At 38.0% G+C, this 57,671-nt stretch carries 49 protein-coding genes and 1 pseudogene (1 of these 50 running past the window's edge); 31 read left to right on the top strand and 19 right to left on the bottom strand.

All coding sequences use genetic code 11. From position 1 onward, the window contains the following. On the top strand, positions 1 to 526 hold the final stretch of the coding sequence (locus VB694_RS18425) for a mercuric reductase (RefSeq protein ID WP_323361789.1). Its footprint begins 1,022 nt before the window's first position; only the last 526 of its 1,548 coding nucleotides appear in the window; the start codon falls outside the window, past its left edge; it ends in the stop codon at positions 524 to 526. Between the two features lie 29 nt (positions 527 to 555). On the opposite strand, the gene VB694_RS18420 is transcribed toward VB694_RS18425, so the two are convergent. Next, positions 556 to 813 (bottom strand): hypothetical protein, encoded by a 258-nt coding sequence (locus tag VB694_RS18420; RefSeq protein WP_323361788.1) that lies wholly within the window; start codon positions 811 to 813, stop codon positions 556 to 558. A gap of 772 nt (positions 814 to 1,585) precedes the next feature. On the opposite strand from VB694_RS18420, the gene VB694_RS18415 reads away from it, so the two are divergent. Beyond that, a complete protein-coding gene (locus tag VB694_RS18415; RefSeq protein WP_323361787.1) occupies positions 1,586 to 3,136 on the top strand; it encodes a peptide ligase PGM1-related protein in 1,551 nt (516 codons plus the stop codon). Positions 3,137 to 3,352: 216 nt separating this feature from the next. On the opposite strand, the gene VB694_RS18410 is transcribed toward VB694_RS18415, so the two are convergent. Beyond that, the gene (locus VB694_RS18410; RefSeq protein WP_323361786.1) at positions 3,353 to 3,475 is read right to left on the bottom strand and encodes a hypothetical protein; all 123 of its coding nucleotides are present in this window, start codon (positions 3,473 to 3,475) and stop codon (positions 3,353 to 3,355) included. Between the two features lie 38 nt (positions 3,476 to 3,513). Next, positions 3,514 to 7,875, bottom strand: a complete 4,362-nt coding sequence (locus VB694_RS18405) for a PAS domain S-box protein (RefSeq protein WP_323361785.1) — start codon at positions 7,873 to 7,875, stop codon at positions 3,514 to 3,516. Between the two features lie 703 nt (positions 7,876 to 8,578). On the opposite strand from VB694_RS18405, the gene VB694_RS18400 reads away from it, so the two are divergent. Next, positions 8,579 to 9,193 (top strand): HAMP domain-containing sensor histidine kinase, encoded by a 615-nt coding sequence (locus VB694_RS18400; protein WP_323361784.1) that lies wholly within the window; start codon positions 8,579 to 8,581, stop codon positions 9,191 to 9,193. Between the two features lie 10 nt (positions 9,194 to 9,203). Here the strand turns inward: VB694_RS18400 and VB694_RS18395 are convergent, their stop codons facing one another. Both VB694_RS18395 and VB694_RS18390 read right to left on the bottom strand, forming a co-directional pair. Beyond that, positions 9,204 to 10,295, bottom strand: coding sequence for a response regulator (locus VB694_RS18395; RefSeq protein ID WP_323361783.1), 1,092 nt, complete (start codon positions 10,293 to 10,295; stop codon positions 9,204 to 9,206). 349 nt (positions 10,296 to 10,644) lie between these two features. Beyond that, positions 10,645 to 10,782: pseudogene (locus VB694_RS18390) on the bottom strand (universal stress protein); the annotation flags it as partial. Positions 10,783 to 10,938: 156 nt separating this feature from the next. Between VB694_RS18390 and VB694_RS18385 the strand changes: the two are divergent. Beyond that, positions 10,939 to 11,805, top strand: coding sequence for a zinc metalloprotease HtpX (locus tag VB694_RS18385; protein WP_323361782.1), 867 nt, complete (start codon positions 10,939 to 10,941; stop codon positions 11,803 to 11,805). A 186-nt stretch (positions 11,806 to 11,991) separates the two neighbouring features. Here the strand turns inward: VB694_RS18385 and VB694_RS18380 are convergent, their stop codons facing one another. Next, complete coding sequence (locus VB694_RS18380; protein ID WP_323361781.1) at positions 11,992 to 13,074, bottom strand: class I fructose-bisphosphate aldolase; 1,083 nt, start codon at positions 13,072 to 13,074, stop codon at positions 11,992 to 11,994. A gap of 610 nt (positions 13,075 to 13,684) precedes the next feature. Between VB694_RS18380 and VB694_RS18375 the strand changes: the two genes are divergently transcribed. Continuing rightward, positions 13,685 to 14,491: an ADP-ribosylglycohydrolase family protein gene (locus VB694_RS18375; RefSeq protein ID WP_323361780.1), complete on the top strand. Its 807-nt coding sequence runs from the start codon at positions 13,685 to 13,687 to the stop codon at positions 14,489 to 14,491. Between the two features lie 87 nt (positions 14,492 to 14,578). Next, complete coding sequence (locus tag VB694_RS18370; RefSeq protein ID WP_323361779.1) at positions 14,579 to 15,313, top strand: Uma2 family endonuclease; 735 nt, start codon at positions 14,579 to 14,581, stop codon at positions 15,311 to 15,313. Between the two features lie 21 nt (positions 15,314 to 15,334). On the opposite strand, the gene VB694_RS18365 is transcribed toward VB694_RS18370, so the two are convergent. Together VB694_RS18365 and clpB are read right to left on the bottom strand one after the other, a co-directional pair. Then, positions 15,335 to 15,574 carry a Nif11-like leader peptide family natural product precursor gene (locus tag VB694_RS18365; protein WP_323361778.1) on the bottom strand — a complete coding sequence of 80 codons (240 nt, stop codon included), beginning with the start codon at positions 15,572 to 15,574 and terminating at the stop codon, positions 15,335 to 15,337. A 311-nt stretch (positions 15,575 to 15,885) separates the two neighbouring features. Then, positions 15,886 to 18,501, bottom strand: a complete 2,616-nt coding sequence (gene clpB, locus VB694_RS18360; protein WP_323361777.1) for an ATP-dependent chaperone ClpB — start codon at positions 18,499 to 18,501, stop codon at positions 15,886 to 15,888. Positions 18,502 to 18,964: 463 nt separating this feature from the next. Between clpB and VB694_RS18355 the strand changes: the two genes are divergently transcribed. The 5 genes from VB694_RS18355 to VB694_RS18335 all read left to right on the top strand — a co-directional run bounded on the left by VB694_RS18355 (position 18,965) and on the right by VB694_RS18335 (position 23,726). Further along, positions 18,965 to 19,213 carry a TIGR02450 family Trp-rich protein gene (locus VB694_RS18355; protein WP_323361776.1) on the top strand — a complete coding sequence of 83 codons (249 nt, stop codon included), beginning with the start codon at positions 18,965 to 18,967 and terminating at the stop codon, positions 19,211 to 19,213. 578 nt (positions 19,214 to 19,791) lie between these two features. After that, positions 19,792 to 20,658 (top strand): ferredoxin:protochlorophyllide reductase (ATP-dependent) iron-sulfur ATP-binding protein, encoded by an 867-nt coding sequence (bchL, locus tag VB694_RS18350; RefSeq protein ID WP_323361775.1) that lies wholly within the window; start codon positions 19,792 to 19,794, stop codon positions 20,656 to 20,658. A 31-nt stretch (positions 20,659 to 20,689) separates the two neighbouring features. Then, a complete protein-coding gene (locus VB694_RS18345) occupies positions 20,690 to 21,487 on the top strand; it encodes a DUF5331 domain-containing protein (RefSeq protein ID WP_323361774.1) in 798 nt (265 codons plus the stop codon). 211 nt (positions 21,488 to 21,698) lie between these two features. Further along, the gene (locus VB694_RS18340) at positions 21,699 to 23,102 is read left to right on the top strand and encodes a ferredoxin:protochlorophyllide reductase (ATP-dependent) subunit N (protein ID WP_323361773.1); all 1,404 of its coding nucleotides are present in this window, start codon (positions 21,699 to 21,701) and stop codon (positions 23,100 to 23,102) included. Between the two features lie 141 nt (positions 23,103 to 23,243). Continuing rightward, entirely contained in the window at positions 23,244 to 23,726 is a 483-nt protein-coding gene (locus tag VB694_RS18335; RefSeq protein ID WP_323361772.1) for a DUF29 domain-containing protein, read from the top strand. 71 nt (positions 23,727 to 23,797) lie between these two features. On the opposite strand, the gene VB694_RS18330 is transcribed toward VB694_RS18335, so the two are convergent. Beyond that, positions 23,798 to 25,078, bottom strand: a complete 1,281-nt coding sequence (locus VB694_RS18330; RefSeq protein ID WP_323361771.1) for a hypothetical protein — start codon at positions 25,076 to 25,078, stop codon at positions 23,798 to 23,800. Between the two features lie 205 nt (positions 25,079 to 25,283). On the opposite strand from VB694_RS18330, the gene VB694_RS18325 reads away from it, so the two are divergent. From VB694_RS18325 to VB694_RS18315, 3 genes are read left to right on the top strand one after another with little or no spacing between them, the layout of a single operon-like run. Beyond that, positions 25,284 to 25,532: a hypothetical protein gene (locus tag VB694_RS18325; protein ID WP_323361770.1), complete on the top strand. Its 249-nt coding sequence runs from the start codon at positions 25,284 to 25,286 to the stop codon at positions 25,530 to 25,532. A gap of 52 nt (positions 25,533 to 25,584) precedes the next feature. Further along, the gene (locus VB694_RS18320) at positions 25,585 to 25,947 is read left to right on the top strand and encodes a hypothetical protein (protein ID WP_323361769.1); all 363 of its coding nucleotides are present in this window, start codon (positions 25,585 to 25,587) and stop codon (positions 25,945 to 25,947) included. Between the two features lie 5 nt (positions 25,948 to 25,952). Then, on the top strand, positions 25,953 to 26,384 hold the full coding sequence (locus tag VB694_RS18315; protein ID WP_323361768.1) for an HNH endonuclease signature motif containing protein: 432 nt from the start codon (positions 25,953 to 25,955) through the stop codon (positions 26,382 to 26,384). Between the two features lie 16 nt (positions 26,385 to 26,400). Here VB694_RS18315 and VB694_RS18310 read toward each other — a convergent pair whose 3' ends face one another. The 4 genes from VB694_RS18310 to VB694_RS18295 form a co-directional block, all read right to left on the bottom strand. Then, positions 26,401 to 27,141 carry an amino acid ABC transporter ATP-binding protein gene (locus tag VB694_RS18310; protein ID WP_323361767.1) on the bottom strand — a complete coding sequence of 247 codons (741 nt, stop codon included), beginning with the start codon at positions 27,139 to 27,141 and terminating at the stop codon, positions 26,401 to 26,403. Between the two features lie 30 nt (positions 27,142 to 27,171). Next, positions 27,172 to 28,194 carry an amino acid ABC transporter permease gene (locus tag VB694_RS18305; RefSeq protein ID WP_323361766.1) on the bottom strand — a complete coding sequence of 341 codons (1,023 nt, stop codon included), beginning with the start codon at positions 28,192 to 28,194 and terminating at the stop codon, positions 27,172 to 27,174. A 178-nt stretch (positions 28,195 to 28,372) separates the two neighbouring features. Then, entirely contained in the window at positions 28,373 to 29,299 is a 927-nt protein-coding gene (locus VB694_RS18300) for an ABC transporter permease subunit (protein ID WP_323361810.1), read from the bottom strand. A 49-nt stretch (positions 29,300 to 29,348) separates the two neighbouring features. After that, positions 29,349 to 30,416: an amino acid ABC transporter substrate-binding protein gene (locus VB694_RS18295; RefSeq protein ID WP_323361765.1), complete on the bottom strand. Its 1,068-nt coding sequence runs from the start codon at positions 30,414 to 30,416 to the stop codon at positions 29,349 to 29,351. Between the two features lie 159 nt (positions 30,417 to 30,575). Here VB694_RS18295 and VB694_RS18290 point away from each other — a divergent pair, with 159 nt between their 5' ends. Together VB694_RS18290 and VB694_RS18285 are read left to right on the top strand one after the other, a co-directional pair. Then, complete coding sequence (locus VB694_RS18290) at positions 30,576 to 31,133, top strand: hypothetical protein (protein WP_323361764.1); 558 nt, start codon at positions 30,576 to 30,578, stop codon at positions 31,131 to 31,133. 78 nt (positions 31,134 to 31,211) lie between these two features. Then, on the top strand, positions 31,212 to 31,856 hold the full coding sequence (locus VB694_RS18285) for a DUF3318 domain-containing protein (RefSeq protein ID WP_323361763.1): 645 nt from the start codon (positions 31,212 to 31,214) through the stop codon (positions 31,854 to 31,856). Between the two features lie 201 nt (positions 31,857 to 32,057). Here the strand turns inward: VB694_RS18285 and VB694_RS18280 are convergent, their stop codons facing one another. Further along, the gene (locus VB694_RS18280; RefSeq protein WP_323361762.1) at positions 32,058 to 32,273 is read right to left on the bottom strand and encodes a hypothetical protein; all 216 of its coding nucleotides are present in this window, start codon (positions 32,271 to 32,273) and stop codon (positions 32,058 to 32,060) included. Between the two features lie 9 nt (positions 32,274 to 32,282). Then, the gene (locus tag VB694_RS18275) at positions 32,283 to 32,417 is read right to left on the bottom strand and encodes a hypothetical protein (RefSeq protein ID WP_323361761.1); all 135 of its coding nucleotides are present in this window, start codon (positions 32,415 to 32,417) and stop codon (positions 32,283 to 32,285) included. A 437-nt stretch (positions 32,418 to 32,854) separates the two neighbouring features. On the opposite strand from VB694_RS18275, the gene VB694_RS18270 reads away from it, so the two are divergent. The 5 genes from VB694_RS18270 to VB694_RS18250 all read left to right on the top strand — a co-directional run bounded on the left by VB694_RS18270 (position 32,855) and on the right by VB694_RS18250 (position 38,126). Then, positions 32,855 to 33,904, top strand: a complete 1,050-nt coding sequence (locus tag VB694_RS18270) for a sugar transferase (RefSeq protein WP_323361760.1) — start codon at positions 32,855 to 32,857, stop codon at positions 33,902 to 33,904. 495 nt (positions 33,905 to 34,399) lie between these two features. Beyond that, on the top strand, positions 34,400 to 35,674 hold the full coding sequence (locus tag VB694_RS18265; protein WP_323361759.1) for a glycosyltransferase family 4 protein: 1,275 nt from the start codon (positions 34,400 to 34,402) through the stop codon (positions 35,672 to 35,674). A gap of 353 nt (positions 35,675 to 36,027) precedes the next feature. Continuing rightward, a complete protein-coding gene (rsfS, locus tag VB694_RS18260; RefSeq protein ID WP_323361758.1) occupies positions 36,028 to 36,468 on the top strand; it encodes a ribosome silencing factor in 441 nt (146 codons plus the stop codon). A gap of 17 nt (positions 36,469 to 36,485) precedes the next feature. Beyond that, positions 36,486 to 36,986: a CGLD27 family protein gene (locus tag VB694_RS18255; RefSeq protein WP_323361757.1), complete on the top strand. Its 501-nt coding sequence runs from the start codon at positions 36,486 to 36,488 to the stop codon at positions 36,984 to 36,986. A gap of 186 nt (positions 36,987 to 37,172) precedes the next feature. Continuing rightward, complete coding sequence (locus VB694_RS18250) at positions 37,173 to 38,126, top strand: asparaginase (RefSeq protein WP_323361756.1); 954 nt, start codon at positions 37,173 to 37,175, stop codon at positions 38,124 to 38,126. Between the two features lie 538 nt (positions 38,127 to 38,664). On the opposite strand, the gene VB694_RS18245 is transcribed toward VB694_RS18250, so the two are convergent. Further along, positions 38,665 to 39,570, bottom strand: coding sequence for a CoB--CoM heterodisulfide reductase iron-sulfur subunit B family protein (locus tag VB694_RS18245; RefSeq protein ID WP_323361755.1), 906 nt, complete (start codon positions 39,568 to 39,570; stop codon positions 38,665 to 38,667). Positions 39,571 to 39,861: 291 nt separating this feature from the next. Here VB694_RS18245 and acpP point away from each other — a divergent pair, with 291 nt between their 5' ends. The 3 genes from acpP to tkt all read left to right on the top strand — a co-directional run bounded on the left by acpP (position 39,862) and on the right by tkt (position 43,795). Further along, complete coding sequence (gene acpP / locus VB694_RS18240) at positions 39,862 to 40,113, top strand: acyl carrier protein (protein WP_323361754.1); 252 nt, start codon at positions 39,862 to 39,864, stop codon at positions 40,111 to 40,113. 145 nt (positions 40,114 to 40,258) lie between these two features. Next, a complete protein-coding gene (gene fabF, locus VB694_RS18235) occupies positions 40,259 to 41,506 on the top strand; it encodes a beta-ketoacyl-ACP synthase II (RefSeq protein ID WP_323361753.1) in 1,248 nt (415 codons plus the stop codon). Between the two features lie 276 nt (positions 41,507 to 41,782). After that, positions 41,783 to 43,795, top strand: coding sequence for a transketolase (gene tkt / locus VB694_RS18230; protein WP_323361752.1), 2,013 nt, complete (start codon positions 41,783 to 41,785; stop codon positions 43,793 to 43,795). A 208-nt stretch (positions 43,796 to 44,003) separates the two neighbouring features. Here the strand turns inward: tkt and VB694_RS18225 are convergent, their stop codons facing one another. The 3 genes from VB694_RS18225 to ilvC form a co-directional block, all read right to left on the bottom strand. Continuing rightward, positions 44,004 to 44,594: a DUF4276 family protein gene (locus VB694_RS18225; RefSeq protein ID WP_323361751.1), complete on the bottom strand. Its 591-nt coding sequence runs from the start codon at positions 44,592 to 44,594 to the stop codon at positions 44,004 to 44,006. Next, complete coding sequence (locus VB694_RS18220; protein ID WP_323361750.1) at positions 44,594 to 45,742, bottom strand: AAA family ATPase; 1,149 nt, start codon at positions 45,740 to 45,742, stop codon at positions 44,594 to 44,596. The genes VB694_RS18225 and VB694_RS18220 overlap by 1 nt, the downstream gene beginning before the upstream one ends. A gap of 153 nt (positions 45,743 to 45,895) precedes the next feature. After that, positions 45,896 to 46,891 (bottom strand): ketol-acid reductoisomerase, encoded by a 996-nt coding sequence (gene ilvC / locus VB694_RS18215; protein WP_190557979.1) that lies wholly within the window; start codon positions 46,889 to 46,891, stop codon positions 45,896 to 45,898. 281 nt (positions 46,892 to 47,172) lie between these two features. Between ilvC and VB694_RS18210 the strand changes: the two genes are divergently transcribed. From VB694_RS18210 to VB694_RS18180, 7 genes are all read left to right on the top strand, one after another. Further along, positions 47,173 to 48,531, top strand: a complete 1,359-nt coding sequence (locus VB694_RS18210) for an NAD(P)/FAD-dependent oxidoreductase (RefSeq protein WP_323361749.1) — start codon at positions 47,173 to 47,175, stop codon at positions 48,529 to 48,531. 454 nt (positions 48,532 to 48,985) lie between these two features. Continuing rightward, positions 48,986 to 50,116, top strand: a complete 1,131-nt coding sequence (locus VB694_RS18205; RefSeq protein ID WP_323361748.1) for a pentapeptide repeat-containing protein — start codon at positions 48,986 to 48,988, stop codon at positions 50,114 to 50,116. Between the two features lie 635 nt (positions 50,117 to 50,751). After that, on the top strand, positions 50,752 to 51,003 hold the full coding sequence (locus tag VB694_RS18200) for a hypothetical protein (protein WP_323361747.1): 252 nt from the start codon (positions 50,752 to 50,754) through the stop codon (positions 51,001 to 51,003). After that, entirely contained in the window at positions 51,000 to 51,386 is a 387-nt protein-coding gene (locus VB694_RS18195; RefSeq protein ID WP_323361746.1) for a type II toxin-antitoxin system VapC family toxin, read from the top strand. The genes VB694_RS18200 and VB694_RS18195 overlap by 4 nt, the downstream gene beginning before the upstream one ends. A 198-nt stretch (positions 51,387 to 51,584) precedes the next feature. Then, positions 51,585 to 54,086, top strand: coding sequence for a U32 family peptidase (locus VB694_RS18190; RefSeq protein WP_323361745.1), 2,502 nt, complete (start codon positions 51,585 to 51,587; stop codon positions 54,084 to 54,086). 193 nt (positions 54,087 to 54,279) lie between these two features. Beyond that, positions 54,280 to 55,008: a phosphate/phosphite/phosphonate ABC transporter substrate-binding protein gene (locus VB694_RS18185; protein ID WP_323361744.1), complete on the top strand. Its 729-nt coding sequence runs from the start codon at positions 54,280 to 54,282 to the stop codon at positions 55,006 to 55,008. 166 nt (positions 55,009 to 55,174) lie between these two features. Beyond that, complete coding sequence (locus tag VB694_RS18180; RefSeq protein WP_323361743.1) at positions 55,175 to 57,556, top strand: dynamin-like GTPase family protein; 2,382 nt, start codon at positions 55,175 to 55,177, stop codon at positions 57,554 to 57,556. The last annotated feature ends 115 nt before the right edge of the window (positions 57,557 to 57,671 follow it).

The following is a 57,671-nucleotide window of genomic DNA, read 5'->3' as shown; positions in this document are numbered from 1 at the left end:
AGCAGGTGATATTTGCATGAATTGGAAGTTTACTCATGCGGCTGATGCAGCGGCGCGAATTGTGATCAAAAATACTCTGTTTTCACCTTTTGGTTGGGGACGTTCTCAACTGAGTAAATTAGTAATGCCTTGGGTGACATATACTGATCCAGAAATTGCTCATGTAGGAATGTATGCAGAGGAAGCAGAAAAAAAGGGTATTGAAATAGAGACAATTAAAATTAGTTTTAATAATTTAGATCGAGCCATAACTGATAGTGAAGAAGCCGGATTTTTGAAGATTCACCACAAAAAAGGATCTGATGAAATTGTCGGCGCAACCATTGTTGCTAGTCATGCAGGGGAGATGATTTCAGAAATTACAACTGCAATTGTGAACAAAATTGGTTTGAGTAAATTAAGCAGTGTAATTCATCCTTACCCAACTCAAGCAGAAGCAATTAAAAAAGCCGCAGATGCTTATCGGCGTACACTATTAACACCTAGAACTAAAAAATTACTGGGATTTTTAACTAAGTTTTCTTGATGGGGTTATTTTTCCCCATCTTTGTTTCTTTAAAGTTCTGATTCCGTCTCAGGAGCAATAATTTCCCCTGTCCCCATTTTTAAAATCATGTCCTGGTCGGTAATCAGTTCACTGAGTTCTTTAACTTTTAAATTCATAAGTTCACAAGCTAGGTGTAATTCTTCAGCAAATGTTTTCACATCATCACCATAGCCACATTGATAAGCAGCAATTGTAATTCCCTGTTTGGCATTTGCTCTAGCACAATCTACTAGTTCTGTCCCATATAATTGTGTTGGTGATACCATAGATATAGTTATTATTGATAATACTATCTTCCCTAGATAGATTATCAATCATTGCAGCTTAAATCATCTCTCTAATGGCAGAATATAAGTCCCCAACTTCTTTGAGAAATCGGGGATATGGGAATTCCTAAATTCTTACAAAAAATTAGCCGTTGACTATTTCTCCACCATTAGGATGTAAAACTACAAGTGCAGATGCAAGTTTAGACTTTTTATAGTCCCCCATATTAGCCGCAATAACTCCTGGCAAATATGCACAACTTTTTAAATTTCCTCCTCACATCTCACACGCTCTTAATCCAACCACTGAAAACAAGTACACAACTCTTGTGTTGATGTAGGATTCTTCCTTAACATCTGCTCTTAATTTAACTATTATTTCTTGGTCGTTTATCGTTCCCTAGAAATAAACAAAATATCTATTTTTCAACCTAAAGATGTATTCATGTTTGCTTATAAATTATGAATCTTGCCTAATGCTGAATATGCTGAATTTGCCAAAGTTGACAATTTATCTAGTAGATTTAAAACCTAACTTTAGGCAATATTTTCAGTGATGACAGCTAAAATTGCAGTTTCTAGAGCGTCGATTCAGTAATGCTAGGTAATCTGTTTTTCCCTTGTCGGGGTGTATCCCTAACGATTAATGAATTGGTGTTCTAGTCGTTTGCTAAATTAACAAAAAGATACACGCAAAATCAACATCTCATGTCTTCCTTGGGATATACATAAGATAGTAAATCATGATTGGGATATATTTGGGATATGGGTTATGGCAACAATGAATATTTCCGAGTTAGAGCAGATTGATAAGTTTCGCAATTTACAATTAACTTTGCGCGATCGCTGGAAAACAAGCGAGTTATTTGACAACAGCGAAGCCGATATTTTAATTATCCCTTCTTTGAGCATCGACCAGCGGGAACTACAAAAAATTGAAGGGTGCGAACATTATGAAGAAAGATTACTATTTTCTTTAGTGCGGTTACGGAATCCCCGCAATAGGTTAATTTATGTAACTTCAATGCCACTTCATCCCAGCATTATTGATTACTATTTACAACTATTGCCCGGAATACCATTCTCCCACGCCCGTCATCGCTTATTATTACTTTCTACCTATGATTCTTCCCTCAAACCCCTTAGCCAAAAGATTTTAGAACGTCCCCGTTTAATAGAGAGAATTCGTCAAGCCTTGCGTTTGGATAAAGCTTTTATGGCTTGCTACAATTCCACATTTTGGGAAGCAGAATTATCACTGAAATTGAATGTACCTCTGTATGCTGCTGCACCAGATTTACAGATTTGGGGGACAAAAAGCGGTAGTCGGCAAATTTTTGCTCAAAGCAGTGTACCCCATCCTGATGGTAGCGAATTAGTTAAAAATACTGCCGATTTAGCAACAGCAGCGGCTGATTTATGGGAACGTCAACCAACATTAAAACGGATGGTTGTTAAACTAAATGAGGGAATTTCTGGAGAAGGGAATGCACTTTTGGATCTCCGTCCATTGATAGATGTTGCACCTGGGAAAAGTTCTCATAGTGAAAGAGTATCAGCAATCATTAATAACTTTTCCAATCTACGTTTTCAAGCCACACAAGAAACCTGGGCAAATTTTTCTCAACGCATCCTAGAATTAGGCGCAATAGTAGAATCATTTATTGAAGGTGAAATCAAATTTTCTCCTAGTGTCCAAGGACGCATTACACCCGATGGAAAGGTAGAAATTCTCTCTACTCATGATCAAATTCTCGGCGGTCCAGATGGACAAATTTATCTAGGTTGTCGTTTTCCTGCGGATGAAAAGTATCGATTAGAATTACAGCAATTAGGCTTACAAGTAGGTAAAAAACTGGCAGAAAAAGGCACATTAGAAAGATTTGGTGTAGATTTTGTTGCTGTTGATCAAGGTAATGCTCAATGGGATATTCAAGCAATTGAAATCAACCTCCGCAAAGGTGGAACTACTCACCCATTTATGACCTTGAAATTATTAACTAATGGACACTATGACCTGTCCACCGGTTTATTTTACAGTCAGCAAGGAAAACCTAAATATTACGTCGCTACAGATAACTTACAAAAAGACCGCTATCGAGGATTATTACCCAATGATTTAATGGATATTATCGCCCATCACAGATTACATTTTGATAGCGGAACTGAAATCGGGACAGTATTTCATCTTATGGGTTGTCTTTCTCAGTTTGGTAAACTGGGATTAACAAGTATTGGTGATTCTCCCCAACAAGCAGAAGATATTTATAATAAAGTTGTCCAAGTTCTTGATCAAGAAACCAGTGATAAGCATAATCAGTAAACCAAAAAGTTTGGCTCTTAGGTACTTGTTATGCTAAACTATAGTGATCCGATTTGATTCATGTCCGCGTAGCGTGGCGAAGCCATATTTTTCGTGGAGACAGAGAACAGGGAACAGGGAACAGGAAAGAAGGCTTTTAGTATGTACGGAGTTCTGTATGGCTACGCCACGCAAGCTATCAAAAATCAAATAGGAGTCCTATATTTGAATCTATTCTTAAAATCCTTGTAGTAAACGTTGAATAGAAATTTTAATTTCTGGAAATGCCAAGGGAGATATTTCACCGCAAGTAAAAGTTAATTCTCTAGAGAAATTACCATTTATTGGTTCTCTAAACACTTAATTTCTTGTTGGAGTGCCTCTGACTTATCAGCAAATTATTGTACAAAAGTCGCAGATTGTAAGGGAATTGTCACAATAAATGTTGTCCCCATACCCACTTGGCTATTCACAGCAATTGAGCCTTTGTGTAAATCAATACATTTAGCCACAATTGATAACCCTAAGCCTGTACCGGGAATATTGCCTACATTTCGGGCGCGGTGAAAAGATTCAAACAATTTAACTTGGTCTGTTTCGGGAATACCAATACCTTGATCTTGAACACTAAAAATTGCATTTGAGGCTGCAATATTAAATTCAAATTTGACTATAGCATTGTGGGGTGAATATTTAATAGCATTGGAAAGCAAGTTGATCAGGATTTGTCGCAGTAGTTTTTTATCGAAGTTGCCACTTGCGTTACCTTGAGAATGACTAGAAAAAACAATTGTATGATTTGGCGTACTTAATTGTATTTCTTCAGTCAGTTTTTGACAAAAAGGAATTAAATCCAGAAGCACAGGATTAAAAGCTAAATTTCCTGTTTCTGCCTTATTAATTAATAAAATATCATCTAAGAGTTGTGTAGTATGTTTGACATAGGTTTGAATACATTCTAAATGTCCTCTCTTTTTCTTGTCATCGAGTTTATGACCAAAATCTTTTAAAATGCCCGCTGAAGAGGCAATTACAGTCAAAGGCGTGCGAAATTCGTGGGAAGTCATAGATACAAAACGGGACTTGAGTTCACCCAATTCTTTTTCCCGCTCTAAGGCTTTAGAAATTTCCTGTTCGGCTTGCTTCCGTTCTGTAATATCAGTTAATACTCCAAGCATTTGATAAGCTTTGCCATCAGCAGCAATCAAAGGCGATTGAATGGTTTGGAAGTAGCGAGTTTCTCCAGTTGCAGTGATGATTTTTATTTCAGGTATGATATGAGATTGTAATGTAGTTCTTACTTCCTGATTGATTGAGTTTAAGTATACCATTTCATCTGCATTGGGGTTCAAATCTGCATTAGTTTTACCAATTAATTCTGTAACTGTTGTTCCATAAATATCTGCCAAAGCTTGATTAGCTAGAACAAATCTCCCCTGCAAATCTATCACAAAAATGAGATTAGGATTGGTATCAATAACCTGGCGGAGAAAATTTTGACTTTCTTCAAGAGCTACTGCGGCTTCTTTGTTTTTTGTGATATCTTCTGCAATACCAATTACTCGGTAAACTTCTCCAGTTTTATTTGTGAGAGGGAAGGCTTGATCCCGAATCCAACGCATTGAACCATCAGGTCGAATAATACGATATTCGATATCAAACCCTTGTTTTTTATTCTGAATTGCTATCAAAAATTGCTGTCTATCATCAGCATATATGGCATCTATAAAAGATTTGGGATTTTCATAAAGACTTTGACAGGAACGACCCCAAATTTCTTCATAAGCAGGACTGATATAGATCATTGTTGATGTTTCTGGGTCTGTCATCCAGAAAACTTGGTTGAGATTTTCTGCCAATTGACGGAATTTCTGTTCACTCTCTTGGAGATCAGATTGCGTTTGTCTGCGGTTAGTAATATTATTACGGATGGCTAAATACTGCCAAGGCTTGCCACTTTCATCTAGAAAAGGAACGATGGTTGTATCTACCCAATAGTAAGTTCCATTTTTAGCCCGATTTTTAATTTCTCCACTCCAAACTTGACCTTTGATAATAGTTGACCATATTTTTTGAAAATACTCTAAGGAGTGATAACCAGAATTAATTATTTTATGGGTACTACCAATTAGTTCCGCTCTAGAATATTGTGAAATTTCACAGAATTTATCATTGGCATAGGTAATTTTGCCTTGTGAATCTGTAATGGCAACAATTGCACATTGATCTAAAGCATATTTAAAATCTGATAATTCCAAAAGTAATTTTTGTAGTTGGAGTTCCGCTTGTTTAGTTTCAGTAATGTCTCTGCAAACACAAATTAACTCCCCATCTTTAGTTAGAGTTAGTGATACTTGTTCATGAAAGGTACTACCATCGCGTCGTCTTGCTATGGCTTCTCCTTGCCAGTGACCTGCTTGAATTAAAATAGGTAAAACCTCTCTTTCTAAACGTTTTATCTCTTCTGGAGGATACATTTCTCGCCAATTTTTACCAATTAATTCTTTTGCATTATTATATCCAAATAACTGGACATGAGATTTATTTAAAAATGTATATTTTTCATCTTTTAAAATGGCAATCCCATCAATGGTTGCTTCGATCGCAGTTAACTGTTTTTGGAGAATTTCTTCAACTCGTTGGCGCTCTTGAATTTCTAAAAGTAAATCCTCATTAATTTTCTCTAATTCTGCTGTTCGTTCAACGATCCGGATTTCTAATTCCTCATTGAGTTTTTTGAGTGCTACTTCTGCTTGAGTACGTTGTAGTTCTGAAGCAACTTGCATAGAAAAAATTTTCAGAATTTCACTCATGAACTCGATATCATGTAGAGGATGACGACTGAGTACAGCTAGTATTCCTATTGCTTGACCAGTAGAATCATAAATAGTCATTCCCATATAACCTTCGGCTTGCATATCTGACAGCTTGGGATCTAAGGGAAACTCTCGCTGTACTTGGGAGGGATAAATACAAACACTCTGATTAGAGTACCTAATTGTGTTGTAACAAGGATTATGCTGGATAGAGCATTCAAAGTTTTCTACAATTTGTCCATTTGCCCACACTGCTACAGTTTCCATGTAATCAGTTTTACTATTTACTAACCGAGCAACAATGGCATAGTCAACTGCTAAGGCTTTGCTTAAATACCGCACTAAGGAATGGAAAAAAACTTCTCCGGTTTGTGTCGAAACTCCTAGTGCAATATTCCGTAAGGCTTCTTCCATGCGTTGACGTTCTAGAAGTTCCTGTTGTGCTTGTTGATAAAGTTGAGATTGTTGAATAGCGATCGCAATTTGGGTAGCTAATTTTTCTAGTAATTCAACTTCTAAAGTTTCCCAATATCGTGGTTGGGAACATTGATGAGCGCAAAGCAACCCCCAAAGCTGTTCATTATAGACAATTGGTACAATTAAATTGGCGTAAATTTCTGCTTTTTCTAAAAGTTCGATATGACAATCAGTCAGCCCAGAAGCATGAATATCCTCAATCTTTCGCACCCTGCCATTGGTATAGGTTTCTACCCAATTTGTACCAAAGCATGGATCATTAATGACACGACCAAGGAGGGATGTTTTTTCTGGTGCTAGGGATTCAGCAACAATCCTGCCAGTCCATTTCGGTTCAAATTGGTAAATTACTACCCGATCTGTTTGTAAATAACCCCGAATTTCCGAGACAGCACTTTGGAGAATAGACTCTATATCCAATGACTTACGAATCTTTTGAGATAAATTAGCTAGAAGTTTATCTGCATTTGCCTGTTCTATTAATTTTAAGGTGCGTTGCTGAACTTGTGTCTCTAGTTCTATCTTTTGCTTTTGCAATATTTCGACTTTTTGCGATTCCAATTGATAGACTTTTTTCTGCAAAAAATTAACAGCCTCATACATCTCCAGTGGATCAAGAGAATAAAGTACACTTGTTTGGGTGATAATTCCTAGCAATTCATCACGATCTCCCACCACTACTAAACGTCTGATGCGTCGCTGCTGCATTTGTTGATGAGCGTCCCATAAAGACTGCTGAGAACGCATATAAAATAAAGGCGCACTCATGACAATATGAGCCTGAATGTCTAAGATATCTAACTCCAAAGCCCGCATTTGCACAATATCTCGTTCTGTGACAATGCCTATGGGTTGGGAATCTGATTCTGTAATCACTACACAACTCACAGAATGCTCTGCCATTAATTGCGCTAACTCTAATACAGATGTTGTTGGTGGTGACTGGATGACTTCAGAAGTCATCGCTTCACCAATAGTGCGTATTTTTAGTAAATCAGCAGCTTGTAATAATTGACGTACTGTTGTGGGTGTGACTAATCCTATTAAATGGTCTTGATCATCAACAATAGCCAGATGACGAATTTTGTGTTGACGAAACAGATTCAGGACAACAAAAATATTCGTAAAGTCTGATTTTCTCAGAGTCACTGGATTTTGACACATTACCTCTGCCAGAGTCACTTGCACCAGATCCAGCCCCATTGCTGTAGATCTAACAATATCCCTTTCTGTAAAGATACCAACTAATTTTTTGTTTTCAACTACGAGAACACAACTGGCTTTTTCTGCATGATTCAGTAGGTTGACATCTGATGTCACTTCTGTTGTGATGAGATGACAAGTATCACGAACTTGGCTCATTAACCGGACAGCCTCAATTGCTGGAGTTTCAGGAGTCAGTGTTAACGGACAATTTAGAATACTTGTCTTTATATCTGAGGAGGCAGAAAAGAATTTGGCAGACATACTTTATATTTAGCTCCGAAGATTTTTCAGTAGAATTTTATCTTACCCTTGGGGGTTAAAGTCCCCTGCTTCTACAAGCAGCGGGTTTTGCGCCGGGGCAAAATCCCCCGTTGCAAAACGTAATTCTAAATTCTGCATTCTTTTAATCCTCCTGATCAATAGGTAAATCTTAAATTCAAATTTTTGGCAGTTTTTGGGTATAATAATTACTAACGCTATAGGGAATACTAAGTAAGTCGGCTCGAAAAAACCAAGGTATGTAACAAAATGTAAAATCTCTGAAAGTCTCTTCTTCCCTTTTGCCTCTTGCCTTGCCATAACGACAATTTTCAACGCCTACCTACCTACTGTTTTGGTTTTGTTTGTAAACTAGCCGGAAATATCGAAACTTTTGTACCAATTATAACGTAATAACGGTAAGAGGATGTTTGAAAAGTTTTCGGCGAATATAAAGATGCCTCCGGCACGCTTCGCGAACGCTACTACACAAGCGAAGTCCACCTTCGTGGACTAATGAAAAATCAAGGCTTCTGAACCCACGAAGGTGGGTTTTGTCTGTGTAGCCGCGTTCGCGAAGCGTGCCGGAGGCATCTTTATAATCGCCCAGAGAGTATGAATTTAGACTTTTCAAACACCCTCTAATACGGTAATTAAGTTTTTAGTAAACACAACTTTAGCCATTATTTCCTCATCATCAGGGATTTTGCAAAAATTTAGCGATCGTCTCAGTGAAGAAAGAAAACAGGAACATTTATACACAATCCAAAACACCATCAAGCATATCACCCAAATTCTTGATGATGTATTGATGATTAACCGCGCCGAAGCCGATAAGATGGAATTACACCTAGAAGCATTAGATATTATTGCCTTCTGTTGCCATCTCAAAACAGAAATAGAAGCTACTAATACACGACATACAATTAATTTATCTTTAGATTGGGGCGAAGAAATTATTGGCAATTCTTTAATTATTCAATTCGACAAAAAACTATTACAGCAGATTATTACCAATCTCCTGACTAATGCAATTAAGTATTCTCCTGATCACAATTTAGTGAATTTTCATTTGACTAAAGAAAATAATCAACTGATATTTAAAATTAATGACAGTGGCATCGGCATTCCTGAAGCAGATCAACTTAATTTATTTACACCTTTTCATCGAGCGTCTAACGTTGGCAATATTGCTGGAACCGGTTTAGGACTATCTATAGTCAAAAAATGTGTGGATTTGCACAAAGGCGATATTACTGTAAATAGTCGATTAGGAGAAGGAACAACATTTACAGTTAGTATTCCTTTTTTAAGAGGGTGAAGATATTGATCTACTGCGGAAGCACAATCCTAATAATAGTTTGTTTTCCAGGTATGCTCTCAATTGAAAACTCTCCCCCGTGGAGTTCTACCAACCTTTTAGCAATTGATAATCCCAAACCAGAACCTTGTTGTTCATACATTTTCCGCTCAAACTGGACATAAGCTCCAACATTATAAATTTGCTCCTTGGTCATGCCGCGTCCGTAGTCAATCACATACAAATGAAAGGCATTATTACTGCAAGAGCCTATAATTTTCACTGGTGTATTGGGCAGAGAAAATTTAAAAGCATTATCAATTATTTCTTCAGCAATTTTACTCAGCTTGACTGGAGAAACTCTAACTATTGCATCCGACATTTCTATACTTAAATCTGCCGACCTATTGGCATCTTGTGCAATTTTGATAGCTACACACTCAATAGGTGATTTCACAAAGCTTTTGACACCATCATTCCTAAGAGCCGCAATTTTCTCAGGATTAGATGTTAATAATTCCAAGTCTGCATACATGAGAAAATTAAGACTCAGTCTATGCAGTCTTAGACCAGCTTGATGAATTAATTGTAGCATTTCTACACTTTCCTCTTTAGAAAAGAGATCATAATCATCAATTAATAAATTAGAAATTCCTATAATATGATTAAGAGGAGTATTGATTTCATGGGGTAATGAATGACTTATAGAACTACTTAAATCATTCAATTTTTCTTGAGTTTGTTCATCAGCTAGTGCTTTTTGATGAAGTCTAGTAGTAATTGCTTGCAGTAATTCATAAGGCTGAAAAGGCTTAGTTAGGTAATCATCAGCACCAAGTTCCATCCCTCGACGTAAATCTGATCTCTCTGACTTAGCAGTTAAGAAAATTAAAGGAATTGTTGCAGTAGAACTATCATGACGAAGTTGAGATAATACACTATAACCATCTAATTCAGGCATCATTAGATCGCAGAGAATCAAATCAGGATGTTTCTCTTTAGCCAACTCTAAACCTTGTAACCCATTTTCTGCAACTAGTGTTTCAAAGTCTGATAATTCCAATATTTCTTGGATATTGTTTCTGATTTGAGCTTCATCTTCAATAATTAAAATGTTTTTCATATAGATTGGGTGAAATTAGGGGTGAAATTTCAGATTGCTATCTAGTCAATCTTAATACCTTATTATAACCAAAGTGTAGTTATTTGCACTTCGTAATAAATAATGAATTGTTCACCCTCCGCAATTTAACTGATCCCATCGTTTGGCATCTGATATCTTTACCGTAGTTGCACTGTCAGTATATTATCTGGTAAATAGTAAGATGAAATCTTGTCTAGATGTCAGGCTTTTTGCAATTATGTGATTTTTAACATACCTTTGGTGGTTAAAGTCCCCCTGCTTCTACAAGCAGCGGGCTTTGCGTCGGGGTAAAATCACCGTTGCAAAACGTAATTCTAAATTCTACATTCTAATTTTCCAACAAAATTACAGGAATTGAACTAGTTTCTAAAACAGCCTGTGATACTGAACCAATTAGCACTTTTTCCCAAGGTTGATGACCACGTTTCCCCATCACAATCGCCGTTACATGATACTCTTGTGCAATGATTTCTTATTACCAGCGTAAAACCCGTACTTCCCTGATAGGTTTTCATCACTGTACCTGAAAGTTGAACTCGATACAATCAAAACATAGCTAAACTAATGCTGTTATCTAGTTAAAATTAAACAAAATCATGCAGCATTAACAGGAGAGTACAAAATGGGAAATCAACTAAAAACTACTGCTTTGTTAGCTACACTCAGCGGCTTATTGATTGCCATTAGTTATTGGGTAATTGGTGGTACTGGAGGTTTGATAATAGGCATCGGTTTAGCAGCAGTTACTAACCTATTTTCTTGGTATCAATCTGATAAAATTGCCTTGGCAGTTTATAAAGCCCAACCTGTGAGCAAAGCCCAAGCTCCGGGACTTTATCGCATGGTAGAAAGACTGTCAACCCGTGCTAATATTCCCATGCCTGGAGTGTACATTGTTCCTGGACAAACTGCCAATGCTTTCGCCACAGGCAGAGATCCAGAACACGCTGCTGTTGCGGTGACTGAAGGTATTTTAAATATCTTACCAGAGGAAGAATTAGAAGGCGTAATTGCTCACGAACTCACCCACATTATTAATCGTGATACCTTAACCCAAGCCGTTGCTGCCACTGTCGCCGGTGCGATTTCTTTCCTCGCACAAATGTTAAGTTATAGCCTGTGGTTTGGTGGTGGTTCAAGAGATAATCAAAGAGGTGGTAATCCTTTAGGTGTGCTAGTAACAGTGATGCTTGCACCTATAGCCGCGACAATTATTCAATTAGCAATTTCCCGCACTAGAGAATTTTCTGCTGATGCCGGTGCTGCCAAATTAACAGGTAATCCCCGCGCTTTAGCTAGGGCTTTGCAAAGATTAGAAGCAACTGCAAAACAAATGCCTTTAAATGCTAATCCAGCCTTTGAACCATTATTAATTATCAATCCCATTTCTGGACAATTTCTAGGTAATTTGTTCTCTAGTCATCCTGCTACAGAAGCTCGTGTGGAAGCATTAATCAAGTTGGAACAAGAATTGATAACCAATTATTAATCTGGAAGTCCCTTACGCAACTGGCATATTGGTAGGGTGCGTCAGACTGCGTAAATCCTGCAAATAAATGTATTTTTGATATCTGACGCACCCTACAACAAATTTTTGGTGTGACACGCAGCTTTAGTCCTATCTGGATAAAATCCCCGATTGATTAGATAAATCGGGGATTGAATATAATCAAAATCACGCTATGGTAACATCAGGAGATAAATAAACATCTTGAATGGCGTGAAATAGCTTTACTCCTTCCTCAAATGGACGCTGAAAAGTCTTCCTTCCCGAAATTAATCCTGTTCCTCCAGCACGTTTATTAATAACAGCCGAACGCACCGCTTCCGCAAAATCATTTTCACCAGCAGCACCACCAGAATTAATTAATCCGACTCTGCCTGCATAGCAATTTAAAACTTGATAACGAGTTAAATCTATGGGATGTTCTGTTGTTAATTCTGTGTAAACTCGCTCATCAGTTTTACCGTAACTTCTGCCAGTAGCTTTGGCAATTGCCCCATAACCATGATTACATTCTGGTAATTTTTGTTTAATGATATCGGCTTCAATGGTTACACCTAAATGATTTGCTTGCCCAGTTAAATCAGCAGCGAGGTGATAATCTTGATCTTGGTGAAAATTGCTATTTCTTAAATAACACCAAAGCACTGTTGCCATGCCCAATTCATGGGCGTGTTTAAAAGCTTGACTTACTTCTTGAATTTGTCTATGGGAATGTTCTGAGCCAAAATAAATTGTTGCCCCTACGGCTGTTGCTCCCAAATGCCAAGCTTGCCAAACATCAGCAAACATAATTTGGTCAAATTGATTGGGATAAGTCAACAATTCGTTATGATTTATTTTAGCAATAAAGGGGATTTTGTGAGCATATTTGCGGGAAATATTGCCTAATCCACCTACAGTTGTCGCTACAGCATTACAACCAGCTTCTATTGCTAATTTAACAATGTTTTCAGGATCAAAATAAATAGGATTAGGTGCGAAAGATGCACCGGCTGAGTGTTCAATACCTTGATCTACAGGGAGAATAGAAAGATAGCCTGTATTAGCTAATCTGCCTGTAGAATAGATTTGTTGTAAATTTCTGATTACACGGGGAGAGCGATCGCTATTTATCCACACTCGATCTATAAAATCTGCTCCTGGTAAATGCAGCAAAGCTGAGGATACTTTGGCTTTGTAGGTCAGCAGGTTTTCGGCTTCTTTGCCTAGCAAAGATTCAATAGAATTGGTTTGCAATAAAGTTGTTGTCATAGTGTTGTGGTAATGTTAATTTACTGTAGAAGTTTATTCTTACCCATGCAAGAGTGTAGATAATGCAGATGTATTCTTGGTTGATTTACTATTACTATTTAAGTCTTTTCAATGATGATTTTGTCTACTATCTAAAGCCATATATCAATAGATATATAGGGATAATATTTTGATTTATGAAACGATACATAGGGTGCGTCAGATATAACAAATCTGTTTATTGATAGAATTTATGCAGTCTGACGCACCCTACAAATACTTAGATTTTTTCAAAATTCAAATATGAGTCCTATAGTAGAAAACTAGTACCGCAGGACGGTTGTATGCAAAGTCTCGACATCCATGACCACCAGAGGTCTAATGATATTGTTTGATCATACATCTAGGAAGACAAGGATAAATATTAAGTAATTTTACGGAAAATTTGAGGTAAATTTCAGGGAAACAGTGTATATTACTTGTATTCACTCAGGGAATTTGCAGGTGCATTGGACTGAAGGTAATGTTTTACTAGAAAAAGTAAACAAAGGTGTTTGAACAGGTGTAACAAAGTATCACACTGTAGTACACCTGAAAAAACTAACTTAAATATTACAGTTTGGAGATAAGTATGTTAGGTGCGATCGCAGGTGATATTATTGGCTCAATCTATGAGTTTGACAATATAAAAACTAAGGACTTTCTCCTTTTTAATGATAGATGTAGTTACACAGACGATACAGTCTTAACTTTGGCAGTTGCTGAAGTTATTCTCAATGCAGACGAGTTTCCTGACAATACTAAATATATTGATAAATTCCAATATGTTCACCAATTTAAATCTTATTACGGTGAATATCCTCATGCTAGTTATGGCGGTAATTTTATGAAATGGGCAAATTCCAGTAGTAACGAACCATACAACAGTTGGGGAAATGGTTCAGCTATGCGAGTTAGTCCTATAGCTTCTGCATTTGATAACTTAGATATTGTCTTAGAAGAAGCCCGACATAGTGCTGAAGTTACTCATAACCATCCTGAAGGCATCAAAGGCGCACAAGCAACAGCCGCATCTATCTTTTTAGCCCGTACTGGCTATGATAAAATTACCATCAAATCCTATATCCAAAATACTTTTGCTTATAACTTAGAACAAACCTTAGAGGAAATTAGACCTACCTATGAATATGATATGTCCTGTCAAGGTTCTGTTCCTCAAGCTATTATTGCTTTTTTAGAATCAACTGATTTTGAAGATGCAATTCGCAATGCTATTTCTCTCGGTGGAGATAGTGACACCATTGCTTGTATTACAGGTGGGATTGCTGAAGCTTTTTATGGTGGTGTTCCTGAAGATATTGCTGAATGGGTATTCACTAAATTGGATGATCATCTTTGGACTATTACTGACAAATTTATGTCTCAATATTACGCCTAGATAATGAAAACAAAGGTAAGTTTTAAATTCGTAATCTGTAAATTTTCTCTGCTCCTCTCCAATTAAATTATCCTCAACTTTGATAATATGTCTATCTACGAAGACTTTGAAATTTCCCAAGATGCCATTCTTCTAAATCAAGATTTAGAAATTGATGAACCACCATTAGATTTTGAACTTCCCAAAGATGTAATTTTTCCGGCTAAAAATTTAGAAAGTAATGAACCAAAATTTGAAAGTGATTCACATTTACGCCAAATAATTCTGCTTTTACAATGCTTAGAATTGTGGTGGGGAAACCGCAATGATTTTTATGCTTCTGGTAATTTAACTGTTTATTACAGTCATCGTCAACCTAAATCGGAAGAGTTTCCTGGTCCGGATTTTTTTGTCGTGCGAAATGCAGAACGCAAACCCCGTAAAAGTTGGGTAGTTTGGCAAGAAGATGGTAAATATCCGCATATTATTATCGAATTGCTGACAGATGTAACTGCATCAATTGATAAAGGATTAAAAAAGCAAATCTATCAAGATATTTTTCGCACTCCTGAATATTTTTGGTTTGACCCCAATAATTTAGAATTTGCTGGCTTTATTTTGGTTGGTGGTACTTATCAACCGATAGAACCAAATAATCAAGGTTGGTTATGGAGTCAGCAACTAAGTTTATATTTAGGCATCCATGACCATAAATTACGCTATTTTACTAATGAAGGATTAATAATTCTCACACCAGAAGAATTTGCTGAACAAGAAAAGCAAAAATCAGAACGTTTATCTGCAAAACTGCGGGAATTGGGAATTGACCCAGATACAATTTAGAGGATATTTTTAGTTTAGTTTTCAGAAGGATTTGTAGGAATTACGAATTAGTTTGATAGGTTGACTTGCAAACAATAATTCCTCTAATTCAGCTTCAGTAAAGCTATAGCCAAAAGTAGCTGCAAAATTGACAATTTTTGTTTTATCCCAATGACAGCTGTCAAAAGCTCCTATTTGACAGCAATTTTTATAGTATAGCTCATAAATAGTTGGTTCTGAACTCAACATTTCATAAAAATTTTCAACTTCTTGTAAGGACATATCTATCACACCTGTTTGATTTTGATTTTGATTTTTATTTATATCATGAATACAAAAACACAGCAAAACGGAATTTTCTCATTTACAAAACTTTCATGTTCCCCAAACATCAAAAACCCGGCTAACAGAAAAAACCGGGTTGATTAATTTAATTGCACAGTTTAATTAACTGGTGAAAATTTCCACAGGTAAACGACTAAAAGCTAAACGCCGATAAGATCCCCGACTTCTTTTGTTTATTGTGTCTATAAATGATAAATTGATCTCAGAAGTCGGGGATCTGGAAATGAACTATTGCTATAGCTGAATACTTACGTGAAAACTTCCACAGGTAAACGACTAAAAGCTAAACGTTCATTTTGGACATCGACAAAGATTGTATCACCATCGTTAAATTCGCCGCGTAAAATATATTTAGCAATTTGGGTTTCTAACTCCCGCTGAATGGCACGTTTTAATGGTCTAGCACCAAACACAGGGTCATAACCTACTTCTGCTAAAAAGTCAAGAGCAACTTCAGAAAGTCGCAAAGACATTTTTTTGTCACTCAATCTTTGTCTGAGTCTATCTACTTGCAACTGCACAATTTGGCGTAATTCCGATTTTTGCAAACTGTGGAAAATGATGATTTCATCAATGCGGTTTAAGAACTCAGGACGGAAACTATTCCGCATTGCTTCCATGACTCGATGACGCATTTCATCATACCGTGAATCATCACCAGATATATCCAAAATATATTGAGAACCGATATTACTGGTCATGATGATAATGGTATTTTTAAAGTCCACCGTCCGACCTTGGGAATCGGTAACGCGACCATCATCAAGAATTTGCAGAAAAACATTAAATACATCGGGGTGTGCTTTTTCAATTTCGTCGAATAAAATCACCGCATAAGGACGACGACGAATAGTTTCGGTTAATTGTCCTCCTTCTTCATAACCAACATAACCTGGAGGTGCGCCAATTAGTCGAGAAACAGTGTGTTTCTCCATATATTCTGACATATCAATCCTTACCAAAGCCTCTTCTGTGTCAAACATATATGCGGCTAAAGCTTTGGCTAATTCAGTTTTACCTACACCTGTTGGTCCGAGGAACACAAAACTCGCAATGGGACGATTTGGGTCAGCCAATCCAGCGCGAGAACGTTGAATGGCATCAGCTACAGCTGTTACAGCTTCGGCTTGACCAACGACTCTTTGGTGCAGTTCATCTTCTAAATGCAGTAATTTTTCTTTTTCTGATTCCACCAATTTACTAATCGGAATTCCTGTCCATTTAGAAATGATTTCGGCAATATCCGCTTCGGTGACTTCTTCCCGCAATAGAGATTTGCCTGTTCCTTGGGCGTTAGCCAGTTCGGTTTCTACGGCTTCTAATTGTCGGTGCAAATCTGTTAATTTCCCATATTTCAATTCAGCCGCACGATTAAGATCGTAGTTTCTTTCTGTTTGCTGAATTTCTAAATTTACTCGATCAATTTCTTCTTTGATAGATTGAATTTTGGTAATAATATCTTTTTCGGATTGCCATTGGCTGCTAAGTGTCCGTTGTTCTTCTTTGAAATCAGCTAGTTCTTTTTCTATTTTTTCTAAACGTTCACGGGAAGCTAAATCACTTTCTTTTTGTAAGGAAAGTTTCTCCATTTCCAGTTGGAGAATTTTTCGGTCAATTTCATCTAGCTCTTCGGGTTTGGAAGTAATTTCCATTTTCAGCTTGGCTGCGGCTTCATCTACTAAGTCAATGGCTTTATCTGGGAGGAAGCGATCGCTAATATAACGACTGGATAAAGTAGCAGCAGCAACTAAGGAACTATCAGAAATTTTCACCCCGTGATGCACTTCATAACGTTCTTTTAAACCCCGCAAAATGGAAATTGTATCTTGTACATCGGGTTGGTCTACATAAACTTGCTGGAAGCGTCTTTCTAAAGCTGCATCTTTTTCCAAATATTTACGATATTCATCTAAGGTTGTCGCCCCAATACAACGCAACTCACCTCTGGCTAACATCGGTTTTAACAAGTTCCCAGCATCCATTGCACCTTGGGTTGCACCTGCACCAACAACAGTATGAATTTCATCAATAAATAATACAATATTTCCACCTGATTCGGTGACTTCTTTTAATACTGCTTTCAGGCGTTCTTCAAATTCTCCCCGGAATTTTGCCCCAGCAATTAACGCCCCCATATCTAAAGCAATCAGTTTACGATCTTTAAGAGATTGGGGAACATCTCCAGCCACGATCCTTTGTGCTAAACCTTCGGCAATTGCAGTTTTACCAACACCTGGCTCACCAATTAATACAGGATTGTTTTTGGTTCTCCGAGAAAGAATTTGGATGGTTCTCCTAATTTCATCATCCCGACCAATTACCGGATCTAATTTTCCTTGACGTGCTGCTTCTGTTAAATCACGTCCGTATTTTTCTAAAGATTGATATTTTCCTTCTGGACTTTGATCTGTCACGTTCTGATTCCCACGAATTTGTTTAATAATATTCTTTAATTTGCTTTCGTCTAAGCCAAATTCTTGGAGTAGACTTTTACCAAAACGGTCATCTTTAGCATATCCTAACAATATGTGTTCAACAGAAATATATTCATCTTTAAATTCTTGACGATATTTTTCCGCCCGATCTAATAATGTATCTAAGCTACGTCCTAAATATACGGAAGTGCTACTACCGGATACTTTTGGTTGACGTAAGATAAATTGATCAGTGTAGTCACGGACTTTTTGTAGATTTGCTCCGGCTTTGGTAAAAATCGCATTACCTAATCCATCTTGTTCCAGCAGTGCTTTCATTAAATGTTCGCTTTCTAGCTGCTGTTGCTGGTACTGCTTGGCGATATCTGGTGTGTGAGCGATCGCTTCCCAGGCTTTTTCTGTGAATTGGTTCGGATTAGTTGGTTGCATGATATTTTTTGATAAATAACTCTCATATCGCTATTGTAAAAATAGAGCAAGGTTTACCTGGATCGGTCTTCACATCTTGATAAAGTAGTATTATCAGCAAAGCAGTGATTACTTTATATAAGTTTTTTAAATATTACTTTTCCCAAAAAAGTGTATTTTAATCATTTTCTCAATAAGCTCCCCTCTATTCTCAATATTATTGAAAATTATTATTAATTAGTAACGAGTTTGCGTCATTTCAGGATTGATATTTACATATAAAATTTTTGTGGTATGATGTATGTAAAATCCAAAGGCTTTATTTTTGGAAAAATTGCCTGGGTTGACAAGTTTATCTTCCGCCAATACATAAAAAAATATAAAAAAACGTACACTAAAAAGTATAATCATCATTAATATGCTTTTGCTTTTGTAGAGGTTTAGCACTGCTAAACCTGATTGAATTCTGCTGTATATTTATCAAATGCCTAAAAAACAAAAGTTTCCTTATTTACTTGGTTCTAAGTGGACAGCACAACAAAAAGTTGATGGTTGGCGACATTTTCAAGTTGTTAACCGCAAAAATCAGGGTAAGTGGGTATATGCTGAAATGGTATCTGCTTGTGACCCTACTGTTCGCTTTTGGATGAATGCTAAATTATTACAAGATAATTCTCAATGGCACGCTGGCTGGCAATCACTACAGGAAATCAATGCTCTTGAAGAAAATTAATAAACATACACTAAAGTTATCTATTTCTGAAATTTAGTCAGATATTTGATTATTTAATAATAATTTACAACTAAATTATCAGCACATAGGCGATCGCTGATCACATAATATCATTCCATATTTCCTAAAGCGTCAAAAATCCTCAATTTATATCCTCTCAAAAGTGTGAACACTATTCTCCTGGTATGCACTGACGATAGTTCTGGTTTTAATTAATAGCAGTTTATTTGCTGGACAGTAATCAGTATTTATCATTGGATAATTCTATGCAAACCATTACCAAAAGCCGATTTTAGCATTTTGTTTTTTGTAACTATTTTTATATAAAAAATTTAAAAAATAGATTAAATTATGTTTTTAAGGCTTTTTAGAGTTTTTATGGCTAAAATATATATGATATATCTATTTATCTAGCGATTAATTCATCTAGAATCAATTTACAGATTTTCAGCACCTTTGCTTTCTAGGGAATTTGGACAATAATGGCTCTCACATACCTCACAGCCAAAACAGGCTTGGTGCAGGGCAGATGTTTGAGCTACAAGTTTGAGAAGAAACTATTTCAGAGGTAACGAACAGTGAAACTAGCAGTTTACGGAAAAGGCGGAATCGGTAAATCTACAACCAGCTGCAACATATCAGTAGCCCTAGCCAAACGCGGTAAAAAAGTCCTACAAATTGGCTGTGACCCCAAACACGACAGCACCTTTACACTGACCGGGTTTTTGATTCCCACAATTATCGACACCCTGCAAGAAAAGGACTATCACTACGAAGACGTTTGGCCTGAAGATGTAATTTACAAAGGCTATGGTGGTGTTGACTGCGTTGAAGCAGGTGGTCCCCCAGCCGGTGCAGGATGCGGTGGATATGTCGTAGGTGAAACCGTAAAACTCCTGAAAGAACTCAACGCTTTTGATGAATACGATGTAATTTTATTTGACGTACTGGGTGACGTTGTTTGTGGTGGTTTTGCAGCGCCCCTCAATTATGCAGATTATTGCTTGATAGTAACTGATAACGGCTTTGATGCTTTATTTGCTGCCAACCGGATTGCAGCTTCTGTCCGCGAGAAAGCACGGACTCATCCATTGCGTCTAGCTGGCTTAATCGGTAATCGCACTGCTAAACGAGACTTGATTGAGAAATATATAGAAGCAGTACCAATGCCGGTTTTAGAAGTATTACCTTTAATCGAAGATATCCGTGTTTCCCGCGTCAAAGGTAAAACTCTGTTTGAAATGGCAGAGTCAGATCCTTCCCTGGACTACGTTTGCGACTATTACCTCAGCATTGCTGATCAAATCTTATCTCGTCCTGAAGGTGTCGTTCCTAACGATGCACCTGATCGGGAACTTTTCTCTTTGTTGTCAGATTTTTATTTAAATCCGAGTAAACCACAGGTAACAAATGCAGAAGAGGAATTAGACTTGATGATTGTATAAAACAATTTACCTCTTCAGGATGGGGGATATTATGGCTTTCTTTGATAGTTTTACGGATTCAATCAAGCAAAAGTGGTTGCAGTTCTTTCAGAGCAATCGGGATTGGATTACTCTGCAAATGGCAATAGAATCGGTTTATACCCCCGATGGAGGGAAGCGTCCCTCTTCTTACCTCATCCTGGGAGTAGTAAACGCCCTGGAACCCAAACTAGCCCAGTTGATGTTTCCTTTTGCCAAATTAAATCCAGACGCTGATACTCTTATTGAAGTGCTTGGGTTGCATTTTGATCCAGACATTTTGCTTGGTAATCGGTTGAGTCCCACACAAGAACCGGAAATGTACTTACGTATTTCCCAATCTGTGGAGGAAGACACTGCTGAGGATCAACCATCAGTAATTGCTGAAGAATATGCTGTTCAAGAGTTTACAGTAGATGTAAATGGACAGGATGAGGAAGAAAGCGATTTACTGGCAAGTGCAAATGGCTTCAATGCGGTTTCTTTATCTGAAGAATCTATCGCAGACGAGTTTGAACCAGGATCAGATTTAGAAGCAGCGGATGATTTCAGTGGAATATCTTTTGAGTCCATAAGTTTGACAGAGGATAACGAAGATCAGGGTTTAGGTGATTTCAATCTCTCTGATGGAAATGGATTTGATGATTTAAATCAACCAGATGAAAGTGAATTTCGTGATGTGATATCTGATGTTTGGGGAGATGACACATCTCTGCAAGAGGGTGAAGATAATAATGACCTCTTAGGTGAAGAATTGCCATCTGAGGTTTTTGATGAGTCAGAAATGGCTCGTCTCTTCCCCAACAATTAAATTAGTTATCAGGAAATAGGTAATGGGTAATGGGTAATGGGTAATGGGTAATGGGTAATGGGTAATGGGTAATGGGTAATGGGTAATGGGTAATATTTGTCTTTCTCCTGCCTTCTGTCACCTGTCACCTGTCACCTGTCACCTGTCACCTGTCACCTGTCACCTACACTCCTGATTTTTACGCCTTACAAATTAAGGGGAGAATATTAAAATGACTGTCGCTAAAGAACCATCAGCTTTAAATTTTGAATGTGAAACTGGTAATTATCATACTTTTTGCCCGATTAGCTGTGTTGCTTGGTTATATCAAAAAATTGAAGATAGTTTCTTTTTAGTAATTGGCACAAAAACTTGTGGTTACTTCCTGCAAAATGCCATGGGAGTGATGATTTTTGCTGAACCCCGTTATGCAATGGCTGAATTAGAAGAAGGGGATATTTCTGCTCAATTAAATGATTATGAAGAATTAAAAAGATTGTGTGAGCAAATTAAACGCGATCGCAATCCTAGTGTAATTGTTTGGATAGGTACTTGTACCACCGAAATTATTAAAACTGACTTGGAAGGTTTAGCACCTAAGTTAGAAGCTGATTTAGGGATTCCTATTGTTGTCGCTCGTGCGAACGGTCTCGACTACGCATTTACCCAAGGAGAGGACACTGTGTTAGCCGCTATGGCTCATCGTTGTCCCGAAAAGGCTCCAGTATCGGAATCTGAAAAAGGCGAGCGTAACGCCATTCAGAAGCTGATGAATTTCGGTAAGAAAAAAGAAGACATCACTCAAGACGAATCTGAGTATGTAGACCATCCACCTTTGGTTTTATTCGGTTCTTTACCTGATCCAGTTGTCACTCAATTAACCTTAGAATTGAAAAAACAAGGTGTTAAGGTTTCTGGTTGGCTACCTGCAAAACGCTTTACAGAATTACCTGTGATCGAAGAAGGTTATTATGTCGCTGGTGTGAATCCTTTCCTCAGTCGCACCGCTACAACTTTAATGCGAAGAAGGAAATGTAAATTAATTGGCGCACCATTTCCTATTGGTCCAGATGGAACCCGCGCCTGGGTAGAAAAAATCTGTTCTGTTTTTGGAATTACACCCAAAGGTTTAGATGAAAGAGAAGCACAAATTTGGGCTGGTGTGGAAGATTACGTGAAATTAATTCGCGGTAAATCTGTGTTTTTAATGGGTGATAACCTGTTGGAAATTTCTATGGCGCGGTTCTTGATTCGTTGCGGTATGACTGTTCACGAAATCGGTATTCCTTACATGGATAAACGCTATCAAGCTGCTGAGTTAGCTTTGTTAGAAAAGACTTGTCAGGAAATGGGTTCACCTCTACCAACGATTGTAGAAAAGCCGGATAATTACAATCAAGTCCAACGTATTTATGAGTTAAAACCAGATTTGGTAATTACTGGTATGGCTCATGCTAACCCTCTGGAAGCACGGGGTATTAATACTAAGTGGTCTGTGGAGTTTACTTTTGCACAGATTCACGGTTTTGGTAATGCGCGGGATATTTTGGAGTTGGTAACTCGTCCTTTAAGAAGGAATAATAATTTGAAGGATTTGGGTTGGGATAAGTTGGTAAGGGAGGAAGCTAAGGTTTAAGTTTTGGGTTTTCTTCGGCAATTTTAGGGCGAATCTTTTGGGGTTCGTCCTTTTTTTATAACGAACCGCAGAGGCGCAGAGGACGCAGAGAGGGATGTTATAATGAATCAGTTATACTTTTGATTTAGTGGATAGAGTTATATGAACCATCAACTGTATGAACAAGATTTTAACCTTTGGAGAGAAACTCTCATTTCACAAATCAAAGAAAAACATTTTCATGATATTGATTGGGAGCATTTACTGTTAGAATTAGAAGATATGGGTAAATCAGAAAAACGGTTTTTCTTGAGTAATTTAACAATTTTAATTGCCCATTTACTCAAGTTAATTGTTCAATCTGATGCACCCGAAATGATGAAAGGAAGTTGGTACAGTTCTATTACTGAACATCGTTTTAGAATTAAAAAAGATTTACAAGAAAATCCTTCTTTTAAAAATTATCTACATGAGGTAATTTCTTTAGCTTATGCTGATGCTCGAAAACTGGCAATTAAAGAAAGTAAAAATGCTAAGTTAGGTGTGAGAAAACCAGATGAATTTGAATATCCTCTTGATTTACCTTTTACTTTAGAACAGTTATTAGATGATGATTTTTATGGAGATATGAACGCGGATAAATAATACCAATTTTATGGGAGTTTGCAATTTATTCATGTGTTATAATTGGTGTTATTGTTTTATTGTTTAGACATTTAACCGGGTAATTCTAAAGGCTGAGAAGGAATAATAAACATTAATTCTGCACCTTCTGGTTTAGTTTCTGTAGATGGTTTTAATTGCAGCCATTCATGAAAACTAATTCCTAGTTTAGATATTGCTTGTATTTCTGTTTGGTAAGATTCAAATCTGTTGTTAGTTTCAATCATTGATTCCATGACATCAAATACTTGGGGAAGTCGTTGAAAAGCCGCTTGTTTTAATTCATCGTGATTTGGACCAAACCACCCACTTTGAATTTCGATACGATCTAAAATTGCTGGTGGTAATGAATCAATCCATTGTGTATGATCTTTGGCAATTTTAAATAGATTTTTACGTTGATTTTCAAATACAGCATTTTCATCTAAATCCGAATTTATCCATTGATAAATTTTTGCTAATCTCTTTAAGTCTATTTGTCCTTGAAATTCTGGATGTAGATAGACTGCTGGATTAGATGTTAGTAAAATATTAATATATTTATGAATACGTGATTGAAGAACTTTTTTCCCTTCTTGAAATCTACGAATTGCTGTTTCATGTTCTTCTAGTTCTAAATAACATCGTGCTTCGGCCAGATAAGCTAAAGATAAAGTTAATAAATATTCATCCGCAATCTGGCTTTGTTTTTCGATTTCTGTATCTGTGAAGCCAGTATAAATATGTTCAGCTTCTAAAAAACGATTGATAGCTTGTAATGCACTATCCCTTCTATTCTCAACCTTAGTCATGGTAAAAGCATTCATAGCTAAATCAAGTGCAGCACGAAAATTTGCGTAGAAGCTCAAATCAATTTTACGGTTGACTTTGTTTAATAACTCCTCTGCTTTTTGTAATCTTTGTTCCAGTTCTTTTAATCGTTGTGCTATGACAGCAAAACCCATCACAGAAACACCAAGATTGAGAATACTAGCAGTAGTAGATACTTGCAAAATACTTTGAGAAAATTGTAAAGTTTTCCCTATTGCATCTATTTGATTTTCAATACCATCTAAACGCTGATTTACATCAGAAAAACCTTTAGCTGAAATTGCCGCATTCGCGCCTGAAGCAATTAAATTAAGTATGCCAGTAACAGGATCAAGTCCTTGTATCACCAGTGGAAGAAAGGTGGGATCTGGAGGAGCAACTGAATTAGTGTCTCGCAACCAAGTTACAATTTTCTTACTTGCTACATCCCGAATTACACCCCCAACCCGTTCAAATGTTCCATCTTGTAAGCCTTTAGCAACCCAATCTGCTAATAGAAAGGTAACTTGAATTGGTAAACTCATAATTTTTTCCTGTTTGTCAAAACTTCAGCAGCATTATGTATAACAATAAAATTGTATATTATTTTATATTGCAACACATAACCATGCTTGGTTAATTATCCTTATAGTGTTGTATCTTGACAATATAGTGAAATGTTTTTTAACGTTTGCGTAGCGTGTTGGACAAATACCGCAAAGGAAATAAAAGTCACTGGAGATAGATATCATGTCATTCCCCGCACCCGACCTAGCCAATAACTGGCAGTTTACAGAAATATGGGTTGACCCTACCTCTTTACCACCCTATGTTTTGATGTTGCTTGGTGATGATAAAAATAATTTTTGCATTTTAGACCCCACAGAAAGTTACAAGATTGTTTTTGCTTGTTCCAGTTATGAAGAAGCAAAACTTTGGCTGCTTGAGGATGAATATGAGCGTGTGGAAGGTCGAGTTTTAGCGGAACAGGTTGCTTAATTTATTCAGATAATAGAGTTACAATAAAATCAGAAAACCCCCGCTTTGAAAAATGTCTGAAACTATCACCATCCAACTACCAGAAACACTGGCACAAAAAGCCAAAGAAATAGCCGCTTTCACCCATCGCCGTCTTGAAGATGTATTACTAGAATGGATAGACCGCGCTAGTCATGAATTACCTGTAGAATCATTACCAGATGAGCAGGTTTTGACCTTGTGTGATTTGCAAATGGAAACTCAACAACAAGAAGTTTTTAGTGACCTCTTAGCGCGTCAGCGAGAAGAACAGTTAAATGAAACAGAAAATAGCCAACTAGACGAACTAATGCAAGTTTACCGACGTGGTTTGGTACGTAAAGCGAAAGCCTTAAAAGTGGCTGTTGAACGTGGTTTAATACCAGCAATTAATTAACAGTCATGGCTAGATTTTACATTCCTGTCGAAATAGAACGTCGCCTTAGAAAAGATGCTCAAAATCGTTGTGGCTATTGTTTGAGTCCTCAACGTTTAGTAATGGCACGTTTGGAAATTGAACATATTATTCCTATAGCTAAAGGTGGTAGTAATGATGAATCAAATTTATGGTTAGCTTGTCCTATTTGTAATAGATATAAAAGTGATAAAACTACAGGTTTTGACCCAGAAACGGGAGAAACAGTCAAATTATTTAACCCACGTACTCAAGTCTGGTCTGAGCATTTTTACTGGACAGAAGATGGCTTACAAATTGTAGGTAAAACGCCGACTGGTAGAGCTACTGTTAAAGCTTTACATCTAAGTGATGATGCAGATGCTTTGGAAGTTCGCAGTTATTGGGTCCTTGCTGGTTGGCATCCTCCAGAAGATTAGAATCGCACTCTAATACCTAAAGAATTTGTGACAAAAACTTCCTTGTTCTTTCTTCCTTCGGTTCAGTAAAAAACATCTCAGGAGTCGCTTCCTCAACCAGAGAACCGCTATCCATCAAAATCACTCTATCTGCAACTTCCCGCGCAAAACCAACTTCATGAGTGACAACAACCATTGTCATCCCTTCACTAGCAAGATTTCGCATCACATCTAAAACCTCTCGCACCATTTCCGGGTCTAACGCAGATGTCGGTTCATCAAATAGCATGATTTTGGGTTGCATAGCTAACGCACGCGCTATAGCTACTCGTTGCTGTTGTCCCCCAGATAACTGTCCCGGATATTTATTTGCTTGTTCTAAAATTCCCACCCTTTCTAACAGTTGCATTGCTAATTCTTCAGCTTTAGCTTTTGGTAATTTACGTACCCAAATCGGTGCTAAAGTGATATTTTGTAAAACTGTTAAATGGGGAAATAAATTAAACTGTTGAAATACCATCCCCGCTTCTTTACGAATGGTTTCAATATTTTTTAAATCACTACTCAGAGTAATTCCATCAATAGTAATTTTTCCTTTTTGATATTCTTCTAAAGCATTAAATGTACGGATAAAAGTTGATTTTCCTGAACCAGAAGGACCCATTAAAACAACAACTTCTCCCCGGTTGACTGTTAAACTTACTCCTTTGAGAACGTGAAACTTTCCATACCATTTATGAACATCTTCAGCAATAATTATTGGTTCTTCTACTCTCATTGATTTCAACCTCAATTTAATAAGTTTTTTCTAATTACTGAACTGCTTTTCTAACCTTCTAGAAGCTAAAGACATGGAATAACAAAACACCCAATAAATTAAACCAATAAATATATATACTTCCGCATATCTCCCCAAAAATTGCGGTTGTGCCAAAATAGAACGAGCAATACCTGTTAATTCTACTAATCCCACTAAAGATAAAAGTGAAGTATCTTTAAATAAGCCTATAAACTGTCCCACAATTGCCGGAATAACAGCGCGTAAAGCTTGAGGTAAGATAATTAATATTACTACGAAAGGTGTATTCAATCCTAATGCTTTTGCAGCTTCAGCTTGTCCCCTTGGTATTGATTGTAATCCACCGCGCACGTTTTCAGCCATGTAAGCAGCACTAAATAGCACCAGTCCTGCAATTCCTCTAATTAATCTATCTAAACGTAAATCTGCTGGTAAAAATAAGGGTAACATAACTTGAGCAATAAACAAAATTCCGATTAGTGGTAATCCCCTAACTATTTCAATATAGAGAATAGAAAACCAACGAATTATAAATAAATTACTGGTTCTTCCTAATGCTAATAATACACCGATAGGAAAGGAAAGTACAATACTAATTACTGCCATTAATAAGGTTAAAAGTAACCCATTCCATAAGTTTGTTGATACAGATTGTAAACCAAAACCTCCGCCAATTAGCCATATATTAATTGCAAAAGATAATAACCATATTGGTGCAAGAAAAGGAATAATAAATTGAGAAAATCTTTGTTTGATGATATTTGGTTTTTTAGTAAATACGCTCCAAGTTATTCCGCTTAATGTTATAATTATTCCTAAAACTATCCAAATTCGCCAATATAAGCTTTTGGGAAATCTACCAACTAAAAATAAATGTATATTAACTTGAATAACTTGCCATTGTGCTTGATTAAATGCCCAAAATAAGCATCCTTTAACTATTGAAAATATAATTACTAAACAGAAAATAGTTAATAAGCTGTTGTACCAGGTACTAAATAGATTTTTCTTGAACCACGTTAATTTATTCATAGGTTATTGTTTATTTATTGTTGTTCTCGTTCCCATACTCTGTATTTTCTCGTTTTCTCGTCTCTCGTTCCCATACTCTGTATGGGAATGAATCATAGAAGACTCTGGCTTCTATTAAAGCATAGGCAGAGCCTATGTGATAGCATTCCCAGTCTGAGACTGGGAACTAGAGACTCCTCTATCTTTCTTTGATCTGAAATTTACGATTTAATAAATTCATCATTAATGAAATTATTAAGCTAAAAGTGAGATATGTGAGCATAATTAATAACATTACTTCTACTGCTTTTCCAGTTTGATTAAATGTGGTAGAAGCTACAAAATAAACATCTGGATAACCAATTGCGATCGCTAAACTCGAATTTTTTGCTAAATTTAAATATTGACTAGTAAGTGGGGGAATAATAACCCGCAAAGCTTGGGGGAAAATCACTAACCGCATCAACAATGTTGGTTTTAATCCTAAAGATAAACCTGCTTCCCATTGTCCTTTAGCTACTGCTTGTATCCCTCCTCTCACAATTTCCGCAATAAAAGCACCAGTGTAAAACGTTAACCCCAGCAGTAAAGTTGAAAACTCAGGAGATAAGTTAAAATCAAAAATTTCTATTCCATTTTGACTAAAGGAAATTAACCCCCAAAGGGAAGCTTTATTTTCTGCTTTGGGAAAACCGAGGAAAACAGCAAAGTACCAAAATAACAACTGTAGTAATAATGGAGTATTTCTAAAAATCTCTACATAAACTAAACTGATTTTTCTCACTAACCAATTATCAGATAAACGTGCAATTCCCGCAGTTATCCCCACAATTGTTGTTGAAATAATTCCCAGAACTGCTACCCGCAATGAGTTAATTAACCCTACCCACAAAGCACGAATATAGCTATCAGTTGGGTTATAATTAATGGGAGTTTCACCAATATCAAAAGATGCTTGTTGCTGGAGAAAATCAAAACCGAATTTAATCCCTAATTGTTGTAAATTCCGGTTAAGATTCATCCCCAAAATAGCAACAATAGCTACAGCTAAAATCACAGCCATGCACTGTGTCGCAATTTGCCAAAAGCGATAATCACGCCATATCGGTGGTTTGTCATTAGTCATTAGTTGTTTGTTAGTCATTTTTACCCAATCACCAGTCCCCAGTCACCAATCATCGAAATGGGGGAGAATAGAGTAAACCGCCTTTTGTTGCGATTTGATTTTGACCACGAGGGAGATTGAGTTTTGTTTTTGTACCCAGGTTGCGATCGTAAACTTCACCGTAATTACCAACGTGTTTGACTATCCTGGCTGCAAAATCATTTGTTAAACCAAGTCCTTCACCCAGGTTTCCTTCTGTTCCTAAAAAACGCTTAATTTCTGGATCATTACTGTTAGCAAATTCGGTAATATTTTGAGAATTAATTCCTAATTCTTCAGCTTTTATTAAACTATAAACAACCCATTTAACAACATTACTCCATTGAGGATCACCCTTAGCAACTGCTGGTGCTAGAGGTTCGGAAGAAAGCAACTCATCGAGAATTACATTCTCATTCGGTTTAGGTAAAGTAGTGCGTCGAGAAACCAAAGCCGAACGATCAGCAGTTACCCCATCACAACGACCTTCCGCATAAGTCGCAAAAGTAATATTAATATCTTCAAAAACAACAGGCTTATAAGTAATAGATCGTTTTCGCATTTGGTCAGCTAAATTTTGCTCGGTGGTTGTTCCAGTTTGAGCGCAAATTGCTTTATCTTTTAAATCATTTAAAGATTTGATCCCGCTATTTTTGCGAACCATGATAGCTTGACCATCATAAAAAACCACCGGTGCAAAATCTAAACCAACCGAAGTATCACGGCTTAATGTCCAGCTAGTATTGCGGCTTAGTAAATCTATTTCACCAGTTTGTAAAGCTGTAAATCGTTCTTTAGCATTAAGATTGCGAAATTCCACCGCATCGGGATTATCAAACAAAGCAGCTGCGACAGCACGACAAACATCCACATCAATACCGTTATATTTACCATCAGTTCCCACAAAACTAAACCCTGGTAACTCACCGCTAACACCACAAATTAGCTGTCCACGGTTTTTAACCGTATTTCCCAGATTACGAGTTACCTGTTTTCCGGTATTATCTGCTGTATTGCCTGTTGTTCCTGAATCACCATCACAAGCAGCAAGGGCAAAAATTAGAGGAGTTATTAACAGCATCAAAGCTGATGTACGCATAAGCATAAAATTTAAAGATGTTTAAGAAAAATGTACATATCCACAAAGAAATACAATACAACCTTTGGGACAACTAGCTGCACCAGTCTAAAATCAATGTCCATAGCAGGTTAAACTAGGTGTGGTGACAGTCGCTCCACCGTTCCTTATGAGGCTTTTATGGGAGCTAATCTGAAACAGATAGCCAATTACTTAGATAATCTTGGCTGGGAATACCGTTTTGATGAACAAGAAGACCGGATTATCACAGGTGTAGAAGCTGATCACCTAGAAGATTTTCTGATAGTCGTTCAGTTGGATGAAGATGGAAAATTTTTCCGCGTCTTTGCACCTCAAGTTCTTGCAGGAGTCAAAGAACATCCCCACAAAGCATCTATTCTCCAGACAATGCTGGCCATTTCTTGGGAAACCAAAATGCTGCAATGGGAATATGATCCCTCCGATGGCGAAATTCGTGCCATTATTGAGTTTCCCCTAGAAGACTCAATTCTCACAGAAAGACAGTTTCACCGTTGTCTAAGTGGATTAATTCAGGTTGTTGATAGTATAGCCCTACCACGCCTCCAACACGTAATGGTAACAGGTGAAGATCCGGGTAATATAGAACTAGGAGAAAGACTTTTACTCAGTATCCAGGAAGAAGCTCCAGGATTACTGGATCTGCTAGAAAAAGCCATGGAAGCTCGGAAAAAGCGCGGAAGTTTTCCCAATGAGTGAAGCGGATCATCACTGAAATAGCTATACTCCAAAGTGATACCCTCACTAATATACAGAAATTTTTTAAGGCTGGATTTTATGACATCCTATACAACCTCCTCAGCCAAAGCGGAAATGAGTGAACTCCGGCGGTTGAAAAGCTTACTACCACCAGAATTACAAAGCTGGGTAACAGTTGAAGGCACAACTGAAGTAAGTCCACCTTTGATCCGTTGTGAAGAAATTGGTAAAGACCAAGTAGAAATTCAAATCGACTTGGTGAAATGGGATGCTTTAGCAATGGATCAGCGTAATCTCCTGTTCTGGCATGAAGTAGCTCGTGTTCAAAATGACACAATTCCTAAAGATGGTTGGGAAATGGCAGCACTGGCTATTGGTTTAGGTGGTGCTGTAGGTGAATTATGGGTACAGGATGGATTGCTGCTGGTATTAGCTTTGGCGCTTTGTGGGGTTTCCGGTTGGCGACTATACCAAAAAAATAACGGAGACAAGCAAATCAAAGAATTAGTTGATGCTGACGAAAAAGCGATCGCTCTAGCAACTCGTTTTGGTTATAGTCTCCCCAACGCCTACAAGAGTCTAGGTAGTGCCTTGAAAACCTTAGTTGATAACACTCCTAGCAAGCGTCAGCGTTCCCGCTACGAAGCCAGACTTTCCGCCCTGAAACGCAGCGCCAATAAAGCCAAAGCCAAATCTAGACCCACAGACGAAGGCGGAATCTAGAACCTAGCAACTGAGTGGGTTTGGTGACATCCAACCCACAAAAAAACAACTGCATATTGTTTGTTATTTGGTGTTTCATCAAATTTAAGTGTATTGAGCCAGCAAGCCCGTTTTTGTTTTTCTTTTCTTATGAGTCTGAGGGATCACCCACACTTATGTAAAAAACTGCTTCATCAAAACTTATCATTGTTAAACAGATACTTAACTGAATTTTTCCGAATCCGCTAAAGGTGTAACAAGTTGCAGAAATTTAGGAACATTCTCAGCTACGCTGGCAATCAACTTAAAAGAAAGTACCAATTCGCCAGGATCTCTCCTTTGAGAGACAATTATCTTGACAAAAATTTCTAAATTTGCATCAAAGCATAGTTGGGAAAATTGTTTATGTTCTGGACAAAGACTACGATCACTAAGCACTAGGCAATTTTAAATCATGCCTATAGCGTTAAGGTAGAAGAAAATCTTGGCTAATTCCTCTAGGCGATATCCTCTAGTTGCCGAATATAGGGGAATTGTTAAGCGATCGCCCAAACCCCAGAAATTGTCCCAAAAATGGGGCATAAAGAAGTAGTTAGCCGCCAGTTAAGCTCATGCTATCGTGTAGAAAAAGTAAATTTTGTCTTTCTATCCATTTGACCAACATAGGCGGGGGAATAGGATTAGAGTAGATTTCCAAATCTCATCATCCAGGTGAACCATCTATCTCACATCCAGAGGGTGCATTTCATGTATGAACGCTATCACCAAAATGACATCGCAAATCACAAAAACCGAAACAAATAAAAATCTGGCGTATCCCGAAGTTGAATCCTTCTTCTTGAATAGCAGAAAAAACTTCCACCAGGCGTGCAGTAGGTTTAACTGTAGTTTTAGCAATCATGAGATGATAGATAGGAGTGTGAGAGCTAAAAACTAGCCACCTGTCCTTAATTCTACTTTTTCAAAATTAGGTTAAGTAATTTTCCAGGACAAAATAATGTTTGGCAGATTAGATTTAGATGGCAACTAAAGTGCATAGCTTCATGAGCAGCCAACCCACAGAGGCAGATTTCCCAGTTATTTACCTGAACAACACAGCAATAGTTCAGGTATCGATACGTTTGAGCGTGCTTGAAGCTATCCGCTTTAAGCAAACCTGCCAAAACTTAATCGAAGCTGATTCACATCCCCAGCAGGTTGTCCTTGACTTCCAAAATACTATCTTTATGGATAGCAGCGGTTTAGGAGCTTTAGTGAGTAATTTTAAATATGCCCAGGAACACGGGATCGCATTCGGACTTCGTAATGTTACTCCTCAAGTTATGGCCGTGCTAAACCTCACAGGATTAGATCAAGTATTTTCTATTGAGTCTCCTAACAGCGTCGAACCTATAGAATCTAGTAACCTTGGCGATAGTCGGAAAACCGTTACTCGCAAAACAGATCCTCTCCCTCAGACCCATCCTTCTGTGGCCTCTTGGATGAAAAGACTGATTGACATAGTGGGATCATTGGTAGGTTTACTAATTACAGGATTTTTATTCATTCCTATTGCGATCGCTATTCAAATCAACGATCCCGGTCCGATTTTTTTTAAACAAACCCGTTGTGGATGGATGGGTAAGCGGTTTGCTATTTGGAAATTCCGGTCTATGTGTGTCGATGCGGAAGCCAAAAAATCCCAAGTTAAAAACCAAGTAGAAGGCGCTTTCTTCAAAAATGATAACGATCCCAGAATTACGCGGGTAGGTCGCTTTTTACGTCGCACAAGTCTAGATGAACTGCCACAATTCTGGAACGTCCTTAAAGGTGAAATGAGTTTAGTTGGTACCAGACCACCTACCCCCGATGAAGTAGAACGATATGAAGTACCAGAGTGGCAGCGGTTAGATGTAAAACCAGGGATGACTGGTGAATGGCAGGTAAACGGCCGCTCAACAGTCCGCAGTTTTGAAGATGTTATTCGTCTAGATTTACAGTATCAAAAAAATTGGACTTTAGTTTACGATATCAAGCTGATTCTGAGAACTATAACCATATTGTTTCACAAAAACAGTGGTGCTGTTTAAAAGTAATCAGTTTGATCACACCCATTTTGGTTCTCTACACAAAAAGCATCAAGCGTTGATAGCGGGTGTCAAACCCTCAGCCTGATGCCTGCAAAACTGTTTACTCTTTGTTAAAAGATACCAAATTTTATGACAAAATTTACCCAAGCTGATCAAAACGGCTCTGGGTAAATTTTGTTTTGACTCCAGAATTTATCATTTATAGCAATGGATAGGGTGGTTAGGACATTAACTAATGATCAAACTCAAATACAAACAGACTTTCAACCCAGTCCCCAGTCCCCAGTCCCCAGTCACCTGCTATATCACCGTTGCCAAAGTGATTTAATACGCTGATATCAAAATTTACGTAATTTTCAACGAAAACTTACTGACAAAGAACCAGTATAAAGAGATGATAAACTTATTGAGGAGATATAATCTTCTCAAGCAGCTTTAACGACAGATACTTAATTATCATTCGAGAAAAAACTAGGGACTTCTGACTAATTTGTTATGCGAATTTTAATATACTCTTACAACTACCACCCAGAACCTATTGGTATCGCTCCATTAATGACAGAATTAGCAGAGGGACTAGTGAAACGTGGACATCAAGTACGCGTAGTCACAGCTATGCCCAACTACCCTGAACGTCAAATTTATCAGGAATATCGCGGTAAAATTTATTTAGCAGAAGATCGAAATGGTGTGCAAATTCAACGCAGTTATGTTTGGATTCGCCCCCAGCCTAACCTATTAGATCGAGTATTACTAGATGCTAGTTTTGTAGTCACCAGTTTTTTACCGGCACTTATAGGTTGGCGACCAGATGTAATTCTTTTAACATCTCCGTCTCTGCCAGTTTGCATACCCGCTGCTGTGTTAGGATGGTTACGCACCTGTCCTATCATCTTAAATCTGCAAGATATATTACCTGAAGCAGCTATCCACGTCGGTCTACTGAAAAATAAGTTACTGATCAAGATATTCACAGCCTTAGAAAAATTTGCCTACTCCAGAGCTACTAAAATTAGTGTGATTGCAGATGGGTTCGTAGAAAATTTGCTCTCCAAGGGTATAGCTGACCACAAAATTGTGCAAATTCCTAACTGGGTGGATGTGAATTTTATTAGCCCTTTACCAAAAGAAAATAACCCTTTTCGGGCAGTACATAACCTCAATGGTAAATTTGTGGTGTTATATTCTGGTAACATCGCTTTAACACAAGGCTTGGAAACAGTGATTAAAGCTGCTGCTGAATTACGTGATACCACAGAAATCGCCTTTGTGATTGTAGGTGAAGCTAAAGGCTTACAGCGACTACAACAGCAATGCTTAGACTGGGATGCAGATAACGTTTTGTTATTACCTTTTCAAGCCCGTAAAGACCTACCACAAATGTTAGCAGCAGCAGATTTGGGTTTAGTAGTACAAAAGAAAAACGTGATCTCCTTTAATATGCCATCGAAAATTCAAGTCATACTTGCCAGTGGCAGAGCCTTAATTGCGTCTGTCCCTGATAATGGCACAGCAGCTAAAGCAATTAAACAAAGCGGTGGTGGAGTTATAGTTCCTCCAGAAGATCCTCAAGCCTTAGCAGCGGCTATTTTAGATTTGTACAAAAATCCAGAACTGGTCAAAAGTTTAGGTGACAATAGTCGGCACTATGCTATTGAGCAATATACCTTTGAGCAAGCTTTAAATCAGTATGAGGCATTGTTTCACTCTTTGACGACAGCATCTGACACAATTCAACCCACAGTTGTCAAGCCAAACGACTCCATATAATATTCATAAATTATTAATAACCATTGTCTTGAGTCAGGATTAACAAAGTTATTGTCGGTTACAATCTCGAAATCAAACAAGAAATTAATCTAGAATACCTCTACAGGCTTATGCCTTAGTGGGTAAAGTGTCAAAAACACCTATTTTTTTGTTAGTATTTAAAAAAACCTATTCACACAATCGCCAGTTGCTTGTAAACATATTAGTGAACAGCATATCTAACGCAAATTCACAGTTTCAACCATTGATGATACAAAAGTTATCTCACATCGGTGGCTGAATTTGTTATTGATCATCATGCTGAGTGCTACATATCAAACAAGTGATCACAAAAAACAAGCAGATGAGGTTTAATGACTGATTATTTTCAAGGTAATTTCCCATTAGAATCTGTTTCACTGACAAAGAGTACAGTGAACACCTCAATGGTGGCAAATGATGATGTAAGTGGACAATTAGCCAAAACTATCGCCGAAGCTGGTTCAGAACGCAAAGCAGGTGAGATATTATTGCTCAGGGTAGCAGATGTCTCTTACCTGTCCGATTACTTTGTAATGATGACTGGCTACTCTAGAGTCCAAGTCAGGGCGATCGCCGCAGCAATAGAAGGAAAAGTAGAAAGTGATTTGCACCGTCGTCCCCTAAGAACAGAAGGAAAGGCTGAGGGAAGTTGGGTGCTACAAGACTATGGCGACGTGATCGTTCACATCATGATGCCCAAGGAACGGGAGTTTTATAATTTAGAAGCATTCTGGATTCATGCAGAACGCATATCGTTACCAAACTCTGATTAGGTTGAGGATAAGCCCAGATGATGAGATCATCGGTTTCTAACTGCCCGGTTCCCACAGAACAACAACCACTGAATGAGTACGAAGAATTAAAAAACTCCTGGCTATTTCGAGATACGACCTTAAGCTGGCGTAATTATCTCACCAAGATTTTTTGGATTTGGGGTTGGTCATGGCTAGTTGCCGGACCAGTAGCAGCGGCCAGCTTTCCTCCACAAAAGCATATAGTTCATTTTATTCTCTGTGGAGCAGCCGCTGCTAGTGTGGGGGTAGTTCTGATATTAGTGCGGTTATATTTGGGTTGGTTCTATGTGCGCGATCGCCTTTACAGTACCAAAGTATTCTATGAAGAATCCGGTTGGTATGACGGACAAACTTGGACAAAACCCCAGGAAGTCATCGTCCGCGATCGCCTCATTGTCTCCTACGAAATTAAACCCATTCTCCAACGCTTGCAAATTACCTTTGCTGTCTTGGCTTTAATGTATCTTATTGGTACTATAGTCTGGCATTTGTTATAAATTATTCATTAGTCATTAGTCATTAGTCATCAGTCATTAGTCATTAGTCGTTAGTCATTAGTCATTAGGAACAAGAAAAAATAAAAGTTATCCTCGTGCCTTTTGTCTCTTGCCTTTTGCCTTTTGCCTCTTGCCTTTTCCCACTGACCACTGACCACTGACAACCTACAAAATAGATATAAACCCATGACAATGGGAAAACGAACACAAGCCGCAGCACTGGAAGTTCGGTTACTGCGCGAAGGTATTATCGAATCTCGGCATATAGTCCAGGCTGTAGTCAGCGACGAACGGGGACGAGTTCTATCTGTTGCTGGCAACGCTGAAACCGCTACATTTGCCCGTTCTGCCCTCAAACCATTTCAGGCATTGGCTGTCACTAGCACAGGCACACTGGAAAGGTATGATTTGAGCGATCGCGACTTAGCCATTATCACCAGCTCCCACAAAGGCAGCATGGAACAGGTGCGGCAAGTATTTAACATCCTCTGGCGGGCTGACCTTGACCCCACTACCTTGCAATGCCCAGTTCCTCAAGGTAAGCGCAGCACCTTAGAATACAACTGCTCTGGTAAACACGCCGGAATGTTAGCAGTTTGTCAGCAACGCCATTGGCCTTTAACTAGCTATTTGGATCGTAAACACCCAGTCCAACAGTTAATTATCACCAAAGTAGCAGAATTGCTGCGAATGCCAGCCGAGGAATTTCTCACCGCCCATGATGACTGTGGCGCACCCACATATTTGATGCAACTCAGTCAAATGGCCTCTTTATATGCTGTACTCGCTTCCAGCAATAACTTAGATATGGAACGCATTGTCCGCGCCATGAATCACCATCCTAATATGGTGGCAGGTGAAGGAGAATTCGACACGGAATTGATGCGCCTCGCTCCCAGTGAATTGGTCAGTAAAGCAGGTGCGGAAGGGGTACAGTGCATTGGCCGACTTGGTGAAGGAATGGGATTAGCTATTAAAGTTATGGATGGTGCTAAACGCGCCAAATACGCCGTAGCTATTCATCTGCTTCAGCAAATGGGTTGGATTAGTCCCAGCATTGCCCAAAGCCTGTCCGAAAAATTTATGAACCTGGGGAAATACAAGCGTTTGGAAGTAATTGGAGAATTATCGCTTTTGTAGTTGACAAACTTTTGACTTCGCGTTATATTAAAGAAGTCGAGAGACAAAGGCAACGCGGGATAGAGCAGCCTGGTAGCTCGTCGGGCTCAAGACGGAAGATTAACTAAACGCTTATCAGTTAGTCTTGCATTGGGCGGCATACAAAGAAACTTGTATGTGTTTATCTGTCAAACTCGGGGAAGCCAATAGCGCGGTAATCCCGAACCAAGCTCCCGAAATGGAGAAGGTGTAGAGACTGGAAGGCAGACACCCTAACGTTAATGACGAGGGTGAAGGGACAGTCCAGACCACAAACTAGTTTAACTAGGCAACGAAAGTTGTAGTTGGTAAGCATAACCCGAAGGTCAGTGGTTCAAATCCACTTCCCGCCACCAAATTTAAAAATGAAACCCTGTAATCTTAGTTGGTTACGGGGTTTTGTTTTATGTGGGATTTGAAAGGGAGGTAGGGGAGGTAGGGGAGGTAGGGGAGGTAGGGGAAGTTAATAACCCAGTCCCCAGTCCCCAGTCCCCAGTCCCCAGTCCCCAGTCCCCATTACCTAAAATCCCAATTTTTCTAAAACAGATTTTGTAGAAACAATATGTCTTTCTAAACCCAGTAATTCAGGACTAACTCCTAAAGCCAAAGCAATTAATTGAGGTAAATGTAAAACAGGTAAACCTAACTTTTTACCAATGACTTTTTCTACCTCTGGTTGACGAGAATCTAAATTGAGGTGACACAAAGGACAAGGGGTAACAATACAATCAGCACCATTTTCTAAAGCTTCTTGAATGTGCATTCCTGCCATTTTGAAAGATTCGGTAGTAGCATAACTGGAGAGAGGCCAACCACAACATTGGGTGCGACCACGATAATATATAGGAGTTGCTCCTACAGCCCGAAACACATTTTCCATTGCTTCTGGTTGAAACGGATCATCATAAGGCATGGATTTTTGAGCGCGGAGGAGATAACAGCCATAAAATGCTGCACATTTGAGGTTAGATAACTTGCGGGTGACACGTTGACTAATGTTCTCTAAACCGTAATCTGTGACTAAAGCGTAAAGTAGATGTTTAACTTCTGTACTACCCCGATAAGGAGAACAACCTTCTTTTTCTAACAGCCCATTAACTTGATTAACATAAATTGGATTAGTTGTTTGGCATTCCTTGAGACGTTCATCAACATGACCAATAACACCTTGACAAGTGCTGCAATGAGTAAGAAGAGGTAGATTTAATTCTTCTGCTAAAGCTATATTCCGAGCATTAACGGTATCTTCCAATAACTGGGAATCTTCCTTAAACGTACCTGAACCGCAACAAGCAGCCTTTTTGAGTTCAATAAGTTCAATACCCAAAGCTTTGGTGAGTGATTGAGTGGATAGATAAAGCTCCCGACAAGCTCCTTGAGCAACACAACCGGGGTAGTAAGCGTATTTTAGGGTTTGAGATAGCATAAAATTATATTTGAGTTTGAGCGATCGCCCTGGTAGAACAAATCCAACAGTTTTAGTATCTTCCGCGAGTCTAGCTTATAGCAGGTGACAGGTGATAGAAGGCAGAAGTTTGTTAATTGTTTAATTTTTAATTATTCCCTGTGCCTGATTCCTTGTTACTCTGTTCTCTGTTGCCTATTCCCTTTTTCTGATAACTATACTGAGGATCACCCTTTCCGATAAGATGTATATGCTCAAAAAACATTTCCCATAAAGAGCAGACCATAGCAACTGGTTAAGGACTTTATATCTATGAATGAATCAAAAACTTTTGAACGAGTTAAAAAAATCGTCGCCGAGCAACTGGATGTTGAAAAAGAAAAGGTTGTAGGAAATGCCTCATTTATAGATGATTTAGGCGCTGACTCCCTAGATATCGTGGAACTGGTAATGGCTTTGGAAGAAGAATTTGATATCGAAATTCCCGATGAAGCCGCCGAAAAGATTTTAACAGTTCAAGAGGTAGTAGACTACATCGACGCTAACGTTGCTGCATCTGCTTAAGAGTGGTGAGGGGGCGGGCATCAAAAACAGGACACTGAGAAATTTTGAATTTTGAACTGCTTCTAAATTTTGATGCCAATTATCCTTCATCCCTAAGTTTCCCTATTGTTCTACTTGCTGCTTTTTCGCCACCTTTAACTGAATCATGACAGATTATAAACGTAAACGCGTTGTTGTAACTGGTGTTGGCGCGATTACACCTATTGGTAACACACCATCTGAGTATTGGGAAGGATTGTTAAGCGGATGTAATGGTATAAATTACATCACAGCTTTTGATGCGTCTGGGCATAAATGTCGAATTGCGGGAGAAGTGAAAAACTTTGATCCGCATGAATACATGGAGAAGAAAGAAGCCAAGCACACGGATCGGTTTGCCCAATTTGCGATCGCAGCTTCTAAACAGGCAATATCAGACGCGGAATTAGTGATCAATGACCTCAACGCCGAACAGATAGGTGTCATGATCGGTTCAGGTATTGGTGGCATCAAAGTATTAGAAGATCAGCAGACGGTCTATCTGAACAAAGGACCTGATCGCTGTAGTCCATTCATGATCCCGATGATGATTGCCAACATGGCGGCAGGATTAACAGCAATTCATACTGGTGCTAAAGGACCTAATTCCTGTTCAGTGACAGCTTGTGCCGCTGGTTCTAATGCGATTGGGGATGCTTTTCGGTTAATTCAAAATGGATATGCCCAAGCGATGATTTGTGGCGGAGCGGAAGCAGCAGTAACACCATTGTCTGTAGCTGGATTTGCCGCAGCCAGGGCGCTTTCCACGAAAAATGACCCAAATAGTGCCTGTCGTCCATTTGACAAAGATCGGGATGGCTTTGTTATGGGTGAAGGTTCGGGAATTTTAATTCTGGAAGCATTAGAACACGCCCTGAGTCGTGGCGCTCGGATTTATGCGGAAATGGTCGGCTATGGCATGACCTGTGATGCTTATCACATGACCTCTCCAGTTCCCGGTGGTTTAGGTGCTGCTAGAGCAATGGAACTGGCGCTCCAAGACGCTCAACTGACACCAGCAATGGTGGGCTATATCAATGCTCATGGGACTAGCACCCCAGCCAATGATGTCACAGAAACAGCAGCTATTAAAAAAGCTTTAGGTGATCATGCTTACAAGATAGCAATTAGTTCCACCAAATCCATGACAGGTCATCTGTTAGGTGGTTCAGGAGGAATAGAAGCAGTAGCGACAGTTTTAGCGATCGCAAATGACCATATACCGCCTACCATCAATCTGGATAATCCTGATCCAGGTTGTGACTTAGATTATGTACCCCACAATAGCCGCGCTCAAAAAGTAGAGGTAGCACTATCCAACTCCTTTGGATTTGGTGGTCATAACGTCACCCTGGCTTTTAAGAAGTACCGCTAATGGTAATTGGGCATTGGGCATTGGGCATTGGGCATTGGGTTATCAACTTCCCCCATCACCCCACCCCGTAGACCGTATTATATATATCACTCCTTGCTGAACTTAGAGTTCAAAACACACCAATTATTAGCTGTATTCATCACCTAAAACTCAGAAGATCCCGCTTGTCCATCTACAGGCAGGAATGGGATGATGTGGATGGTGGGATCGCTTTATAATGACCCCAGAAACAGAAAGCTACAAAGAGTCCTAACCCGTCGTTAAAAACAAGAAATTATGGCTGTTGCAACCCAATCCCTCGAAGAACTTTGTATTAACTCGATTCGTTTTTTGGCTGTTGATGCCATAGAAAAATCCAAATCGGGACACCCTGGACTGCCGATGGGCGCTGCTCCGATGGCTTTTGTCCTTTGGGATAAATTCATGCGGTATAACCCCAAAAATCCCAAATGGTTCAACCGCGATCGCTTCGTCTTGTCTGCTGGTCACGGGTCTATGTTACAGTATGCCATGCTGTACCTGACAGGCTACGATAGCGTCGGTATTGAAGATATCAAGCAATTCCGTCAATGGGAAGCTAAAACTCCTGGACACCCAGAAAACTTTGTTACAGCTGGTGTAGAAGTAACCACTGGTCCTTTAGGTCAAGGTATTGCTAACGCCGTTGGTTTAGCCATAGCAGAAGCACACCTCGCCGCTAAATTTAACAAACCCGATGCCAAAATTGTAGACCACTACACCTATGTAATTTTGGGTGATGGTTGCAACATGGAAGGAATTTCTGGTGAAGCGGCTTCTATCGCTGGACACTGGGGTTTAGGTAAACTCATTGCACTCTACGACGACAACCACATCTCTATTGATGGTTCGACAGATGTAGCATTCACCGAAGATGTTTCTAAACGATTTGAAGCTTACGGTTGGCACGTTCTCCACGTTAAAGACGGTAACACCGATTTAGGAGCAATTGCCAAAGCGATTGAAGAAGCAAAAGCTGTCACCGACAAACCCACCATGATCAAGGTGACAACCACCATCGGTTATGGTTCTCCCAACAAGCAAAACACCGCTGGTATTCACGGTGCTGCATTGGGTCCAGAAGAAACAGCCGCAACCCGCAAACACTTAAATTGGGAATACGCACCTTTTGAAATTCCACAAGATGTCCTCAAGCATTTGGGTAAGGCTGTAGAACGTGGTGCAGTTTCTGAAGGTGAATGGAACAAGACCTTTGCTGACTATAAGGCTAAATATCCCGCTGAAGCCGCAGAATTTGAACGTTTCGTGAGCGGTAAACTGCCCGAAGGTTGGGACAAAGTTCTACCTACCTACACAGCAGAAGATAAAGCCCTACCTACCCGTAAACATTCAGAAACCTGCCTCAACAAACTAGGAGCGGTTTTACCTGAATTAATTGGTGGTTCAGCTGACTTAACCCACTCCAACTTGACTGAACTCAAGGGTTTCGGTGACTTCCAGAAAGGACAATTCCAAAACCGTAACATTCACTTTGGTGTACGGGAACACGCTATGGGTGCAATCTGTAACGGTATGGCGCTGCATTGTTCGGGATTGATTCCCTACGGTGCGACTTTCCTAATCTTCACAGATTATATGCGGGCTGCTATTCGTTTAGCTGCTTTGTCTGAAGCTGGCTCAATTTGGGTAATGACTCATGATTCCATTGGCCAAGGTGAAGATGGTCCGACACACCAACCCATTGAAACCCTCGCTTCTTTGCGTGCGATTCCTGACTTAACTGTAATTCGTCCCGCAGATGGAAATGAAACCTCTGGTGCTTATAAAGTAGCGATCGAGAAATCTAAAGCACAAGCTTCTACTTTGTTGGCATTCACCCGTCAAAATGTACCCAACTTAGCAGGTACATCCATTGCAGGTGTAGCTAAGGGTGGATACACAATTGTTGATTGTGCTGGTACACCAGATATCATCTTAATTGGTACTGGTTCAGAATTAAGCCTCTGTGTCAGTGCAGCCGAAAAACTCACTGCTGAAGGTAAGAAAGTCCGTGTTGTTTCAATGCCTTCTTCCACCTTGTTTGATACACAGGATGCAGCTTATAGAGAAGCTATTCTACCTAAAGCTGTCACCAAGCGTATCTCTGTAGAAGCTGCCAGCAGTTTCGGTTGGCACAAATATATCGGTAGTGAAGGCGATACAGTAAGTATTGATACCTTTGGTGCTTCCGCTCCTGGTGGTATTTGTCTGGAGAAGTTTGGTTTCACAGTTGATAATGTGTTAACTAAAGCTAAGGCATTGTTGGGTTAATTAACAACAGAGTATTGTCTAAATAGTTTTGTTTTTCAAGGGTGGGATGAAAATCCTGCCCTTTTACTTTATATTGGCTCAAATTTAGATAAGTAGGTTGGCGTTAAAAATTGTCGTTGGGGCAAGGGAACAGGGAACAGGGAACAGGGAACAGGAAGAGAGTTTTGGGCGATTTTACTTTTCTTCACATACCTTTAAATTTTTCTGTTCACCTACTTATAGCATTGATAGCCCTTTGTAGGCTTGGGGAACATAACTTAGCTACTTCCATTTGCCAGTAGTTATTAACAAAGTAAATCAACTGTCCATTATAGTCTCTACCTACCTTTGCCGTGCTGTTGGACTGTGGAACTATAGCCTCATACAATTCACGTTTTTTAGATTTTCTCGCAATATTAATCAATGTTTGTTTCGGATCACTAATTTCATCGACATTTTGAGGAATCAATGTTTGTGAAACTACCAAGAATTTGGCAAAGCTTTCTCTATCAGCTAAAAGCCATGCTTCTACTTCCCTGACAGCGATACGAAACAAGAGATTAGGATGTTTTGGATATGGTAGCCATTCTTGAATTAGTACCTGCGGACACTCTGCTCTGTCAAGGTCTGTTAAAACTATATAAGGCGTTCCTTTGGCAGCATTATTAAATCCTTTGATATTCTTTTTAAGATAGCCGAAACCGTTTTTAGAATAACAATTATCCACTATATAAGGGCGGTTTGATTGGTGTAAAATTGCTCGCAAGACAGCTTCACTCAGTGGGTCCTCAACAGCTAAATTAATAGGGATCAAATCCACTATAAATGAATCTCCAATTGATTAATTTCAGATGGTTTAGTTAATGGCAATACGGCTTCAGCTATGCTTAAACCTCCTTCTAACAGATCACGTACATTATCAATTAATGATGCGGTTGTAACTTTAGTTCCTTCTGGACTTGGTGTTAAAAGTAGGATTTCTTCACCTCCAATTCCTTCGTCTTCCAGTAAATCTGCGCTATGTGTAGTAAGTATTATTTGTCTTTTTTTCTGACGCTGTATTCGATACATTAAAGAAGGCAATTTTTTTACTATAGCTGCATTTAAAGATAACTCTGGTTCTTCAAGAAGTAGTAATGAATCACTTTCTAGTAATGACCACAGCAAGCCGATTAGACGTAATGTTCCATCTGAAAATTGATCTTCTCTTTGTTTACCAGCTTGAGGTCGCCAATGCTCATATACTGCTTCTAAATGAGGAACACCCATTTCATCTTTTATATCAGTAAGATGTTTCAATTGAGGAACAGCAGAACGCAAAGCATTTTCAATCTTTGTTAGTCGAGATTTGCGAGTTTTTTCAGAAGTTTTTGTAATGCGTTCTAGAAAACTTCTACCAAAAGGATCTTCTGAAATTCCCGGTCCAGAAAATGCTTCTGGATAACGGAGTAATTGCGGTACAAGGTGTAGATATAGAACTGATTCAAAAAACTTAGCAATGTCTCTGAATTCAGCATTAGCATTAATTTGCTCTAAATGTGTTTGTGTTTTTCTGAGCTTATCTTCTTCGTCTTTATGATTTGGTCTATCAAGGATCTGATTATTATCTTTCCATACTCGTTCATAGGATAAAATAGGTGGATTAGAACCCCCCTTTTGTTGCCTAATACCGATAGAATACTTCCATTTAGGAGGGTGATTATGGGATTCAGAAATATGAATCTCTATCTCAATATCTGAATATCTTCTTGCTAATAAACAACGAATTTTTGGTACTCCTCCACGATCTTTTACCGCTTTTTGTAATCCACCTCCAGGCTTGACGATATCACGTAGGAAGCGAAATACATCAAGAAAGTTAGATTTACCACAAGCGTTAGGACCGACTACAAAAACTCTGTCACCTAATTCGACATCTACTGACAGAAAATTACGCCAATTCTTGAGTATGATATGAGAAATAAACATTAGGAATAAAGATAAGATTGCAACAGATCAGTTAAAAATAGCAAACTTACTATTTCTTCACCTTATCATAGCTATTTTCCAGGTAGCAAGCCCTAAATAGATATTAAGAAGTGATTGGTAATCACCAATCACCTCTTTTGCAATTACCCAAAATTACGCTTTCTTCAACCAGCTAAACATAGCACGTAAATCTTTACCAACTTCCTCAATAGGATGTTCAGCTTCTTGACGACGCATAGCAGTAAACCCAGGTTTACCAGCTTGGTTTTCTAACACAAATTCCCGCGCAAATTGTCCAGATTGAATTTCGCTGAGAATCTTCTTCATTTCTGCTTTAGTTTCAGCAGTAACAACTCTTGGACCACGGGTATAATCACCATATTCGGCCGTATTAGAAATACTATCGCGCATGGTAGCTAAACCACCTTCTACAACCAAGTCAACGATTAATTTAACTTCGTGCAGACATTCAAAATATGCTAATTCTGGTTGATAACCTGCTTCAACCAAAGTTTCAAAACCGGCTTTAATTAAAGCACTTAAACCACCACACAATACTGCTTGTTCACCAAACAAATCGGTTTCGGTTTCTTCGCGGAAAGTTGTTTCTAGAATACCAGCGCGTGTACCACCGATACCTCTAGCATAAGCCATTGCGCGATCGCGTGCCTTACCAGTAGCATCTTGATATACTGCAAATAACGCTGGTACACCTTGACCTTGTTCATAAGTCCGACGGACTAAATGGCCAGGTCCCTTGGGTGCTACCATCACCACATCAACGTCAGCAGGGGGAACAACCTGTGCAAAGTGGATATTAAAACCATGTGCAAAAGCTAAAACGTTACCTGCTTCTAAATTAGGTTCAATTTCGTTTTTGTAAATTGTTTTCTGCACTTCATCAGGTAACAAAATCATGATGAAGTCAGCAGCTTTAGCAGCATCAGCTACATTTTTTACAGTCAAACCAGCAGCTTCCGCTTTAGCGGTGGACTTACTACCAGGATATAGTCCAACAATCACATTTACACCGCTATCTTTTAGATTCAGCGCGTGGGCATGACCTTGTGAACCATAACCAATAATAGCAACAGTTTTTCCCGCTAAAAGATCCAAATTAGCATCTTCATCATAATACATACGCGCCATAGAAGCATCTCCTGTTCACAAAGGTTGTTATAAAATTGGCAGATTTATGATTGTACCGCAAATTGGGGACTGGGGACTTGGGATTGGGGACTGGGGATTGGGGATAAATTTTTTCTCTTAACCTCTTAACCTCTTCCCTTATTACTGTCACCTGTCACCTGTCCTATTCGCTACTTTAATTTTTTTTTAAGAAGTTCAAGATAAACAGAAAAAATGTGACAATTTTGATACAAAAGTGTTAAGAATAGTTACAGCACCTGTAATACAAGGAAACATTTCTTATGGTTGATTTACATGACAATAACCCACCACATCAGGTAGTTATCATTGGTGGTGGCTTTGGTGGACTATATGCAGCAAAAGCTTTATCCAAGGCTAATGTCAATGTGACGCTAATAGATAAACGCAATTTCCATCTATTTCAACCACTTCTGTACCAAGTAGCTACAGGTGCTTTGTCTCCAGCGGATATTTCTTCACCATTGCGTTCTGTCCTCAGCAAGAGCAAAAATACATCAGTATTGTTGGGTGAAGTGAATGATATTGACCCCACAGAACAAAAGGTCATGGTGGGTAATGAAGCAGTACCGTATGATACCTTGATTGTAGCTACAGGTGCGAAGCACTCTTATTTTGGTAAGGATAACTGGGAAGAGTTTGCACCTGGTTTGAAGACTGTCGAAGATGCTATTGAAATGCGGCGGCGTATTTTTATGGCCTTTGAAGCAGCGGAAAAGGAAACTGATCCGGTAAAACGTCAGGCTTTATTAACTTTTGTAATTGTGGGTGGTGGTCCAACTGGGGTAGAATTAGCGGGAGCGATCGCCGAATTAGCAACCAAAACCCTCAAAGAAGACTTCCGCAAAATTGACACCTCAGAAACCAGAGTTTTACTGTTAGAAGGTTTAGATCGAGTTCTTCCTCCCTTCGCACCGGAATTATCCCAAACAGCGGAAGCATCCTTAAAGGCTTTGGGTGTTGATGTGCAAACCAAAACCTTAGTAACACATATTGAAAATGATATTGTTACGATCAAACAAGGTGATGATGTTAAAGAAATTGCTGCTAAAACTGTATTATGGGCAGCGGGTGTAAAAGCCTCAGCGATGGGGAAAATTTTGACAGAAAAAACTGGAGTTGAGAGCGATCGCGCAGGTCGTGTTATCGTTGAACCAGACCTAAGTATTAAAGGACATCCCAACATATTTGTAGTTGGTGACTTAGCAAATTTTGCCCATCAAAATGATAAACCCTTACCTGGTGTTGCACCAGTAGCGATGCAAGAAGGGGAATATGTAGCCAAACTAATTCAAAAGCGCCTCAAAGGTGAAACTCTACCACAATTTAATTATGTGGATAGAGGCAGTTTAGCAATGATTGGACAACACGCCGCAGTTGTTGACTTAGGATTTATCAAACTTAAAGGTTTCTTTGCTTGGTTCTTCTGGTTATTTGTTCATATCTACTTCCTGATTGAATTTGATAACAAATTAGTTGTCATGATTCAATGGTTGTGGAGTTATTTTACCCGCAATCGTGGCGCGAGATTAATTACAGGAAAAGAAGTTGTTAAACCTGTACCAGTGGAAAGTAATGGACATTATCAGCCGGCGAAAACCAGACAACCGCTAAATGTATAGTTCACTCGTTCCCAGTCTCCGACTGGGAATGCCATCAGGAGGCTCTGCCTCACAAAATATCATATTTTCCTTATTTACCCTCGTTCCCAGTCTCCAGACTGGGAATGCCATTTTAGAGGCTCTGCCTCCCTCTGATGATAACTTTTATGTATCACAAATTTACTAATTATCCTTAATAATACGATGTATAACTTCTGCCTCCCATATTAAAATCAAATCACCACATCTACCAAATTAAATGAAACAATGGGACGCAGCAGGTATCATGTATTAGGGAATCAACCACATTTTATCACCAGCACAATAGTTAATTGGATGCCATTATTTGGACAAACTGAACTTGTGCAAATTATCCTAGATTCTCTCAACTTTCTGCAACGACAGCAGCGTTTGACAGTATATGGTTAGTCAAGTATTTCTAATATATTTTTATCCAGGTGATCAAACTTAGATTATGTTTAACGATGATATAAACAATATCACAAGAAATTGGATTATTGCTGCCCTAGTATTCATTATTTCTATACCTTTTTTAGTTGCAATTTATCCAATTATCATGATTTTAACTATTGATAAGATAGAAGTTTTAAAAGAAAAAGGTGAATACATCATTGAAATTTTAAAGACTGCTGGCTTATTTAGTGGTGGTATTGCAGCATCTATAAATATTGTCTTTGCAGCCAAACGAGCTTATGCTATGGAAGAAACTGCTAAGGCTGCTAACGAAAGTGCTAAAGCTGCTAATAAAAATGCTGAAATTGCACAAGATAAGCAAATCACAGAACGCTTTGCTAAGGCAATAGAACAGCTTGCAAGTGATAAGATAGAAGTTAGATTAGGTGCGATTTACACTTTAGAAAGAATTGCCAAAGATTCAAAACAAGACCAGTGGACAATTATGGAACTTCTTACAGCTTTTGTGCGTGAGAATGCACCTATAAAAAAAGAGGAGAAGCCACAAAATAAAAAACCTTTAGTGGATGAATGGTCAAATGTTCAAAAGGAAAAAGAGATAGAAGAATTACCAAAACTTCGGCTTGATATTCAAGAATGTCTCACTGTAATTGGAAGACGTGAACACCCAGATCCAGAAAATACAAGACTTGATTTAAGGAATGTTAATATCAGTAAAGCAAATCTTCAAGGGGCAAAGTTGCAAGGAGCTAATCTTGAAGGAGCTAATCTTGAAGGAGCTAATCTTGAAGGAGCTAACCTTGAAAAAGCTAATCTTGAAGGAGCTAACCTTGAAAAAGCTAACCTTAGAGAAACTAAACTCTTATGGGCGAAACTCAGAAGAGCAAACCTCAAAAGAGCTATCCTCATTGAAGCCGAACTTCAAATGGCTAACCTTGAAGAAGCTAATCTTGAAGAAGCCGAACTTCAAATGACTAACCTTGAAGGAGCTAATCTCATAGCAGCTAATCTTAAATACGCTAAACTCTTCTGGGCAAAACTTGGAAGAGCAAACCTCAAAAAGTCTAACCTCAGAGGAGCTAACCTCATAAAAGCCAACCTTATAGCAGCTAATATCACAGAAGCTAATCTAAAAGGTGCTATGATGCCAGACGGGTCAATTCATAATTAGGAAGATTTGATTCTTGTATATTCTCAATAGGCTTCCCATTAGGAGACTAAGGACGAGTAACAAGTAAAAACAAATTGAGTAACTGAATAGTTATTTACCTTGATTGATTGATAAGAGAGTATTTCCACTTTACAGCGAAATAACAGTTTGTTACTCTAAATGAATAATTGCGACTAAAGGATTTGAAAATGAAATTTATTTACGCAGCTATTTTATTGCTGATTGGGTCATTGTTTATGTTTACAGGTTTTTTATCTAAAACCTCTGAAACATCATTAGACACACCAGGTCGTATTATGTCATTTATTGTTGGTCTTGTCATGGTACTCCTATCTCTAAGTACATATTATCCCTTATTCAATCAATAGATCTACTGTTTGTATTGGTTTTGTGAAGCTTGATCATCTGTCTAACTCGTTCCCAGTCTCCGACTGGGAATGCCATTTTAGAGTCTCTGACTCTACTGTAAATGTTTTTGTCTGAATCAGGATATCCAGGATTTAAGGATTTACAGGATGTGATTTAATATTCTCCCCAGATACCGGACTTCTGGAATATCATAATTAGGACAACTGTGAAACTTGTATGTTAAAATAGATAAGTATAACTTAAATTACATCAATCCTCAAAAAAGAATGAAAGGTTATATCAAAGGAAAGACAGTTATTTTACTAGAAGAATTACCAGACTCTTTTCAAGAAGGTGATGAGGTGGAAGTTTTAATTTCCACTTTAGAAAGAAATGATCACAATCTGCTAAAATTAGCTGTTGTTCCCATACATCATCAGCAAAAACAAGATCAACCAGGGTTACATTTAGGTGCAATATCAACCAGTGATGATTTTGATGAACCCTTACCTGATGAATTTTGGTTAGGAGAATCATGAAATTACTGTTTGACACTCATACTTTTATTTGGTGGGATAGTCAACCTCATAAATTATCTGCTAAAAGTTTAGCTTTATTATCTAATAGTTCTAATATCAAATTTCTCAGTATAGTTAGTATTTGGGAAATGCAAATTAAATATCAATTAGGTAAGTTATCTTTGCAACTTCCGTTAAGAGATATTATCAATGAACAAATACATAATCATAATATTGTGATTTTATCAATCACATCTGAACATATATTAGGATTAGATAATTTACCGTTACATCATAAAGATCCATTTGATAGATTATTAATTTCACAAGCAAATCTTGAAGATGCGATTTTAATTAGTTGTGATTCTGTTTTTAATCAATATTCTGTGAAAGTTGATTGGTAATCTAGGAATCGGATATAGCAATCGTTCATACCCAGATCCCCGACTTCTTTTGTTTATTGTGTTCATAAATGATAAATTGATCTCAGAAGTCGGGGATCTTATCACCTTACCTGAATTCTTACCCAAAAACACCCTTTCCCACAACCACCCAACAATTTAGATACAATCAATAAACTGACGTAAACCCGACTAACCCCAATGACAAGCACCACCACAAAAATCAAACTCCCCGAACTCCTAGCACCTGCGGGTAACTGGGAATGCGCTCAAGCAGCAGTAGAAAATGGTGCAGATGCGATTTATTTTGGTTTAGAAAAGTTTAACGCAAGGATGCGAGCGGAGAATTTTACCGAAGCAGATTTACCAGAATTAATGGAATTTCTGCACCTACGAGGAGTTAAAGGTTATATCACTCTCAATACCCTGATTTTCCCCCAGGAACTGACCCAAGCACAGCAATACCTCAAAACGATCATTTCTGCGGGTGTCGATGCTCTCATCGTTCAAGATGTGGGTATTTGTCGTCTCATTCGTCATCTTTCTCCAGACTTCCCTATTCACGCTTCAACCCAGATGACTATTAGTAGTGCTGTGGGAGTAGAATTTGCTAAATCTTTAGGATGTCAATTAGTAGTTTTAGCGCGGGAATGTTCAATTTCTGAAATCAATAAAATTCAACAACAAATATCTCAAAAACAAGCAGTTTTACCTTTAGAAGTTTTTGTTCATGGTGCTTTGTGCGTCGCATATTCTGGACAATGTTTAACCAGCGAAGCATTAGGAGGACGTTCCGCAAATCGGGGAGAATGCGCTCAAGCTTGCAGAATGCCTTATGATTTAATTGCAGATGGGGAAGTTGTTGATTTAGGTAATCGCAAATATTTACTTAGTCCTCAAGATTTAGCAGGTTTAGAAGTTTTACCGGAGTTAGTAAAATCTGGAGTTACTTCTTTAAAAATTGAAGGAAGATTAAAAGCACCTGAATATGTTGCTAATGTCACTCAAGTTTATCGCCAAGCATTAGATAAAATTAAAGAACAGAATATAGAGAAGTTTTTTAGTAGAGAAAAAGACCAATATAATTTAGAAATGGCATTTTCTCGTGGACTCTATACTGGTTGGTTTAAGGGTATAAATAATCAGGAATTAGTTCATGCAAACTTCGGTAAAAAACGCGGTGTTTATTTAGGAGAAGTTACCCGCGTTAGAAATGAACAAATAACCATAAAATTGCAAGCATCTGTTAAACCTGGTGATGGTGTAGTATTTGACTGCGGACATCCAGAAGCGAGGGAAGAAGGGGGAAGAATATATGAAGTTATCCCCAAAGGAAAAGAGGTAATTTTAACTTTTGGTAGAGATGATTTGAATTGGTTAAAAATTCATAGAGGTGATAAGGTTTGGAAAACCAGCGACCCAGAATTAGATAAACAAATTCGTCAAAGTTATGAAGGTGAATATCCCCAATTTACCAGATCGATTAATATAGAAGTATATGGGGAAATTGGGGATAAATTAATAGCTATAGCTGATGATGAAATTGGTAACATTGTTAAAATTGAATCGGAAATATTATTGCAGGAAGCACACACTAAACCTTTAACAGATGAAAAGCTAAAGGAACAATTTGGACGTTTAGGTAATACACCATTTTATTTACAAAATCTAAAAAATAATCTCATTAGTAATGTGATGTTACCCGTGAGTGAATTAAATAAGATGCGTCGGGAAATTGTCAAGCAGTTGGAAGAATTAAGAAGTAAACCCAAACTTTGGCAATTAAATCATCATGCAAAATGGACAGATTTAATTAAACCTGAATCTTCCCCAGTTTCTGCTTCTCCTTCACTCATTGTTTTAGTGAGAAATATCAAACAATTAAAAGCAGCAGTAACCGCAGATATTAAAACCATATACTGTGAATTTGAAGACCCGCGCAATTATAAAGAAGCGGTAAAAATATTTAAGGAATACCCAGTCACCAATCACCAGTCCCCAGTCCCCAGCATCTTTGTAGCACCACCTCGGATAACTAAACCTGGAGAAAATTGGATTTTAAAACAAGTAAAAGATGCTAATGCTGATGGTTATTTAATTAGAAATTATGACCAATTAGAGTATTTTGCTGATGCAAGATGTGTTGGGGATTTTTCTTTAAATGTTGCTAACTCCTTAACAGCAGATTACTTTCAACAACGGTTTAATTTAGAAAGGTTAACAGCATCCTACGACTTAAATATTAACCAACTCGAAGATTTAATTACCAGTTACTCACCTCAATTTTTGGAAGTGACAATACATCAACATATCCCTATGTTTCACATGGAACATTGTGTATTTTGTGCTTTCCTTTCTGAAGGAACAGACTACACCAACTGCGGTAGACCTTGCGAAAAACAGGAAGTAAAAATAAGAGACAGGGTAGGTAGTGAACACATCCTCAAAGCAGACGCAGGTTGTCGAAATACAGTATATAATGGTACTGCACAAACTGGTGCGGAATATGTGCAGAAATTAATTAATTTAGGTTTACAACATTTGAGAATTGAATTTCTCAACGAAACACCAGAACAAGTAACCAAAACAATAGATTATTATCAACAACTGCTGCAAGGAGAAATTTCCGGTTCACAACTTTGGCAAAAATTAAAGTTACAAAATCAACTAGGTGTAACTCGTGGAGCTTTAGGTTTAATATAAGGGATTTTACTGAAGTCGTCCCCAACTAGAATTTGCTAAAATATACTCAATGCTGACAAGAATGTAACTTGAGGCGTTTGCAGAATATATGTTAAATTCTGTAACTGGTATCAATATTAAGGCAATATACTGAGCAACAATACAAAGAGGTACAAAATAAACTTCATTCTCTAAATTTAAGGAAGAATTAACAATGGATAAACTAAATTTAATGGTTTGCCCCCATGATACGGCCAAAAAACCAGATCGCTGGTTTAGATTTGCACAATATCTAAGTCTAAATCTTGAGCAAACAGTCCATTTGGAATTAGCAATGGATTTTCAGGAATTTCATCAAAAAATGAACGATGCAGATATCGTTTATGGTAATCCGAGCGATACCATAAAGTTGTTGAACAACAATTTTATTTCTGTAGCACGTCCAAGTAATTTATATGATGAAGTTGTTTTTATTGCTCATCCTGATCTAGATAATCCTTCTCTACAATCATTTCAAGGTTCTAAATTAGTGAGTGTGGCGAGTATGTTAGCAACCAAAGTAGGTTTAAATGCCCTTGAAGATAAAGGCATTCAACACGCTGAATTAATTGATAAACCTACGTGGTTAGCTGTAGTTAAGGCTATTGCTAATAAAGAAACCGAAGCATCTTTAGGATTTGTTTACAAAGATACTTATGAAGAATTGGGAGGAACAACAAAAAGTCTGGTGAAATATATAGCCACATCGGAACAAAAAAAGGTTTTTCATCAGATGGTTTTATCATCGAAAGCAAATAAAATTCACCAAAAATTGACTTCAATTCTTTTAGAAATGGATCAAAATCCCAAAGGAAAAGATATTTTAAATGAATTGAATATTGAAAAATGGATCATGACTACTGAATCTGAAATAGACACTATTAAGCAACTTGTAGCTAAGTAGTGCTGACAGATAGTAGTAGACAAGGGCATAAAATGAACCTGTGAAGATGAAGAAAAGGGTATTGAAAATACTCAGGCATGATATGACTCGTGGTGATTTGAATACAATGTAGCTAAATGGTGATAAGTAGTATTACAATACTGATAACCTTTGTTTACTACTTATCATGTCAAATTTAGCGCCCCAGTGTCAGCAATTACAGGTACAAGTTGAGACTATTCTACAACTATTACACCAAGAAGCGGCTTTGCGATCGCAAGATATCACATCTGTACAAATATCTTTAGGGAAAGCCATTTCTCCCAGGTTTGAAATTGTGTTTGCTGGTGCTTTTAGTGCGGGTAAGTCAATGTTGATTAATGCACTATTGGAAAGAGAATTATTATATAGTGCAGAAGGACACGCAACTGGTACAGAATGCAAAATTGAGTATGCACCAGCAGATGCAGAAAGAGTAGTTTTAACCTTTTTGAGTGAAGCAGAAATTCAAGAACAAGCTGTTTTTTTATGTCAACAGTTGGGATTTAATACAGTTGAAAATATCAACAAACAAGATGTAATTGATTTGCTGCATCAAGGTTGTCAAGCAATTATTCAACAAGAAGGTGGAGAAAGTAAATCAGAACGTGCAAAACAAGCAAAAGCTTTGGTTTTATTATTAGATGGATATGTGGCAAATAGAGAACACATCAAGACAATTAGTAATGCCACTTATTCGATGGAACAGTTTAATTTTACTAACCTTAAAGAAGCTGCGGGATATGCACGAAGAGGTAGTAATAGTGCAGTTTTGAAACGAATTGAATATTATTGTTATCATCCACTTTTAGAAGATGGTAACATCATTATTGACACACCAGGAATTGATGCACCAGTAGAAAAAGATGCACAATTAACTTATGAAAAAATTCAACATCCAGATACATCAGCAGTAGTCTGTGTTCTCAAACCTGCATCAGCAGGAGATATGACAAAGGAAGAAACAGAACTATTAGAAACGATGCGGGGAAATTCAGGAATTAGGGATCGCGTTTTTTATATCTTTAACCGCATTGATGAAACTTGGTACAATACCCAACTCAAACAAAGATTAGAAGATTTAATTAATGGACAATTTCGAGATAGTAGCAGGGTTTATAAAACCAGTGGTTTACTAGGTTTTTACGGAAGTCTCTTGAAACAAACCAGTCAATTAGATAGATTTGGTTTAGATTCGATTTTTTCCGAAAGCGTCAGAGGTTTAGATAGTAGAGAAGAAACACCGCAATTTGTGAATGAATTTAATCGTTATTGCACTTCTGGGAAATTATCTCCAAGTCAATTTAGAATTTCTGTTAATAGCTTTGAAACTCCTAATCAAAACTATGTGAGAATTTTAAGCGAACAGGGAACACCATTAATTAACCAATTAATTCAAGATAGTGGAATTGAAGAGTTCAGAACTTCCATTACTCGCTATTTAACAGAAGAAAAACGTCCTCAGTTATTTAAAAATCTCGCGGATGACTTAGGAGATATTTGCATCAAAATCAAAAAACACTATCAAATTGTGCAAATTGACTTAGATAGTCAACCGCGAGAAATCGAAAGTATGAAAGAATTTGAGTTGCAAAAATTAAATCAGCAACTCCAACAAGTAGGGAGAGATTTTCATCAACATATTAATGATGAAGTCAATCAAATCATTAATAATCATTGTGAGGAATTTGAAAATGATTTTCGACAATTACAATCAAAAATGATTCGTCGTCTTGATGAATTATTAGATACTTTTTCCGTAGCTGATGCTTATCGTCGTGCAACTTTGAGTCATCCCCGCAATGCAACTGCACCTTTACTAGCTATTTTAGTAGAGGCTTTTTATTATCTTTCTAATCAGTTAGAAGACATTTTAATAGACTCTTGTGAACAAGTGATTGCTAATCTATTTCAACAGATAATGGAAAAGATTAGAAAATCAGAATATTACCGCCAATTGTATCGTTTGTTAGGGAATGATGGAGGAATTGAAGCAGAAATAAAAGCGATAGAGAAACAAGTTTCTCAAGCTTTGATAAGTTCTGCTAGTGTAGAATGCGATCGCTTTGTGCGAGAAAGTCCCAGATTTTACAATGAAGGAACTTTTTCTATCTATCAATTTCGACAAGTATTAGAACAAACTTCACAAGCTTACGATGCAGAAAGTATCAGAGATGCTGAACCTGCAATTAGACAATTATTAAAGTTAGATTTTGAACCGAAAGTAGAAGTTACTATTCGTAAATCTTTCCGTCAAACTATCAACCAAACTATCAAAACTCATTTGTTACCAATGGGGGAAAAACAAGGAGATGAGATTTTACAACTATATCCTCATGCGCGTGCTTATTTAGAGAAGACTTTGCAACAGGAAGCTGAGGAAAAAATTGCTAATAATCAACGTTTATTAAATCAGGTTGAGGAGAAAATTCAGGAGTATAATTCTGCGGTTTTGGGGATTAATAGCTGTTTACAAGCTATGCAGTTATATGAACATTTACTGCCTGTAATTGGAGGGGAAGAGGTATAGTATAAATAATATTTTTGGGTGAATGCAGGGTTTTTTTGTGTTCACCTAATTTTATGGTTTCGCGCAAAGTCGCTAAGAAGCAAAGATGCAAAGGAAGAAAAGAGATGGAAGATAA

The sequence above is a fragment of the Anabaena sp. UHCC 0451 genome, assembly GCF_034931405.1.
In the GTDB taxonomy this organism is placed as follows: domain Bacteria; phylum Cyanobacteriota; class Cyanobacteriia; order Cyanobacteriales; family Nostocaceae; genus RDYJ01.
This window is presented reverse-complemented; position numbering and strand designations above follow the sequence as displayed.

Excerpts from the sequence above, each read along its gene's own strand:
- VB694_RS18420 (WP_323361788.1), bottom strand. The coding sequence starts at position 813 with ATGGTATCACCAACACAATTATATGGGACAGAACTAGTAGATTGTGCT.
- VB694_RS18415 (WP_323361787.1), top strand. The coding sequence starts at position 1,586 with ATGGCAACAATGAATATTTCCGAGTTAGAGCAGATTGATAAGTTTCGC.
- VB694_RS18405 (WP_323361785.1), bottom strand. The coding sequence starts at position 7,875 with ATGTCTGCCAAATTCTTTTCTGCCTCCTCAGATATAAAGACAAGTATT.
- VB694_RS18395 (WP_323361783.1), bottom strand. The coding sequence starts at position 10,295 with ATGAAAAACATTTTAATTATTGAAGATGAAGCTCAAATCAGAAACAAT.
- VB694_RS18385 (WP_323361782.1), top strand. The coding sequence starts at position 10,939 with ATGGGAAATCAACTAAAAACTACTGCTTTGTTAGCTACACTCAGCGGC.
- VB694_RS18380 (WP_323361781.1), bottom strand. The coding sequence starts at position 13,074 with ATGACAACAACTTTATTGCAAACCAATTCTATTGAATCTTTGCTAGGC.
- VB694_RS18375 (WP_323361780.1), top strand. The coding sequence starts at position 13,685 with ATGTTAGGTGCGATCGCAGGTGATATTATTGGCTCAATCTATGAGTTT.
- VB694_RS18370 (WP_323361779.1), top strand. The coding sequence starts at position 14,579 with ATGTCTATCTACGAAGACTTTGAAATTTCCCAAGATGCCATTCTTCTA.
- VB694_RS18365 (WP_323361778.1), bottom strand. The coding sequence starts at position 15,574 with ATGTCCTTACAAGAAGTTGAAAATTTTTATGAAATGTTGAGTTCAGAA.
- clpB (WP_323361777.1), bottom strand. The coding sequence starts at position 18,501 with ATGCAACCAACTAATCCGAACCAATTCACAGAAAAAGCCTGGGAAGCG.
- VB694_RS18355 (WP_323361776.1), top strand. The coding sequence starts at position 18,965 with ATGCCTAAAAAACAAAAGTTTCCTTATTTACTTGGTTCTAAGTGGACA.
- VB694_RS18345 (WP_323361774.1), top strand. The coding sequence starts at position 20,690 with ATGGCTTTCTTTGATAGTTTTACGGATTCAATCAAGCAAAAGTGGTTG.
- VB694_RS18340 (WP_323361773.1), top strand. The coding sequence starts at position 21,699 with ATGACTGTCGCTAAAGAACCATCAGCTTTAAATTTTGAATGTGAAACT.
- VB694_RS18335 (WP_323361772.1), top strand. The coding sequence starts at position 23,244 with ATGAACCATCAACTGTATGAACAAGATTTTAACCTTTGGAGAGAAACT.
- VB694_RS18330 (WP_323361771.1), bottom strand. The coding sequence starts at position 25,078 with ATGAGTTTACCAATTCAAGTTACCTTTCTATTAGCAGATTGGGTTGCT.
- VB694_RS18325 (WP_323361770.1), top strand. The coding sequence starts at position 25,284 with ATGTCATTCCCCGCACCCGACCTAGCCAATAACTGGCAGTTTACAGAA.
- VB694_RS18320 (WP_323361769.1), top strand. The coding sequence starts at position 25,585 with ATGTCTGAAACTATCACCATCCAACTACCAGAAACACTGGCACAAAAA.
- VB694_RS18315 (WP_323361768.1), top strand. The coding sequence starts at position 25,953 with ATGGCTAGATTTTACATTCCTGTCGAAATAGAACGTCGCCTTAGAAAA.
- VB694_RS18310 (WP_323361767.1), bottom strand. The coding sequence starts at position 27,141 with ATGAGAGTAGAAGAACCAATAATTATTGCTGAAGATGTTCATAAATGG.
- VB694_RS18305 (WP_323361766.1), bottom strand. The coding sequence starts at position 28,194 with ATGAATAAATTAACGTGGTTCAAGAAAAATCTATTTAGTACCTGGTAC.
- VB694_RS18300 (WP_323361810.1), bottom strand. The coding sequence starts at position 29,299 with ATGACTAATGACAAACCACCGATATGGCGTGATTATCGCTTTTGGCAA.
- VB694_RS18295 (WP_323361765.1), bottom strand. The coding sequence starts at position 30,416 with ATGCGTACATCAGCTTTGATGCTGTTAATAACTCCTCTAATTTTTGCC.
- VB694_RS18290 (WP_323361764.1), top strand. The coding sequence starts at position 30,576 with ATGGGAGCTAATCTGAAACAGATAGCCAATTACTTAGATAATCTTGGC.
- VB694_RS18285 (WP_323361763.1), top strand. The coding sequence starts at position 31,212 with ATGACATCCTATACAACCTCCTCAGCCAAAGCGGAAATGAGTGAACTC.
- VB694_RS18275 (WP_323361761.1), bottom strand. The coding sequence starts at position 32,417 with ATGCCCCATTTTTGGGACAATTTCTGGGGTTTGGGCGATCGCTTAACA.
- VB694_RS18270 (WP_323361760.1), top strand. The coding sequence starts at position 32,855 with ATGGCAACTAAAGTGCATAGCTTCATGAGCAGCCAACCCACAGAGGCA.
- VB694_RS18265 (WP_323361759.1), top strand. The coding sequence starts at position 34,400 with ATGCGAATTTTAATATACTCTTACAACTACCACCCAGAACCTATTGGT.
- rsfS (WP_323361758.1), top strand. The coding sequence starts at position 36,028 with ATGACTGATTATTTTCAAGGTAATTTCCCATTAGAATCTGTTTCACTG.
- VB694_RS18255 (WP_323361757.1), top strand. The coding sequence starts at position 36,486 with ATGATGAGATCATCGGTTTCTAACTGCCCGGTTCCCACAGAACAACAA.
- VB694_RS18250 (WP_323361756.1), top strand. The coding sequence starts at position 37,173 with ATGACAATGGGAAAACGAACACAAGCCGCAGCACTGGAAGTTCGGTTA.
- VB694_RS18245 (WP_323361755.1), bottom strand. The coding sequence starts at position 39,570 with ATGCTATCTCAAACCCTAAAATACGCTTACTACCCCGGTTGTGTTGCT.
- acpP (WP_323361754.1), top strand. The coding sequence starts at position 39,862 with ATGAATGAATCAAAAACTTTTGAACGAGTTAAAAAAATCGTCGCCGAG.
- fabF (WP_323361753.1), top strand. The coding sequence starts at position 40,259 with ATGACAGATTATAAACGTAAACGCGTTGTTGTAACTGGTGTTGGCGCG.
- tkt (WP_323361752.1), top strand. The coding sequence starts at position 41,783 with ATGGCTGTTGCAACCCAATCCCTCGAAGAACTTTGTATTAACTCGATT.
- VB694_RS18220 (WP_323361750.1), bottom strand. The coding sequence starts at position 45,742 with ATGTTTATTTCTCATATCATACTCAAGAATTGGCGTAATTTTCTGTCA.
- ilvC (WP_190557979.1), bottom strand. The coding sequence starts at position 46,891 with ATGGCGCGTATGTATTATGATGAAGATGCTAATTTGGATCTTTTAGCG.
- VB694_RS18210 (WP_323361749.1), top strand. The coding sequence starts at position 47,173 with ATGGTTGATTTACATGACAATAACCCACCACATCAGGTAGTTATCATT.
- VB694_RS18205 (WP_323361748.1), top strand. The coding sequence starts at position 48,986 with ATGTTTAACGATGATATAAACAATATCACAAGAAATTGGATTATTGCT.
- VB694_RS18200 (WP_323361747.1), top strand. The coding sequence starts at position 50,752 with ATGAAAGGTTATATCAAAGGAAAGACAGTTATTTTACTAGAAGAATTA.
- VB694_RS18195 (WP_323361746.1), top strand. The coding sequence starts at position 51,000 with ATGAAATTACTGTTTGACACTCATACTTTTATTTGGTGGGATAGTCAA.
- VB694_RS18190 (WP_323361745.1), top strand. The coding sequence starts at position 51,585 with ATGACAAGCACCACCACAAAAATCAAACTCCCCGAACTCCTAGCACCT.
- VB694_RS18185 (WP_323361744.1), top strand. The coding sequence starts at position 54,280 with ATGGATAAACTAAATTTAATGGTTTGCCCCCATGATACGGCCAAAAAA.
- VB694_RS18180 (WP_323361743.1), top strand. The coding sequence starts at position 55,175 with ATGTCAAATTTAGCGCCCCAGTGTCAGCAATTACAGGTACAAGTTGAG.